The following is a 57671-nucleotide window of genomic DNA, read 5'->3' as shown; positions in this document are numbered from 1 at the left end:
GAGCATTAACACACTCTGTTTATAATATGGATTTAAGCTTAAAAGCAATTTAATACATGAGTCTAATAATAGAGGAAAAACTCGGAAAAATTCCTGTAATTAGGAATTTGATGCATGTCTTGAAGAAGATAAAGGTACCTGGTTTTGGAGGTTTGTCTTTTTATGATTTACTCGAGATGTATATTGAAGGGATAGTAGACGGAGCCTTTTCGTACCACGCTAGTGCAGTAGCATTTAGTTTTTTTATGGCTTTATTTCCTTTCGCTTTGTTTATTTTGAACTTAATTCCCTTTATACCAATTGAGGGGTTTCAAGAGGATTTTCTTCAATTTGTAAAGGAAGGGGTACCACCAAATACTTATGATGCTGTTGCCAATATTATAAATGACATTCTTAATAATAGCCATTCTGGATTAATGTCGTCGGGGTTTTTATTGTCGATTTTCTTGATGGCAAATGGGATCAATGGAATTCTTGGTGGTTTTGAATCTTCTCGACATGTTTTAGAAAAAAGAGGTTTCTTGCACCAATATTTAGTAGCATTAGGGATATCACTATTGCTTTCGATTCTTTTGCTTTTAACGGTGGCCATTATTGTTATTTTTGAGATTTTTATCCAAATGACAATGATCCAAGACGTATTAAGTGATCAGATTCCGTTGATTATTCTGGGGCGTTATATATTTGTGATATTAATGATTTTAATCACTTCCTCGGTATTATTGCGTTATGGAACAAAACAATCCCATAAGCCTCCATTTATAAGTATTGGTTCGGTATTTACGACCATATTGATTGTGATTTCGTCCTATTTTTTTGGGATATGGGTAATACGCTTTTCGAAGTATAATGAGCTTTATGGCTCTATTGGAACATTGCTGATTATGATGTTCTACATCTGGATAAACTGCATGATTTTGTTATTGGGATTTGAATTGAATGCTACGATTCATAAATTGCGCAAAAAGAATAATCATAATAAAAAAAGTTTAGTTAGCGAATAAGGGTATCAAAAAATGAATTTCGTATTCTTGCTAAACTCCCACGACACAGACTGTGACTGTGATTTGGTTCTATAAACATAAATTAATAAGTTTAAAAAAAAATGAAAAAAAGTGCCGTATTTAGTTTAGTTGTCTTTTTTGCAATAATTTGCAATGTTCAAAGCCAAAGTGTAATTGGTAAATGGAAAACAGTTGACGATGAAACGGGTAAACCGAAATCAGTGGTTGAAATCTATGAAAAATCCGGAAAAATATATGGTAAAATAATTGAGATCTTTGAAGCCGATAAGAGAAATAGAGTTTGTGAAGAATGCACAGGAGAGGATAGAAATAAACCAATTCTGGGGATGACAATTATAAAAGGATTGCGTAAAGAGGGGAGTGAATATGGTTCTGGACAAATTTTGGATCCTAAAAACGGAAAATTATACAAATGTGTCATAACGCTTGAAGGAAATGATAAATTAAAACTTAGAGGTTATATCGGCGTTTCTTTGTTTGGACGCACTCAATATTGGTCTAGGGTAAAATAGATTTTAGAATGTAAATCTAAAATCAGCAATCTAAAATCTAAAATTTTTCAATGTATTTCGTAGAAGTCGTTTTACCGCTTTCTCTTGCCAAAACCTTTACTTACAGTGTTTCGGAAGCTGAATTTCTTTTTATGAAAAAAGGGATGAGAGTGGCTGTACCTTTCGGAAAAAGTAAAATCTATACCGCTTTAGTAATTGAAATACACAATAACAAACCGACGTTATACGATGCTAAAGAAATTCATCAAATATTAGATGAATTTCCCATAGTAACAGAATCCCAAATTAATCATTGGCTTTGGATAGCAAACTACTATATGTGTGCCATTGGGGATGTGTACCGAGGTGCCATGCCTAGTGCGTTATTACTGGAAAGTGAAACTATAATAACAAAAAAGAATGATTCATTTGTAGATGAAAGTTTACTTTCGGATGATGAATTTTTGGTTTATGAAGCTTTGCAACAACAAAGTTCCCTGAAAGTACATGATATTATTGCTATTTTAAACAAAAATAATATTTTCCCCGTTATTCAAAAATTGGTTGATAAAAATATTCTGGTACTTCAGGAAGAAGTTCAGGAAAATTACAAACCTAAATTAGTGCGGTACGTTCGTTTGCATACAAAATACGACACCAATGACGGTCTAAAAGAATTACTTGATATTCTAAAAAGTGCCAATAAGCAAAAGGAAATAGTTCTTAATTATTTTCAATTAAGCGCCACAGAAAAGAAGCCAATTACGGTGAAAAAGCTCATTGAAGCGGCTAATTCTTCTGCGGCAATTGTTAAAGCATTAATCGAAAAAGAAATTTTCGAAGAGTATTTTTTACAAGAAGACCGAATCAATTTTGCTGGGAAAAGTAGGGAAGGTGAACTTCAGTTAAGTGTAGCCCAACAAAAAGCGTTTGACTCCATTAAAGAAAATTTCGAGCATAAAGCAGTTTGTCTTTTGCATGGAATTACCTCAAGTGGTAAGACCGAAATTTACATTAAACTGATAGAGGAATATTTAGCAACAGGAAAACAGGTTTTGTATTTGTTGCCAGAAATTGCCTTGACAACTCAATTGGTTTCAAGATTAAGAACTCATTTCGGAAATAAAGTGGCTGTTTTTCATTCTAAGTATAATAATAATGAAAGGGTAGAAGTTTGGAATCAAGTTTTGCGAAATGCAGACAAAGCTCAAATTGTAATAGGAGCAAGATCGGCATTGTTTTTGCCATTTTATGATTTAGGTTTTATTATTATTGATGAAGAGCACGAACAGACTTTTAAGCAATCAGATCCCGCACCTCGCTACCACGCTCGTGATGCGGCTATCGTTTTGGCAAATGGACATCAAGCCAAAGTGTTGCTAGGTTCTGCAACGCCAAGCATAGAGACTTATTTTAATGCAACATCCGATAAATACGGTTTTATTGAAATTTCAGAACGTTTTGGAAATGTAAGTTTGCCGGAAATAGTATTGGTCGATTTAAAGGATAAATACTTTCGTAAAAAAATGAATGGTCATTTTAGTGATGTTCTAACTGAAGAAATCACAGCGGCTTTGTCATTGGGAGAGCAAGTTATTTTGTTTCAAAATAGAAGAGGCTATTCGCCAATAATTGAATGTATAACCTGCGGACATGTGCCACATTGTCAACAGTGCGATGTGAGTCTGACCTATCATAAACATAAAAATCAATTGCGATGTCACTATTGCGGATATTCAATGGCAAATCCTACGCGTTGTCATGAGTGTTCCAGTGTCGATTTGACAACCAAAGGTTTTGGCACGGAGCAGATAGAGCAAGAATTAATAACTATTTTTCCTGGTGCAAAAACAGGAAGAATGGATCAAGATACAACTCGCGGTAAATTTGGTTTCGAAAAAATTATTGACAGTTTTAAGAATCGTGAAATTGATATTTTGGTTGGTACTCAGATGCTGGCCAAAGGATTAGATTTTGATAATGTCAATTTGGTTGGGATTATGAATGCTGATAATATGTTGTACCATCCTGATTTTAGAGCATTTGAAAGAAGTTTTCAGATGATGACCCAAGTGGCGGGACGTTCAGGGCGATCTGAGAAAAAAGGAAAAGTAATTATTCAGACTTACAATCCCAATCACAATACGATACAGCAAGTAACCCATACCGATTATGTTGGGATGTATAAAGAGCAATTGTATGACAGGCAAATTTATAAATACCCACCTTACTTTAGAATCATAAAATTAACGCTCAAACAACGCGACTTCGATAAGCTTAAGGAAGGAGCAATGTGGTTATATCAAGTACTAAGTCAAAATTTGGTTATGCCAGTTTTAGGACCAGAAGAACCTGTGATCAGTAGAATTCGAAATGAATACATCCGAACCATAATTATTAAAATTCCTCAGCAAACTTCAATTGGAAACACAAAAAAAACTATTCAAAAAATATTGAATAGTTTTGAGGCTGTTGCTCAATACAGAGCTATTAAAGTCACGACAAATGTCGATTTTTACTAAAGTAATTTTGGTTCTACCCTCAACTGTGTGGGTTTTATCAAATAGAGACTTTTATCAAAATAAAATATCAAAAAAAAATAAACCATTAAGAAATTAAGATTCATTAAGGTTACAATGGCTTAATGAAGCTTAATTTCTTAATGGTTTAGAGTTTTAAATTTAAAAATCCGTACAATTCGTGGTAGAACGGTAGTGTTTTAAAGTAGTTTTTTAAGAATAGGCAAGTGCTTTTACAAGGTCTTCTTTTTTGTTTCGGCTCAAAGGAATTTTTGTTACTCCAATTTCGGCAAATTTGCTGTTAAAACGATCGATCTTATCAATATTGACGATAAAGGATTTGTGTACTCTAATAAATTTGTCTTTCGATAAATCATTTTCAAAAGATTTCATAGTGGAAAGTACTAGATTGCTATCATCTTCTGTAACTACTTTTACATAATCGCCAAAAGCCTCAATCCATTTAATTTTAGAAGTAAAAACTTTTAATTTTTTCAGGTTACTTTTAATAAAGATATGTTCGCCTTCATCTTCTTTATTCTCTTTCTTAAGAAGGAATTGGTCAATTGCTCTTCGAACCGAAGCGTTAAATCGCTCGATAGAAATTGGTTTTTGAAGATAATCGGTCGCGTTGTAGTCAAATGCCTTCATAGCATATTCTGCTTTAGAGGTAATGAATATAATTTGTGGTTTTGTTTTTAAACCATCAAGAAAATCAAAGCCACTAATTACGGGCATTTCAATATCTAAAAATATTAAATCTACCGTATGTACTGTCATGCAACTTTTAGCTTCTATAGCATTAGAAAAATCACCAATTAAGTTTAAATTGGTGTGGTTGTTAACTAATTTTGCAATTATCATCCTTTGTATAGAGCTATCATCTACAACTACACAGTTTAGTTTCATAATGTTCGAATTATTGATTTGGTAGAGTAAAAATACTTTTTTTTATTTTATTAATCTAATAAAAAGAGTGTTTTTTCGTTGTTCGTCGATTAAAACAGTTTTATGCTTGTTTGTTTAAAAAAAAAGGTTACTTTTGCAGCCAAATTAACAAATAAATAAAAATATTTATGAATCATTATGAAACTGTTTTCATTTTAAATCCCGTTTTATCTGAAGTTCAGGTGAAGGAAACAGTAAGCAAATTTGAAGATTTTCTTACTAGTAGAGGAGCAGAAATGGTATCGAAAGAAGATTGGGGTCTGAAAAAAATGGCTTACGAAATTCAAAACAAAAAAAGTGGTTTTTATCACTTGTTCGAATTCAAAGTTGCTGGAGAAGTTCTAATAGCTTTTGAAACTGAATTTAGACGTGACGAAAGAGTTATGCGTTTTTTAACTGTAAGTCTTGACAAACATGCTATCTCTTGGGCTGAAAGAAGAAGAGCGAAACTTAAATCTACAAAAGCTTAATTATCATGGCAACATTACAACAATCTGCTTCAGGAAAAAAAGACGGGGATATCAGATATCTTACGCCTTTGAACATAGAAACTAACAAGACAAAAAAATATTGTCGTTTCAAAAAATCAGGCATCAAATATATTGATTATAAAGATGCTGATTTCTTATTGAAATTCGTAAACGAACAAGGAAAAATTCTTCCACGTCGTTTAACTGGAACTTCATTAAAATACCAAAGAAAAGTGTCTGTAGCTGTAAAAAGAGCGCGTCACTTAGCTTTAATGCCATACGTGGCCGATTTATTAAAATAATTAAAAATTAACAGTTGTTGGTTTTCTGAAAGATGAAACCTAACTTCTATAAAAAAGGACAACAACATGGAACTTATTTTAAGACAAGACGTTCAAAATTTAGGATTTAAAGATGATATCGTTTCTGTGAAAAACGGTTACGGACGTAACTTTTTAATCCCACAAGGATTTGCTCATTTAGCTACTTCTTCTGCAAAGAAAGTATTAGCTGAAAACCTAAAACAAAGAGCGCATAAAGAAGCTAAAGTTGTAGCTGATGCAAAAGCATTGGCTGAATCTTTGAAAGCTATCGAAATTAAAATCTCTGCAAAAGCAGGTGGTGAGAAATTATTCGGTTCAATTACAAACATTGATATCGCTGAAGCTTTAGCTAAAGGTGGTCAAGTAATTGATAGAAAATTCATCACTTCTGGAATCGTTAAACGTACTGGTAAATATGCTGCTACTGTAAGATTGCACAGAGATGTAATTATTGAATTAGCTTATGAAATCATAGCTGAAAAATAACATTTTGTTAACACTTTGTTAATAAAATAAAAAAATCACTCTTCGGAGTGATTTTTTTTTGTCTAATTTTGAGCGTAAACCAATAAAAAAATCTTCCAAAATGAAAAAATTAATCACTTTATTTTTTTTTGTTTTCGGTCTCTTTGTGATGTCCGGACAAACGACAACCTCTAATATTAAGGGAATTGTAAAAGTTCCTACTGGCGAGACGCTTCCTGGAGCGTCGATTCGGGCAATTCATACTCCTACGGGGTCAAAATATTCAGCTGCATCTAATGTAGAGGGAAGATTTAGTATGTTGAATATGAAAATTGGCGGACCATATAAAGTTGTGGTTTCTTTCGTGGGATTTAAATCGCAAGAAATTAATGATGTGTATCTGGATTTGGGTAAAACTTACAATCTTGAAGTGCTTTTGGTTGATGAAAGTCAAGCATTGAAAGAGGTAAAAGTGACTACTACTAAAAATAAAGTTTTTCAAAGTAATAAAACAGGTGCTGAAACCACAATTGGGAGAAAAGAATTGGCAGCTTTGCCTTCTATTTCAAGATCTGCAGAAGATTTTACAAGATTGGAACCTACTGCAAGTGGAGGTTCTTTTGGAGGTAGAAACGATCAATACAATAACTATTCTTTGAATGGTGCGGTGTTTAATAACCCTTTCGGATTGGATGCTGCAACACCTGGAGGGCAAACAAATGCCCAACCAATTTCATTGGATGCGATTGATCAAATTCAAGTAGCTACAGCACCTTATGATGTTACTTTGTCCGGTTTTACAGGAGCTTCCGTGAATGCCGTAACCAAATCGGGATCAAATGAGTTTCATGGAACTGTTTATGGTTATTTTAGAAATGAAAGTATGACAGGGGATAAAGTGAATGGGGAAAAAATATTCGTTCCTTCATTAGAACAAACTCAAGCGGGTTTCAGTATAGGAGGCCCAATTATCAAGGATAAATTATTCTTCTTTGCCAATTATGAAATTGATAAAAGAAGCGATTTGGGGTCTAGCTTTGTGGCAAACAATGGAGATGGAGTTACCGGAGTGAATGAATCAAGAGTATTGGAAAGTGATTTGATAAGTGTATATAATGCTTTAACTAATTTGAAAGATGCAGCTGGTAATAATTTTGGTTATAATCCAGGAGCTTATCAGGGATTTATTCACAACTCAAATTCAAATAAAGGGATTATAAAATTAGATTGGAATATAAATGACAATAACAAATTGGCAGTTATTTATAACTTCTTGGATGCTTCAAAAGACAAACCCGCACATCCAACGGCTTTGGGGTTTAGAGGGCCAAGTGCTTCTATTCTTCAATTTCAAAATGCAGGATATCAGATAAATAATGAGTTAAGTTCTTTCTTGGTTGAGTTGAATTCAAAAATTAGCGAGAGAATTTCAAATAAATTGCAGGCTGGTTATACTTCGTTTGATGATTATAGAAATCCGTTTTCAACTCCTGCACCTATTATTAATATAAAGGATGGAGCTGGTGCCAATTACATTATTACGGGTCATGAACCTTTTTCGATTAATAATACTTTGGATCAAAAGGTTTTTCAGATTACGGATAATTTAAGTTATGAAGTAGGTAATCATTCGTTTACTTTTGGAGGTTCTTTTGAAAAATTTGCTTTTAAAAATTCCTTTAACTTAACAGGTTATGAAAATTTCGGTAATCCAAATGGATATGGAGGTTTGTTTTTTTCGCCCTATTTTACTGTTGCTGATTTCTTAGCGGATGCGGCCAAACCATATGCAACTAGTATGGTAGCTCAAAATATGCAATATGCAATAGATCAATACAATAATAAAAGCAAAATCGAAGTAGGGGATATTGGTGGTTGGAAATTAGCTGAATTGAATGTGGGGCAAGTTGCTTTTTATGCACAAGACGATTGGAACTTAAATGATAATTTTAAATTGTCTTTGGGGTTAAGAGCAGATAAGCCTTTATATTTTGACACAGCTGATTTGATTCAAAAATATATGGATGTTAATGCTGCAAGTGGGGCGGTTCGTGACGAAACTATCGATTACTATGATCCAGCAACAGGGCAAGCGGTTAAGTTGATTTCTACTGATTTGCCGTCAGATAAAATACTTTGGTCTCCAAGGCTTGGTTTTAATTGGAATATGGATGGGAATAATATTTCTCAACTTCGAGGAGGAACGGGGATCTTTACCGGTAGAATTCCTTTTGTTTGGTTAGGGAATCAAGTAAGTGGTGCCGATGATAGTTTTTTACAAATTATGGATCCAGATTACAAATGGCCACAAGTATGGAGAACTAGTTTAGGATATGACCATAAATTTAAAAGCAATTATATCTTAACTGTTGATATGTCTTATAATAAAGATATTAACGGGGTACAAGTGCAAAACTGGGGGTTGAAAATACCTTCAGGAACTCTAGCGGGTACTGATAATAGAGCGATTTATTTGGCATCAGATAAAGGAGTGAATAATGCTTACGTGATGACCAATTCTAATAAAGGATATGCATTCAACTCTTCGGTTAAAGTACAAAAGAATTTTGACAATGGAGTATACGCCAGTATTGCTTATAATTATATGATATCAAAAGACGTTAACTCTATAGAAGCTGAAATTACTGGTGATGCTTTTGCTTTTAATCCTGCTTTAGGAAATGTAAATGATGCTGTACTTTCAAATTCTAAATATGGAGACAACAATAGATTTGTTGGTGTAGGTTCTAAAAAATGGAAATACGGCAAAGACAAATGGGCTACTACGGTTTCAACCGTTTTTGAATATGCTCAAGGGGGACGTTTTACTTATACATATGGAGGAGATATCAATAATGACGGATCTGGTGCTAATGATTTAATCTATGTTCCGACTTCGGCAGAAATTAGTGCTATGAATTTTTCTGGTGCAGGCCAGGGAGCCGCTTTTGATAGCTTTATCAGTCAAGATGATTATTTAAGTGAAAGAAGAGGTCAGTATGTAGAACGTTATGGTGCTTTATCTCCATGGCGAGGTAAATGGGATATGAAGATATTGCAAGATTTTAATTTTAAAGTATCATCGGCTTCGGAAAAAACAAATACAGTTCAATTCAGTATTGATATTTTAAATTTCAGTAATTTATTGAACTCTGATTGGGGATTGGTTCAAACTCCGGTAAGTATTCAACCAATAGGCGTTTCAGTAGCAGGAAATACTCCAACTTATACTTTCAATGGTACACAAACCGAAACGTTTGCATATGATGCCAGTTTGGCATCAAGATGGCAAATGCAATTCGGAATTAGATATATTTTCTAAATAAAAGCAACTAAGTTAATTAGCCTTCTTGAAAAAGAAGGCTTTTTTTTGGTCCAAAAAAGTCTAAATTTGCATTTAAATGGGTTATACCAAAAAAAGAGAAGAATTTAATAGCAATACATGAAATACACCAGACTAACAAAAGAACAATTAGAAGAGCTGAATCAAGAATTCAGTACTTTTTTAGCTACTCAGACAATCGATAAAGCCGAATGGGATAAAATAAAAGCCGAAAAACCGGAAGTGGCCGAACAAGAATTAGACGTTTTTTCGGATTTGATTTGGGAAGGAGTACTTACCAAAGCGACCTACTTAGAGTTTTTCTCTAAAAATCATATTTTTCTTTTTCATTGCTTTGATACCTATATTCAATCTATTGTTTTGAAATCGTTAGTCCCGGAAACTGACTTTTTGACCAAGGAGGGTTTGCAATGGCTTAGTGATAATATGTTTACGGAAACTATCGAAATGAAAGTGGGTAAAAAGGAATTTACCGAAGAGCGCAATCTGTCAATTTTCCAATTGATCCAACAAGGTTCCTTTTTAAGTGATGGACAATTATACAATCAAATTAATTCGATTATCGAGTCATAATTTGATTTTTATTCTTTTAATTGGCTATTTTAGTGGATTATTTAATCGACTAGAATAGCCAATTTTGTTTTTTATGGATATACCGCAAACCATTCAATCGCTTCGTGATGAACTGAATCTTCATAATCATAATTATTATGTTTTGGATAATCCCTCTATACCTGATTATGAGTTTGATATAAAGTTGGCAGCCCTTCAAGATCTAGAGAATAAGTATCCAGAATTTTTTGATGCTAATTCACCGACACAAAGGGTAGGAGGAACAATTACCAAAAATTTCGAAACAATTGCGCACGATTATCGGATGTATTCACTTGATAATTCCTATTCGAAAGAAGATTTAGTAGATTGGGAAGCCCGCATCCAAAAAGTTTTAGGAAATGTTCCTTTAGAATATACCTGTGAATTGAAATATGATGGTGCATCTATAAGTATTACATATGAAAACGGAAAATTAAAGCGAGCTGTGACTCGCGGAGATGGTTTTCAAGGAGATGATGTGACCAATAATATAAAAACAATCAAATCGATACCTTTGCAATTAAAAGGAAATTTTTCAGATTATTTTGCAATTCGCGGTGAAATTATTTTGCCTTTTGCTGGATTTGAAAAAATGAATCAGGAGTTAATTGAAATCGGAGAAACTCCCTATTCCAATCCAAGAAATACTGCCTCAGGAAGTTTAAAACTGCAGGATAGTGCCGAAGTCGCCAAACGACCTCTGGATTGTTTGCTTTATTTTTTAATTGGACCCAACTTGCCTTTTAATTCCCAATTTGAAGGCTTGGAAACTGCAAGAAGTTGGGGGTTTAAAGCGCCTACCGAAGCTAAATTGGCAAAGAACCTAGAAGAAGTTTTTCAGTTTATTGAATATTGGGATGTGCATCGCCATGAATTGCCGTATGAAACGGATGGTGTGGTGATCAAAGTGAATGATTTTCGTCATCAGGAAGAACTGGGGTATACTGCCAAATCACCTCGATGGGCAATTGCTTATAAATTCAAATCGGAGCAAGTAGCCACACGATTGAATTCTATTTCGTATCAAGTGGGAAGAACTGGTGCTATTACGCCTGTTGCCAATCTTGAACCCGTACAATTAGCAGGAACCATTGTAAAAAGAGCCTCTTTGCATAATGCCGATCAGATTGAAAAATTGGATATTCGAGTAAACGATACCGTATTTGTAGAAAAAGGAGGGGAGATAATTCCGAAAATCATAGCGGTTGATTTAAGTAAACGTCCCGATAATTCAGAACCTACAGTATATATAACCCATTGCCCGGAATGTAGTACAGAATTAATCCGTGGGGAAGGGGAAGCCAATCATTATTGCCCTAATTTTTATGGTTGCCCTCCGCAAATTATAGGGAGAATTCAGCATTATATTTCTCGAAAAGCAATGGATATAGAAGGTCTGGGAGGAGAAACCGTCGCCTTACTTTTTAATAATGATTTGGTACATAATTATGCCGATTTATACGAACTGACTGTAGAACAAATTCTGCCTTTGGAAAGAATGGCACAAAAATCGGCTGAGAATTTGGTAAAAGGGGTCGGGAATTCTAAAAGCATTCCTTTTGAAAGTGTTTTGTTTGCTTTAGGGATTCGATTTGTAGGTGAAACAGTGGCCAAAAAGCTGGTCAAACATTATAAAAATATTGATGCCTTACAACAGGCGACTCTTATGGATTTAATCTTAGTAGATGAAATTGGTGAGCGGATTGCCCAAAGCGTGATTGACTTTTTTGAAAATAATGAAAACAGAATCATTATTGAAAGATTAAAAAGTTATGGCATACAATTTGAAATTGTCGAAAAGATAAATCCAAATGCAACTGAGAAATTCTTAGGAAAGACTTTTGTGGTTTCGGGTGTTTTCTCCACTTTTTCAAGAGATGAATTAAAAAAAATGATTGAGGATAATGGAGGGAAAGTAGGAAGCTCTATATCCGCCAAAACTGACTTTGTTGTCGCAGGGGACAATATGGGACCCGCCAAGTTAGAAAAAGCAAACAAACTCAATGTACCCATAATTTCGGAGGCTAATTTTATAGAAATGTTACATGAAAGCTAGTACTCCATCCCTTGTTTTATTTTTTGTAGCTTCTTTTTTTGCTATTTTTTTTAAAGTGTTAGAATATGATTCTATAGTACTTTATGCTAAATCAATAGTGATTCCTTCTTTGTTTATTTATTATTTGGTTTCAAATAATTATAAAATAAAACCCATAAAAGCATTGGTTTTTTTGTTGTGTTTTATGAGGGAGGTTTTTGTGTTATTGAATAGTAAAGAATCTGCAATGGGGTCATTTGTTTGTATTCTTTTTGTTTATTTAATATTGCTGGTTTTATCTCTTAAGGATTTTAGAGACTTAAAATTTAATCAAAAAGACAGTACTTCAATTCTAATTTTAGTTTTATTATTAGGGACTATTTGTTATTCGGTTTTAAACTTGAAATTTGAAAGGTTAGCTCTGAGTTTTTCATTATATGTTATTTTTGGAATTGTTTTGAGTCTTTTGAGTGTTGTTGTGTTATCAAATTATATTAAAAATGAAAGTTATGTCTTTGTTAATTCAATGATGATGTGTGTGTGTTTTATAATTACAGACATTTTCTTTGTTGTTTATAATTTTTATTTTAACCTCTATATTTTCAGTTTGATTAGTGTTATCACACAGGTTTTGTCTTATTTCTTTATGGTGAAATATTTTATAGCAAAGGATCAGATTAAAGTAGATTTAGACGATAATAGATTTTCCATCAGCTGATTTTTTGTATTAGTTGTAAAGTAGAAATCGATTGTCCTTTCCAAAATAAAGTCTGTCAGTCAGCTTTAAAACCATTTTTTATTTAATACCTCAAATTGTTTTGCAGAGTCTCTCCCTTGGACTTTATTAGATGTGTAAAAAAAAGTGTTAAGAATATAACAAAAAGTTTCAAAACATCATTATACTTTTTTAGATTTACCATTTCAAATGCAACTTAATTAATTAAATTTGTAATCCTAAAAAGTACTATGTTTTTAAATTACATAAAGAGGGTATTGATTAAAAAAACTTTAAAAAGCAGTATACGCAATGTTAAGGTGGATAATACAAAGAATCCAATAAAAACAGTTGGTTTGTTTGTTGATGAAAGTTGTTTTTTGAATACAGATGATTTGATAAAAGAAATCGTTTCTAATGGTATTGCCGAAAGTAATATTAAAGTTATCGCTTACAGAGACGTTTTGAAAAAGAATGAAGTGTATTCGTGTCCTACTTTTGGTTTAAAAGATTTCAATTTTAAAGGTACTATAGAATTACAGTTAATAAATGGGTTTATTTCAGATGAATTTGATTTGTTAATCAATTATTACGATGTTGAAAAGCCTGTTTTGTTGCTTTTGACCAATAATTCGAAGGCTAAATTCAAGGTTGGTTTTTCGTCTATTGACAAAAGATTAAATCATTTGATGATAAACAGTAATGTAGAGAATTACATCGTTTTTACCCATGAATTATTTAGATACTTAAAAATATTAAACAAAATATAATTTAAATTATGCAATCATTAATAGGAACAGGAGTTGCTTTAATCACACCCTTTAAAGAAGATTTTTCAATAGATATTGATGCTTTAAAAAGAATTATAAATTTTTCGATTGATGGAGGGGTTGAATATCTTGTTGTACTTGGTACAACTGCAGAGAATGCCACTTTATCTCAAGAAGAAAAAGAACTGATAATCCAAACCGTAATTGAAGTAAATGCTGGAAGATTGCCTTTAGTTCTAGGAGTTGGAGGGAATAATACACTAAAAGTGGTTGAGGAGTTAAAAACGAGAGATTTGTCTAGTTTTGTTGCTATCCTGTCTGTTTCGCCATATTACAATAAACCTACTCAGGAAGGTATTTATCAGCATTTTAAAGCTGTTTCAGAAGCGTCACCGATTCCTGTGATTTTATATAATGTTCCCGGGAGAACAGCAAGTAATATGTTGCCAACTACTGTTATTAGATTAGCTAATGATTTTGAAAATATTATTGCGATAAAGGAAGCTGCCGGAGATATGGTTCAAGCCATGCAATTATTAAAAAATAAGCCTAAAGATTTCTTAGTAATTTCTGGAGATGATATGATTGCTTTGCCAATTGTACTGGCCGGTGGTTCCGGGGTTATATCTGTAATCGGACAAGGTTTTCCGAAAGAATTTTCTGAAATGATTCGTTTGGGTTTGAATAGGAAAGTAGATGATGCATATAGATCACAGTATATATTGTCAGATTGTATCGATATGATTTTTGAACAAGGAAACCCAGCAGGGATTAAAGAAGTGTTCAGGATTTTAGGAATTGCTGAGAATGTAGTGCGTTTACCACTGGTTACAGTAGATGAATCTTTAGCAAGTCGATTAAGTGTTTTTGTTAAGAATATTGATAAAAACGCATAAAAAGTGCTTGATTTTTTTATACAAAGAAATATTTTGTAATCGCTAAATTAATAACTAAATTTGCTACCAAAACTTTGGTGTCGTTTTATTGTGGATTTAAATTATCCAATAGAATAAATATAAGTAAAAAAATGAAAAAAATAATATCAGTATTGCTTGTTGTTCTCTTTTTTTGCTCGTGTAGTGAATATCAAACTGCATTAAAAAACGAAGATGTTGCCGTAAAGTTTGATGTAGCTTCAAAATTATATGATGCTGGAAAATATTCAAAAGCCATTAGACTTTTTGAACAATTGGCGCCCGCTTATAGAGGAAAGCCACAAGGAGAGAAGTTGTTTTACATGTATTCTCAATCTTGTTATAAGACTAAGCAGTATTATATAGCAGGTTATCAATTTGATAGTTTTATTGCGGGTTATCCAAAAAGTGAAAAGGCTGAAGAGTGTGCTTATTTAGGAGCGCAAAGTTATTCTATGTTATCACCGGTTTATTCAATAGATCAAACTGATACCTTTAAGGCAATTGAAAAGATGCAAGGATTTATTGATAGCTATCCAAACTCTCAATATATTGCTCAAGCAAATGAGACGTACAGGAAATTAAATGATAAAATTGAACGTAAAGTTTACGAAAACGCTTTAGAGTACAATAGAATTTCAAATTATAAATCAGCTATTATTGCTTTTGATAATTTTATTGCAGATTTTCCAGGAACTCCCTACAAGGAGAAAGCATTGTACTATAAATTTGATTCTGCTTACGTGTTTGCAATGAATAGTGTTCCTTCAAAAATGGAAGAAAGATTAAATACCGCAAAGACATACTATTTGAATTTGGTTAAGTTTAGACCTAATACCGAATACAAAACTAAAGTGGATGAAATGTCGGCACAAATTGATTTAGAATTACAAAAATATAATAAATAAAGAAAGTCATGGATTTAAAAAAGACAAATGCTCCAGTAAACACAATAACGTATAATAAAACAGTTATTGAAGAACCTACTGGAAATGTGTATGAGGCGATAACAATTATGGCTAAAAGAGCAAATCAAATTAATTCTGAAATCAAAAAAGAATTGACTGAGAAGCTAGAAGAATTCGCTACTTATAACGATAGTTTAGAAGAAGTTTTTGAAAATAAAGAGCAAATCGAAGTTTCAAAATTTTATGAAAAACTTCCTAAACCTCATGCATTAGCTGTTCAAGAATGGTTAGATGGTAAAATCTACCATAGAGACGCAAATAAATAATCTATATAATGTCAGTTTTAAGTGGAAAAAATATTTTGCTGGGAATTTCTGGCGGAATTGCTGCATATAAAACGGCTTCATTAGTTAGACTCTTCATAAAAGCAGGTGCACATGTCCAAGTGATAATGACACCTGCTTCTAAGGATTTTATAACCCCACTTACCTTATCTACTTTATCTAAAAACCCAGTCTTTTCAGAATTTTACAATAAAGATGAAAAAAACGAGGAATGGAATAGCCATGTTGAATTAGGTCTTTGGGCTGATCTAATGGTTATTGCTCCGGCAACAGCCAATACGTTGTCAAAAATGGCAAATGGATTGTGTGATAATCTGTTAATCGCCTGTTACTTATCTGCTAAGTGTCCTGTTTATTTTGCGCCAGCAATGGATTTAGACATGTACATCCATCCTTCTACCGTTGAAAGCTTTAAGGCTTTAAAAGAATTTGGAAATATAATGATTCCTGCAGAAAACGGAGAACTAGCCAGTGGTTTGTCCGGTGAAGGTAGAATGGCCGAACCCGAAAATATCGTTTCTTTCCTAGAGGCAGATCTCGAGAGCAAATTACCTTTAAAAGGGAAAAAAATACTGATAACGGCTGGGCCAACTTATGAAGCAATAGATCCTGTTCGTTTTATAGGGAATCATTCTTCAGGAAAAATGGGTTTTGATATCGCTCAAAGTGCCGCTAATTATGGAGCTACTGTTATATTGATTTCAGGCCCAACACATTTTACGATAAATCATCCTTTGGTGCAATTAATTCCAGTTGTTTCTGCGCAAGATATGTATGACGCTTGTCATATATATTATGCAGATGTGGATGTTGCCATTGCCGCCGCCGCCGTAGCAGACTATAAGCCTAAGAATGTTGCCCAACAAAAGATTAAAAAAGCAGCCGATGATTTTACAATCGAGCTCGAAAAAACCAAAGATATCCTTGCTTCTCTTGGTGATATAAAAAAGAATCAGTTTTTAATAGGTTTTGCTTTAGAGACTGAAAATGAAATTGAAAATGCTAAAGCAAAAATCCAGAAAAAAAACTTAGATTTGATAGTTCTTAATTCCTTACAGGATCAAGGAGCCGGTTTTGGAAAAGCAACCAATAAAGTTACATTTATTGATAGTTCTTTTCATATAGAACCAATGGATTTGAAATCTAAGGAAGAAGTGGCAGATGATATTTTAAACAAGGTAATAACGCACTTTTATGGTTAAATATGTTTTATTTCTATTGATGTGGTGTGGCTTTATTCAAGCGCAACAACTGAATTGTACGGTAACGCTAAATACCCAAAAAGTGAACAATGCTAACCAACAAGTTTTTAAAACTTTGGAAGCGGCATTAAATGAATTCGTTAATAAAACAGATTGGACAGGACAAACACTTTCGCAAAAAGAAAAAGTTGATTGTTCGATGTTTATAACGATTTCAAGTTATAATTCGGATCAATTTACAGCCAACATACAAGTACAGTTCTCAAGAAATATATATAATTCATCCTATTCGTCTCCGGTATTAAACTTGAATGATAAAGATTTTAATTTCAATTATACTGAGTTCGAAAATTTGACATACATCCCAACGAGTTCCGATTCAAATCTGGTTTCTGTTATTTCTTTTTATTGTTATATAATATTAGGAATGGATGCGGATACCTTTGTTCCTATGTATGGGAATAAATATTATGGAGAGGCATTAAATATTTCTAATGTTGCTCAACAAGGAGGAGGTAAAGGATGGAGTCAATCCGATGGTCCGATAAGTAGATATACTTTAATAAATGACTTATTATCTCCTACATTTAATGAAATAAGGTTGTCAATTGCACAATATTATATGGGCTTGGATATGATGAATCTAGATCAGAAAAAAGCCAAGGAAACAATTAAAGGGGCTTTAATGAATTTAGCCAAATTAAATGACACAAAGCCCAATTCCTATTTATTGCGAATTTTTATGGATTCAAATTCTGACGAAATTGTTTCTATTTTTACTGGCGGACCCAGTATTACAATTACTGATTTGGTAGATAGTTTGAATAAAACCTCACCAATGAACTCTAGCAAATGGCAATTAATTAAGTACTAATTAAGCTTCTAAGTTACTAAGAATCTTAGAAGCTTAACAACTTTCGCTTTAAACCAATTTATCCTTAAAATTATATAAATGATAACTTCTCTGTCGATAAAAAACTATGCGCTAATCGAAAAATTAGCAATTGATTTTTCTAAAGGTTTTTCAATAATTACGGGTGAAACGGGTGCCGGTAAATCGATAATATTAGGTGCATTAGGTTTAGCATTAGGTAAAAGAGCTGACTTGACTTCGCTGAAAAATAAAGAAGAAAAATGTGTAATAGAAGCTCATTTTGATATTTCAAAATATAACTTACTTCCATTTTTTACGGAAAATGATTTAGATTTCGAAAATGACACCATTATCCGAAGAGAAATATTGCCTTCTGGAAAATCTAGGGCATTTATAAATGATAGTCCTGTAAATCTTCAAGAGTTGCAAGAATTGAGTTTGTATTTAATAGATATTCACTCGCAACAACAAACCCAAGAATTGTCTGATGAGGGTGTGCAATTCAAAATTATTGATGCCATTGCTAATAATCAAGATATAATTTTGGAGTATCAATCTTTTTTTAAAAAATACAAATCAGATAAATCTAAGTTGAATGCCATGCTCAAAAGAAAAGAAGAGGCATCAAAAGAACAAGAATACAATGCTTTTCTTTTAAATGAACTGGTATCTGCAAAATTAAAATCGGGAGAACAAGAAACTTTTGAAGCCGATTATGAGCAGCTAAACAATGTGGAGATTATCAAAGAATCACTTGATAAATCTTTGGCAATTGCCAATGAGGAGCAAATTGGTGTTTCTCATAATTTGAATGAGATAAAAAATTCCATTCAAAAAATAGCTATTTTTTCATCAGATTATAATTTGTTGTTTGAAAGAATTACAAGCTTAAAGATTGAATTTGAGGATATTGCCATTGAATTGAACCGCTGTGCTGATAAATTGATTAATGATCCAGAACAATTGAATTTAATTAATCAAAAGTTACAGCTTATATACAATCTCCAAAAGAAACATCAAGTGCTTTCGGTTGATGAATTAATAGTGATTCAAACTAATTTAGAAAATTCAGTTTTAGAGTTAGGAAATCTTGACGAGGAAATTGAAAGTGTATCTAAAGCAGTTGAGGAAAGTGTAAAGAAACTGGATTCAATTTGTGATGAGATCCATGAAAATAGAATAACCGCTATTCCAGTTTTAAGTCAAAAGTTAGTTACCATTCTAGAGTCTTTGGGTATGCCAAATGTGCGTTTTAAAATGGAATTAAATAGGACTCAGGCTTATTTTGAAAATGGAAAGGACGAATTGCAATTTTTAATTTCGGCAAATAAAGGAACCGATTTTGGATTGTTGAAAAAAGTAGCTTCCGGGGGTGAAATGTCAAGAATTATGCTGGCTGTAAAAGCTATTTTGGCACAATATTCAAAATTACCCACTTTGATTTTTGATGAAATTGATACAGGGGTTTCTGGCGAGATTGCCAATAGAATGGGAGAGATTATGAAAGAAATGAGTGTTGAAATGCAAATATTTGCCATAACCCATTTACCTCAAATAGCTGCCAAAGGTTCAGAACATTTCAAGGTTTTTAAAATGACTGTTGGAGAAGATACCCAATCTGAATTGAAATTATTATCCGATGAAGAACGCATCACAGAAATAGCGCAAATGCTGTCTGGAACAGTTATTTCAGATTCGGCCTTAAATCACGCAAAAGCCTTGTTGAACTAAAAAAATGAACTATATTTGCTCCTTTAATTTAAAATTATTTTATTAAAAATTTTAGGATTAATAGATAATAAATTAACGAATAGACTAATATGATTATTGAACCAAGAATGAGAGGATTTATTTGTTTGACAGCCCAACCAAAAGGATGCGAACAAAGTGTTAAAAATCAAATTGAATACGTAAAATCAAAAGGAACTATAGCTGGAGCTAAGAAAGTATTGGTTATCGGAGCCTCAACAGGTTTTGGTTTGGCTTCAAGGATTACAAGTGCTTTTGGTTCGGATGCCGCTACAATTGGTGTGTTTTTTGAAAAAGAACCTTCAGAGGGGAAAACAGCTTCTCCAGGTTGGTACAATTCGGCTGCTTTTGAAAATGAAGCTCATAAAGCTGGTTTGTATGCAAAAAGTATCAATGGTGACGCTTTTTCAAATGAAGTTAAAAGACAAACTTTAGATCTAATTAAAGCTGATTTAGGTCAAGTTGATTTAATCATATACAGCCTTGCTTCGCCAGTGAGATTAAACCCAAATACAGGAGTTTTACATCGTTCTGTTTTGAAACCTATAGGAAGTACTTTTACCAACAAAACAGTTGATTTTCATTCCGGAAAAGTTTCAGATATTTCTATTGAACCTTGTAATGAGGAAGATATTGCCAATACAGTTGCCGTAATGGGAGGTGAAGATTGGACTATGTGGATTGATGCTTTAAAAGCAGAAAATCTATTAGCGCCGGGAGCTACAACAGTTGCTTATTCATACATAGGGCCATCATTAACAGAGGCGGTTTATAGAAAAGGAACCATTGGTCGTGCCAAAGATCATCTTGAAGCTACAGCATTCACTATTACGGATAGTTTAGCGTCTCTTAATGGTAAAGCTTATGTTTCTGTAAATAAAGCTTTGGTAACTCAAGCTAGTTCTGCCATTCCGGTTATTCCGTTGTATATTTCTTTATTGTATAAAATAATGAAAGAAAAAGGAATTCACGAAGGATGTATTGAGCAAATTCAACGTTTGTATCAAGCAAGATTGTATACAGGAGAGGCCATGATTACTGATGAGAAAGGAAGAATCCGTATTGATGATTGGGAAATGCGTGAGGATGTACAGGCTCAAGTAGCAAAACTTTGGTTGGAAGCTACTACCGAGAATTTAGCTGAATTGGGAGATCTAGAAGGATATAGAAGTGATTTCTACAATCTGTTTGGTTTTGGATTCGATGGTGTAGATTATAAAGTAGACACAAACGAAATGGTTGCTGTTCCAAGTATTGGATAATTAGCAAACACTATTTATAATTTAAAAAACGCCTTATTACTTGATGGTTTAAAATCAAGAAAATAAGGTGTTTTTTTATAAAATAATTTTAAATGACATTTTATGTATAATTTATTAAAAGGGAAAAGAGGAATTATTTTCGGTGCTTTAGATGAAAATTCTATAGCTTGGAAAACGGCAGAACGTGTTCATGCTGAGGGAGGTGTTTTTGTTCTTACCAATGCTCCTGCGGCAATGCGATTGGGAAACATTGATGCACTAGCTGAGAAGATTGGGTGTCAAATTATTCCGGCAGATGCTACTTCGGTAACAGATTTGGAGGTATTGGTAGATAAAGCGGTTGAAATTCTGGGAGGCAAAATTGATTTTGTTTTGCATTCTATTGGAATGTCTGTTAATGTTAGAAAAGGAAATCATTATACCAATCAGAATTATGAATTTACAGAAAAAGGTTGGAACGTTTCGGCTGTTTCTTTTCATAAACTTATGCAGGTATTGTATAAAAAAGACGCCATGAATGAATGGGGGAGTATCATTGCATTGTCATATATGGCAGCGCAACGCGTTTTTCCAGATTATAATGATATGGCTGACAATAAGGCATATCTAGAATCAATTGCGCGTAGTTTTGGGTATTTCTTCGGAAGAGATAAAAAAGTAAGAGTGAATACCATTTCGCAATCTCCTACGGCTACCAGAGCAGGGCAAGGAGTCAAAGGATTTGGTGGTTTTATAGCCTTTGCTGATAAAATGTCTCCATTAGGAAATGCCACGGCAGCAGAATGTGCTGATTATGTAGTTGTAATGTTCTCAGATATGACTCGAAAAGTGACTTTGCAAAATTTATTGCATGATGGTGGTTTCTCAAATATGGGAGTGAGTCAAGAGGTTATGGAAATGTTTGAATAAACAAATGAAAAGTTCTGTTATATAAAAACCATCAAAATTTATTAGATGGTTTTTTTGTGGATAAAGAGTACCTTTGCCGAAATTTTAAAGCAAAAAAAAATTAATACCTCAGTTATATTATGTTGTTTTCGTTAATAATCCCTGTTTATAATCGTCCCGATGAAGTTGATGAACTATTAGAAAGTTTATCAAAAACTACTTATGATCAAATTTTTGAAATTGTACTTATAGAAGATGGTTCTACATTGAGATGTCAGGATGTCGCTTCGAAATATGGCGATGAATTAGATATTTCTTATTACTACAAAGAAAATTCAGGTCCAGGAGATTCCAGAAATTATGGAATGAATAAAGCTAGGGGAGATTATTACATTATATTCGATTCGGATTGTATTATTCCAAGTGCCTATTTGTCAGAAGTAGACAAAGCATTAAAAGAAAATTATGTAGATTGTTTTGGTGGTCCGGATAAAGCGCTGGATAGTTTTTCGGATATTCAAAAAGCAATCAATTTTGCCATGACTTCTTTTCTGACGACTGGTGGAATACGAGGTGGTTCAGAAAAAATTGGTAAGTTTCAACCCCGAAGTTTTAATATGGGATTGTCTAGAAAAGCATTTGAAGCCTCCAAAGGTTTCGGGAATATTCATCCAGGGGAAGACCCTGATTTGTCCATTCGTTTATGGAATTTAGGTTTTGAAACCCAACTTTTTCAGGATGCATTCGTATATCATAAAAGACGAATTGATTGGGAGAAATTTTCAGTACAGGTAAGTAAATTTGGTAAAGCCAGACCAATTCTTAATAGTTGGTATCCTCAGTACAATAAATTAACTTTTTTCTTCCCCACGTTTTTTATAATAGGATTTTTTGTATCTTTAGTATTATTGGTCTTTAATCAAGATTTTCTGCTTAAATTTTATTTTGGTTACTTTTTGGCATTGTTTTTGCTTTCTTCTATTCAGAATAAGAGTATTAAAATTGGTTATTTGTCCATCATTGCAGTTTGGAAACAGTTTTATGGGTACGGAACTGGATTTTTGGAGTCTTATATAAAAGTGATCCTGTTAAAACAGAAACCGCAAGAAGCATTTCCAGGATTGTTTTTTAAAAATTAATATGACTAAAATAATTGGTTTAACAGGAGGAATTGGTAGCGGTAAAACAACAGTAGCTCAGCTTTTTTTATCTTCGGGTATTCCAGTTTATATAACAGATCTAGAAGCCAGAAATTTGATGCAATCCGAAGTAGTTCTAGATCAAATTAAAAAGATATTTGGAACGGCTGTATTTGAAAAAGGTATTTTATTAAGGGAAAAGTTATCTGAAATTGTATTTAATGATGCTAATAAGTTAGCTCAGCTCAATGGAATTGTGCATCCTGCTGTGAAAAGTCACTTTAAGCAATGGCTTATAGAACATCAAAAAGATCCGTTTATTATTTACGAAAGTGCAATTTTATTTGAAAGTGGTAGTTATAAAGACTGTGATTTCGTAATAAATGTTGTGGCACCGCTAGAAACAAGAATTCAAAGAGTCATAGAAAGAGATAAAACTACTCGAGAAAAAGTATTGGAAAGAATAAAAAACCAATGGAATGATGAACAAAAATCATCAAAAAGTGATTTTATTATAGAAAATATCAATGTAGACGATGTAAAGTTAGAGATTGTTAAAATTCTTAATTTTTTAGGAATTAATCAAATCAAGTCTTAAATGTTAATCTTTGGTTAATGCATTATTTAATATATTGTTAAAATACTAATTTTGCTTAAATGAATAAACTATTTTTTAGATTACTTGTAATGTTAATGAGTTTGTCCCTAATTGGGATAATACTGGTTCAAGTGTATTGGTTTAATAATTCATTTAAAAATAATGATGAACAATTTAAGTTTCATGTTAAACAAGTAATTGGTAATGTTGCAGATAAACTGCAAAACAGAGAGGCCTATAGTTTTTATGATAAATACAATCATTATAAGGACAGTACTGGTAAAATTCCCAAAAGGGATGATTTGTTAGAATTCTATTACGTTCAAAAGAATCCAAGAACCAATAAGACTATTATTTACTCGAATAGTATCATATCCGAAGACTTTAAAATATCTTCTGGATTGTTTGATAAAAAATTTGATACCGAAAGTTTCAAAAATTTTAATTCAAAAAGAGTTACTGAGGTTTACAATAATAATAAACTGGATAATTCTGGATTACAGCAAAGTTTAATACCGGATGTGAAAATTGAAAAATCTGGAAATCTGGATGTTTTAGACAATGCTCAATTTGAAATTTTCTTTAAAGATATAGCATCAGCAATGCCGCTTCAAGAACGGATTTCAAAAGAGGTATTAAGAGAGCTTATTAAAAAAGAATTGGAAGAGTATGGCGTAAAAACCAAATTCGAGTTTGCGATTTACAGTAATGGTTTAGCAACAAAAGTTAAATCGGACGAGTTTAATTACGATAAAGAAGCCACCTATTCTATTCCAATTTTTACGGATAATGAAGGAAATGAAAAGTACAAGTTGTTAGTTACTTTTCCTCATAAAAAGAAATTTTTATTATCGGAATTGGTGAGTATAACGATATTGTCGATCATTTTTACGTTAATTATAATAATTGCCTACACTAGTGCTTTAAATCAGTTGATACGCCAAAGGCAAATATCTGAGATTAAGACCGATTTTATAAATAACATGACGCATGAGTTTAAAACGCCAATAGCGACCATAAATTTAGCTTTGGATGCCATCCGAAATCCAAAGATAATTGATGATAGGGAAAAGGTGTTTAAGTATCTAGATATGATTCGGGACGAGAATAAACGAATGCATGCCCAAGTAGAAAATGTATTGCGAATTTCTAAACTAGAGAAGAAAGAATTAAATATCATAAAGGAATCTACTAATGTTGAAGAAATCATAAATGACGCAATAGAGCATGTTAATTTGATTTTGGAAGATAGAAATGGTAGTTTAAATCTTCATTTTGGAGCTTTAAGAAAAACAGTGTTGCTAAATGATGTACATTTTACAAACGTAATAGTGAATATTTTAGAAAATGCCATAAAATACTCTCCGGATATTCCTAAAATTGATATTTATACAGAAAATATCAAGGACATGGTTATTATTAAAATAAAAGATAATGGGGTTGGTATGAGTAAAATAGCTCAGAAAAGGATTTTTGAAAAGTTTTACAGAGAGCATACGGGTGACATACATAATGTAAAAGGACACGGGTTAGGACTTGCTTATGTAAAGAGAATTGTAGAGGACCATAATGGTCAAGTATATGTAGAAAGTGAAAAGGGAAAGGGAAGTACCTTCATTATAAAATTACCATTAATAAATTAAAATATGGAAAACACAAATAAAAAAATACTGCTAGTTGAAGATGACCTTAATTTCGGTGCCGTACTAAAAGACTATTTAATGCTAAATGATTTTGATGTCGTATTAGCAAAAAATGGTATGGAAGGTTTTGAAAAATTCAAGAAAGACACCTACGATTTATGTATTCTGGATGTTATGATGCCATATAAAGATGGGTATACCTTGGCTAAAGAAATAAGAGAGAAAAATAATGAAGTGCCTATAATTTTCCTTACTGCAAAAACAATGAAGGAGGATGTATTAAAAGGATACAAAGCAGGTGCTGACGATTATTTGAATAAACCTTTTGATTCTGAGGTATTATTGATGAAAATTAATGCGATCATTCAGAGAAAATCTTCTGATGTAAAAACAGAAGCGGTTCAATTTGAATTTAATATTGGTAAGTTTCATTTGAATTCAAAATTGCGTTTCTTGACATTTAGCGATGGAGAGCCTATTAAGTTATCTCCAAAAGAGAATGAATTACTTAAAATGTTAATTCTACATGAAAATGACTTAATGCCAAGAGAATTGGCTTTAACCAAAATTTGGAGAGATGATAATTACTTTACTTCTAGAAGTATGGACGTTTACATCGCCAAACTTAGAAAATACTTAAAACTAGATGAGGATGTTGAAATTCTTAACATTCATGGTGAAGGTTTTAGATTAGTTGTGAAAAACAAATAGCCCATAAAAAAAGCTTCGATTGATTTCGAAGCTTTTTTTTTATTTCCAATTGAGTTGTAATGCAAAGCATGTTTTGTCCTCTTTGGTAATGCTAAAAATAGCATTCTTGTCGTTTATGCATTCGTGGATTATTACCTTATCCTTAAGAGATAACTCTTTTAAGAAATTCATCTCGAAGCTTTTGATTCCTTTGGATAAAATTTTATTTTCATCAACCAAATCCAAGCACCATTCTAGGTATTTTACGTTATTGGCATGGTTTACGATATCTAAATCAGATAAAAACACGGTTCTTTCGAATACCATTTCTTTTTCGTGAGTTAGATTTATTTTTGAAAAACTCAATTCTGTAGCTTTGTTTTCTGGATACAATTCAAAATGCTGATAGGGAAGTGCCAATGGTTCTGGTCTTCGTATTTTGGTGTTAAAAACTGCCCAAAAGGTTTCAGACCCTACTATTTTTTTTCCGTTGACATACATTTCCAGTGCCCTTACGGAACGAGAATTTTCTAAGGAATTAATCCATGTTTTTACTGTAACTACGTCTCTCCATTTAGGCAAGTCGCTAATTTCTACACGCATTCTGCTCAAAACCCAGGCTTGATTGAATTCTTGCATATCGGTGAAACTGATTCCTCCCACTTCGGAGTGTGCAGCTGCAGTTAATTGTAGCAAATTACACAAATCTGTATATTTTAAATACCCGTTTGGCGCACATTGTGTAAAGTTGATTTCCCAATCTTTGCTTAAAATGGAGGTGAAATTCGGATCTATCGGCATGTAGAGTTGTGATTTAAGAGTTTAGATTTTTGGAAGTGTTTTTAGTTTGAATATAGTTCTATTTATTCTGATTGATTCTCTATATGTTTTATGATTTCTGTGCGATTGGTTAAATAATCAAACCATTTGGTGTTTTCTTTTCGTTTGAACCAAGTGAGTTGGCGTTTAGAAAATCTTCGGGTATTTTTTTTGATTTCCTCAATGGCAAAGGGCAAAGTGAATTCTCCATCGAAATAACTGAATAATTCTCTATAGCCCACTGTTTGTAAGGCATTAAGTTCTTTGTTTGGATATAGTTTTTCGGCTTCCGCCAAAAGACCTTCGTTGATCATAATGTCTACTCGTTGGTTTATTCTATCATAAATAATACTTCTTTCAGCTTCTAGGCCAATAATTATAGGAGTGAAGTTACGGTTGTTTTTCTTTTGGTTTAAAAACGAAGAATAGGGTTTTCCAGAACCAATACAAACTTCTACAAAGCGCATCATCCGTTGTGGGTTTTGCAAAGTCTGTGGATTTTCGGATGTTATGGCCTTGAAATAGTCAGGATCTAATGTCTCTAGTTGCTGTTGCAGATACTCGATTCCCAGTTTTTCATATTGAGAATTTACATTTTCTCGAATGTAAGGATCGATAGCTGGAAATTCGTCGAAGCCTTTTAAAATAGCATCGACATACAATCCTGAACCTCCTACAAGCACTACGTAATCATTGTTTAGGAACAATTCTTCGATTTTTGAAAGCGCTTCTTTTTCGAAATCGCCTACGGTATAATTGTCAAAAATGGATTTGTTTTGTATAAAATGATGTGTTGCAGCAGCCAATTCTTTTGGACTAGGTACTGCTGTGCCGATAGTCATCTCTTTGAAAAACTGTCGGCTGTCACAGGAAACGATTTCACAGTTATAGTGATTGGCCAGATCAATGCTCAAGGCAGTTTTTCCTATGGCTGTTGGTCCAACTATGGTAATTAAATACTTCATATTCTTTTTTTACCCCAGATGGTAACGAAAACCCCGGAGTTATTCTGGTTAGTTTTTCTTGGTATAAAAGAGCGACTGGAAGAAGCTCCTTTTATGCCTTAGAAAAACAACTGGAATAATGAGGGGTTGTAGTGTACAGCTGGATTAGCTCCTAATTATTTGGTTTGCTATTTTGGAATTAAAAATTAATAATTTTTAGAACTCTGTGTTTTCTCAAATAACCTTGAATATAAGATCTTGTGTCTCTATTGTTTGGCATAGGAACTAAGATGTTTTTTAGTATTTCGGGTGTGTGAATTTGATAATTTAAATCATAAAAAGCATATCCTTTGTATATTCCTTTTTCGATTAATATTGCACTGTGTTCTCCTGTTTTTCGCCCTTTGTCAATGATAATCATACTTTTATTTTCGAAAAGGTTTTTGTCAATAAAGACTTGAACTCTGAAATTGTATTCTTCAGGCGTTATTTTGTCTATACAAGCACCATCACATTCATTGAGAGCAAATTGGGAACAAGCCGTTTTTGCATCCGAAAGACCGGTTAGTTTTGGACACAATTGATAAGTTGTTGTAATGCGACTAATCGCAGCTTTTCCTTCTTGTTGGTTTACAAATGCAGTGATTTCTTTTTTGCGACCATCTGCTTTTTGAAGTTTTAAATTCAAGTAACCATTTTGGTCTTTTTCGGCATAAATTGCCCAAGAAAAAGTGTTTTTTCGTGCCATTCGGTTGTAAATGGGACGGTTTTTCTTTATTTCTTCTGATTCTTTTAATGAGGCAATCAATTCGCTTCCCGTTTCTTCATAGGTTACGGTAAATACTTCGGATTGGATTTTCTTGGCACTTCTTGTAATTCCAGTAAAATGCTGATTGACCCTTTTTTTGATGTTTTTGCTTTGTCCAATAAAGATAATTGTACCATCTTCCCGGTGGATGTAATAAATTCCCGTTTTGGAGGGAAGACTCTCTATTATGTCTAATAATTTAGTAGGAATGCCTTTGATGACTTCAAACTTGATGAGCTCTTTTACAATTGTTTTTTCGAGATCTTTGTCCAAAAGCATTTTGAATAGTTTTACTGTTGCCATTGCGTCACCGCTGGCTCTATGTCTGTCGGCCATAGGAATACCTAATGCACGAACTAATTTTCCTAAGCTGTGCGAGGGTTGTTCCGGCATTATACGTTGGGATAATTCTACCGTGCAAAGGGTTTTTATATTGAAGTCATACCCTAAACGACGAAATTCGGTACGCAGGATTCTATAATCAAAAGAGGCATTATGAGCGACAAGAACGCAGTCTGAGGTCATCTCAATAATGCGTTTGGCTACTTCAAAAAACTTTGGAGCGCCACGAAGCATTTCATTATTTATGCCGGTAAGTTTGACGACAAATGGCTGAATGGGAATTTCGGGATTGATTAAACTGATAAATTGATCCACAATTTCGTGTCCATCAAATTTATAGATAGCAATTTCCGTTATCCCTTCTTCGTTGAATTGTCCTCCTGTGGTTTCTATGTCGAGTATTGCGTACAAAATGCAGTGTTCAGTTTTTAGTAATCAGTTTTTAAATCTTAAATCAAAAATCGTTAATCTTCAATCAAAAATCAAATTTATCGTCCTCCAAAGATACTACTTCCAATCCGAACCATTGTGCTACCGCATGCAATGGCCAATTGGTAATCGCCAGACATTCCCATAGAAAGAGATTTTAGATTGCAGATTTCGGTAGAGACGCACTGCAGTGCGTCTTTACTATGTAATTTATCAAAAATCGATTTCAAATGCGTGAATTCTTTCTTGATTTGGTTTTGATTATCCGTAAAAGTAGCCATTCCCATTAAACCTACTATTCGAATGTTTTTCATCTCTTTGAATGTAGGCGAGGTGAGGAGTGCTGACAGTTCTTCTTCGTCAAGACCAAATTTTGATTCTTCTTCGGCTATGTATATTTGAAGCAAACAATCAATAACTCGATTGTTTTTTAGGGCTTGTTTGTTGATTTCTCCCAGTAATTTCAAGCTATCCACGCCATGAATCAAACTCACGAAAGGAGCCATGTATTTGACCTTATTGGTTTGCACATGTCCAATCATGTGCCATTCGATGTCTTTGGGCATTTGTTCCCATTTATCGACCATTTCCTGGATTTTGTTTTCGCCAAAAATCCGTTGACCGACTTCGTATGCTTCCATCAAATCTGCTACGGGTTTGGTTTTTGACACCGCCACCAAAGTCACGTGTTCCGGGAGAGTTGATTTTATAATCTGTAAATTTGTAGTTATTGACATTTTCTAAATCTTTTAATTTAAATCTAATCTAAAGTTCATAAATCACTAATCCACTTCGGAATTTAGGTTCGATATAAGTACTTTTTGGAGGCATAACCAAGTTAGCATCGGCTAAATCTTTTATTTCCTGAATATTAGATGGGAACATAATGAATCCAATTTCAAATTCTCCTTCATCTACTTTTCGCTTTACTTCTAGCATGGATTGTTTTCCGGATATGTATTCAATTCGTTCATCATTTCGAAGATCCTGAATGTTTAGAAGCGGCGATAGTATTTTTTTATATATAATTTGAGTGTCCAAAGATTCTAAAGCGGTTTCAAAAACACAATGCTCTGGTTTCAAAATCAGACTATAAAAATCATGGTCAAGATACATTCCGAATTGGTGTTTCTCAATTGGCTGAAAAGGTTGCTGATTTTTGAGTTCAACAATAAAATGCTCATTCAACTTCTGGAGAAAATCGTCTTTAGACAATCCATTTAAATCTTTTATGAGTCGATTGAATTCATATATTTTGATGTTATTTTCAGAAATCAAATAACTTAACAAATAGTCTTTTACTGTATTTTTTGAATCTCTATTTTCTTGCGATAATAATTTTGCAGCTTCCGATCTGTGATGACCGTCAGCGATGTATAAATTTTTTGTTTTCTCAAAAATCCCTTGAATCCAGTTAATTTCTAATTCGTCGTCAATTTTCCATAAATAATGAATTTCTTTCTTTGTGGTTGAAAATTCAAAATCAGCTAGTTTTTGGGTACAATTATAAATCCAATTTTCAATAGTTTTGTTATCGGGATAAGTCATTAGAACGGGTTCTGTATTGAACTCCGAATAATTCATATATTCCTTTAACAATCGAACTCTAAAATCGAGAATGTCTTCGTGTTTTTTGACGACATCATTGTTGTAATCTTCTATACTTGTACCAACTATTATTCCTGTAAAAGAATGTGTTTTGGTGACAATTTTATGGATATAAATAGCAGGCTTTTTATCTTTGACTAAAATAAATTCTTTTTTGAATTCCTGATATTTTTGGGATACTTGTTTGTATCTTTTTTCATAGGAAACGGTTTCCTGATTGGAATAGGCAGGTTTTAAAATATGCAAAAATGATAATGGATTAAAATCCAATTGTGCAGCCAACTCAGCATTTATGTATTCTTCATACGAACGACATGTAACAAGACATACTTTATCACGCGTGGGTCTAACTGCTTTAAAAGGTACTATTTTTGCCATATTTCAGGTTAGAAATTAGAGTTTAGAAATTAGAAATTAGAAGTCTCAACATTATTACTTGCGCGAAACATTGAGACTGAATACTAAAAAACTGATTACTGAACACTTAAATAAAGAACACTATAATTTAAAAGCTACTTTCTCTGCTTTTTTACTTTCGCTATAATCATAAAAACCTTCTCCAGATTTCACACCCAGTTTTCCTGCTCTTACCATGTTTACCAATAAAGGACATGGAGCATATTTTGGGTTTTTGAAACCGTCGTACATTACATTTAAGATGGCAAGACATACGTCAAGACCAATAAAATCGGCTAGTTGTAAAGGTCCCATTGGGTGACCCATTCCTAGTTTCATTACGGTATCTATTTCATAAACACCAGCTACTTTGTTGTATAAAGTTTCAATTGCTTCATTGATCATAGGCATCAAAATTCTATTGGCCACAAAACCTGGATAATCGTTTACTTCAACTGGTGTTTTTCCTAATTTTTCGGATAAATCCATGATGATTTTGGTTACTTCATCACTGGTGTTGTAACCACGAATGATTTCAACCAGTTTCATAATTGGCACAGGATTCATAAAGTGCATTCCTATTACACGTTCCGGATGAGCTACTACAGCACCAATTTGAGTAATGGAAATTGAAGAAGTATTGGTTGCTAAAATGGTATTGTGTGAACAAGCTTCGTTTAATTGCTTGAAAATATTCAGTTTTAAATCTACATTTTCGGTGGCGGCTTCTACAACTAAATCTACTCCCACAACACCATCTTTGATGTCTGTATAGGTAATAATATTGGTGATGGTTTTGGCTTTGTCTTCTTCGGTTATAGTCCCTTTTGAAACCATTCGGTCCAAATTGGCCGCTATAGTTGCCATTCCTTTATCCAAAGACTTTTCGGAAACATCAATTAATTTAACAGTAAATCCACTTTGTGCAAAAGTATGAGCAATTCCGTTACCCATAGTTCCAGCTCCAATTACAGCAATAATCTTCATTTTGTTATTTTTTAAAGTTAAAAAAGTTTAAAATTTAAAGACGGATTGTTGACTTTAAATCTTAAACTTTAGTTTGATTTATTGAGTTATTTATTTTTTAAAACAATCTATAATTTGATACGCCACTCTTAAAGCATCAGTTGCTTGCTCTAATGTAACCACTGGAGTTGTATCGTTGGTAATGGCATCAGCAAAGGATTCTAGTTCGTCTAGAATGGCATTATTTTGTTCCACATCTGGATTAGAGAAGTAAATTTGTTTTTTCACTCCTTCGGCATTTTGTAAAATCATGTCAAAATCACCAGGTACTTCTGGAGCATCTTTCATTTTTACAACTTCACATTTTTTTTCTAGAAAGTCAACAGAAATATAAGCATCTTTTTGAAAAAATCGTGACTTGCGCATGTTTTTCATCGAAATTCGGCTCGCAGTTAAGTTGGCTACACAACCATTTTCGAATTCAATTCTAGCATTTGCAATATCTGGGGTGTCACTTATTACGGAAACACCACTTGCATTGATATTTTTTACTTTAGAATTGACTACACTCAGAATAGCATCGATATCATGGATCATTAAGTCTAAGACTACAGGAACATCAGTACCACGAGGGTTAAACTCAGCCAATCGATGTGTTTCGATAAACATCGGGTTTTCAATCATGTTTTTGGTAGCAATAAAGGCAGGATTGAATCTTTCGACATGTCCTACTTGACCTTTTACATTATATTCGTTGGCTAATGCAATGATTTCTTCGGCTTCTTCAACCGTATTAGAAATGGGTTTTTCTATAAAAACGTGTTTACCCGATTTAATGGCAACTTTGGCACATTTATAATGGGAAAGTGTTGGAGTAACAATGTCTATTACGTCAACTGCATGAATCAAAGTTGCGATGGTACTAAAATTTTTGTAGCCAAATTCTTTTGAAATTTTTTCGGCGTTTTCTTGATTGGGGTCATAAAAACCAACTAATTCATACTTTTCAGATTGTTGTAATAAACGCAAATGTATTTTACCTAGATGCCCTGCACCCAATACTCCAATTTTCAGCATAATAATGATGTTTCTACAAAAATAGTAATAAAATAAGAATTTCCAATTTTTATCCACATAACTATCAGGACTAAATACTAAGCTTCAAATATAAATTGAATACATCGAAATTTGGAGTTTTTTTTAAATTGGAATTTGAATTTGTTTTCTATTTTTGCCTTTTTATAAAACCCAAAACTTTGAAAGATACCGCCAAGCACCAAGGACTTCGTAATCAACTAGTAAGTGTCTTACACCAGAAAGGAATTACAGATAAAAATGTTCTAGAAGCCATAAAAATAATCCCGCGACATTTATTTTTGAATTCAAGTTTTGCGGATTATGCCTACCAAGACAAGGCATTTCCTATTGCGGCAGGTCAGACTATTTCTCAACCTTATACTGTTGCTTTTCAATCGCAGTTATTAGAAATAAAAAAAGGTCATAAAGTGCTGGAAATCGGTACAGGTTCTGGTTATCAAACAGCTGTTTTGTGTTTGATGGGAGCGCAAGTTTTTAGTGTTGAAAGACAAAAAGAGTTGTTTAAGCAAACATCGGCGTTATTGCCAAAACTAGGAATTCGTCCCAAACATCTTTCTTTTGGAGATGGATACAAAGGTCTACCGGGCTATGCTCCATTTGATAGTATAATCGTTACTGCTGGAGCACCTATAATTCCGCAACCCTTAATGGCGCAGCTTAAAATAGGAGGAAGATTAGTTATTCCGCTGGGCGAGGACGTTCAAATCATGACATTATTAATACGTATAAACGAAACACAATTTGAAAAACACGAGTTTGGAGAGTTTCGTTTCGTTCCTTTATTGGAAGATAAAAATTAATTTATCTCTTTGCTTAATTTTCTATAACCATTCATTCTGTGAATGGTTTTTATGTTTTCGATCATAAAATATTAAAAAAAAATAATAATTGTAAAATACATATATAGAAGTAAGTATGGTGTGTTTTTTAGCTTTTACTTAAAAATAAGCAGCTTAATTCTGATGATATTAGCAAAACTGATCATTATCATATTTTTAACAAAAAGGAGGTTTTACATTTGTCCTGACAAGTATTCGTAAGTAAAATACTTGTATTAGTTGAAAGTTTAATAAAAAAAAAGGTATGAACGAAGTGAAAGAAATGACTAAAAGACCAATTCCTATTGACAAAGAGGTAGCATGGGATAAAACTCAAACCATCATGAGTAAAACGGATTTGTATGGTACTATCGAATATGCAAATGAAGTTTTTGTAGATGTTTGTGGGTATGAGGATTATGAGTTAATGGCTCAACCCCATAATATTGTTAGACATCCAGACATGCCAAAGGTTGTATTTAAGGTACTTTGGGAAAATATTCAAAAGGGAAATCAATTTCATGGAATTGTAAAAAATTTAGCTAAATCAGGAAGGTATTACTGGGTAATAACCAATTTCGAGTATTCCAGAGATGAGAACGGGGATATAGTTAATTATATAGCTAGAAGAAAAGCGGTTCCACAAGATGTAATTGCGAAGCATATTGAACCATTATATAAAAAACTTTTGCAGATTGAGCAAGTTAGTGGTGTTGGTGCCAGCGAAAAATATTTGATTGGTTTTTTAGAAGAGCAGGGGCTTAGTTATGTTGATTTAATTACTAAATTAATGGTAGAAGATCAAAAAAATCAGCAATTACAGCAAGTGTCACAAACTTCAGTTGTTGGTGAAATTGAAGAAGAAGAGAAAAAAGGCTTTTTCAGTAGATTTTTCGGGATATAAAAAGATTTACTTTTTAAGGTATTGTTATTTAAGGACAGACCAAACAAAAAAAAGCAATACTAAAATATTTAGTATTGCTTTTTTAATTGAAACAATCTCTTTTAGAAAGGGTTTTATTATTTAGCTTTAGGAGCCATATATCCGTCAGCTTTCATTTGATTCACGCAAGCTTGCATGATTTCGTCAACTGTAGTGCTGATGTCTGATACATCCAAAGATTTTGTAGTAGCACTCCAAACCAATTTATTACTTTTCAAGTCAAAAATATTGGTTTCAATATAGTAATAAACATTTTCTTGGTAGTACCCAGGAGTGTAGTATGCTGGAGCATAAGCGCCATACCAACCACCAAATCCTGCGCCATAACCCATACCATATCCACCGGCATATCCATATCCCATTCCTGGATATCCCATACCGCCATAATAGTTTGAGGTTCCAGGAACATATTGAGTTTCTTTATCTGCTTTTATGAAACGCAAAGTAATTGCACCATCAAAACCTTCAGTTTGTAGAATACTTAATTTTTGTTCTTGAGTAAGGTTTAAATTTTGTTGGTTCAAATAATTGTATGATGAATTTAAAACAGCAGGATTAATCGAAGCGATTCTATTTTCGGTTGATCTTCTAGTGCTTTCATCTTTTGCTAGAGCTACAACTATTACTTTTTTAAAGTTTTCAGAAGCAAGAGTTGCGTTTGGATCTCTCCAACTAGAAACAATTGATGTATTACTACCACAACTTGTAAGGCAAATGCAGATTAATGCAATAAAAATGTTTTTCATAATTTTTCGTTTTTTTGTTTTAATGTAGGTAAAAGTAATTATAATTTGATTAAAGTCTACAGTATAACTCGAAATTTAATCAGAATAGAGTTAAAAAATATTTAAAAAGCCTTCTTTATTCTGTCCAAATCTCTTTTGGTGTCCTGCTCTTTTAAAGACTCTCTTTTGTCGTATGTTTTTTTACCCTTACAAAGTCCAATTTGTAGTTTAGCCAACCCCTTTTCGTTAGTAAACAATTTAAGGGGAACAATGGTAAGTCCTTTGGCTTGAACACTTCTAAGTAAGCCCTTCAATTCTCTTTTGTTCAAAAGTAATTTACGTTCGCTTCTCGCTTTATGATTGAATTGATTTCCAAAAGTATATTCTTCGATATAGGTATTAATGGCAAAAAGCTCATTACCGCTAAATTCACAAAAACTTTCGGTAATATTGGCCTTTCCTAATCGGATAGATTTGATTTCGGTCCCAGCCAAAACAATACCAGCAGTAAAGGTTTCTAGGATTTCATAATCGAATCGGGCTCTTTTATTGAGTATGTTGACAGTTTTTTGCATAGTAGGGCAAATTTAGGAACTAATTAATGAAAGACCAATTGTTTTTAAGAAAATGCTATAAATTTGCAATATGGAAAAGCAACAATCAAAAGACCCGCTTCACGGAATTACACTTCAAAAAATAGTAGAAACATTGGTGGAACATTATGGATTTGACACTTTGGGAGAACTGATAAAAATAAAATGTTTCAATGAAAACCCAAGTATAAAATCGAGTCTAACCTTTTTAAGAAAAACCGATTGGGCTAGAAAACAAGTCGAAGAATTGTATGTAAGGACAATTAAAAAGTAATCCAATATTAATTAGGAGCTTAATCCTGCTATCCACTTGTATCTTTTCTTAAGGCGATGAAAAATCGCCTTAAGAAAAGGATACCGCTTCTATCAGGGCTAGGGCAGCCGTTTTCATAAGATGTAAAGGTCTTGTATAAGTGACTAGTTATTTTTTACCTATTATTTGAAACCCATTTGCAATGTTTCCATTCATTGTTTTTACAATTAGAGGGTTTTCTATTAAAATTTCAAAGTCTTTGGTCAATGTTTTAATCCACTCTTTTGTATGATGACGAAAAGTGGCTCCTTCGGGAAGTTTGAAAACGCCAAAATTGTTTTGGTCTCCATTTAAGTATTCATATCGCTCCACTTCAACTGATTTTTCTTGTAAATAGTAATCGCTTATATAGAGTATTCCACCTTTTTTAAGTTTAGATAGCAGTAAATTGATTAAACTCTGTTGTCCCTCATTAGATGGTATACAAGTTAAAACTGCAAAAAGAATGATGCAATCGACGGAGTTATCTTCTAGCGTTAATTCTGAGGGTTTTTCAATATGAAAAAGAGCCAAATTATTTTCAGATTTTCCTCTCGAAATTAATTCTTTAGAAGTGTCAAATCCGTAAACATTTTCAAACCCTAAATCAGTTAATTCTTTTACAATTCTTCCATACCCACATCCAAAGTCAACAATTGTGCTTTGTTTGTTTAAAAAGGGATTCAGTAATTCTATATCTATTGGATGTGTAAATGTTTTAATTTCGGCTACTTCGTTCCAATATTCTTTTTGATTATCCAGATTCATTTTAGTTTTTTTTTTAACCTACAAGTTGTTTTGTATTCACGAATCACTCGAAATATTATTTATTCAAAATAGAATAGATCAAGGTATCTAGAAAACGCCCATCATAATATTCGTTTTCCAATAAATGCGCTTCTTTTACAAAACCATTTTTCAATAAAACCTTCTCCGAACCTCCATTTTTAGGATCCAAAATAGCTTCTATCGAATGTAATTTCATTTCTTTAAAGCCATATTCTACTACTCTTTGCAATGCTTCGGATACAATCCCTTTTCCATTATATTCAGGTAATAACATATAACCCACTTCGGCTCTGTAATGCTCGGGTTTTATTCTGTAATGCCCAATAATGCCAATTATTTTCGAGTCATTTTTTAATCGTATTCCCCAGTTAATTCCAATGTTATTTTCTATTTTGTCGTTTAACATGGCAATAAGCTCCAACGCTTCTTCCTTATTTTGAAGTAATGGCCTCGGAATGTATTTCATGACTTCTGTATTCGACCGCAACTCAAAAATGTCTTCAACATCATCTGTGGTTACTTGCTTTAGAGTCAAGCGCTCGGTTTCAAGATTTGGAAAGGGGGTAAAGTTTATTTCTAACATTATTCGTTTTTATTTAAAAATTCGACAACTTTTTTATTTGTAATTTCAGATTGATCAATAGATATAAAATGTCCTGCGTCTTTGATAACTGCAGTTTCTACATTCGGGATAAATTGGTGTGCTTTTACGAATATTTTTTCGGTATTCACAATATCATGGTCACCAATCAAAACCAGTACAGGAATTTTTAGTGACTTTAATTCTTTTTTGGAAAACGGCATCATGTTTAATAATCGGGGTTTACTATTCCCATATTTGTAAGCAAGATAAAGTTGATTTTTAAAAATAGCGTTAATTTCATTCGGATAGTACGAAAAGGCTTCGAAAAATCTATTAGTGCTTTTTTGACTTGGAAACATTTTAAGGTTTATTGCGGAAAGGACTTTTCCTAAGTTTGAGATTCCTCCAAAAGTTTGTGCAGGACTCAATAAAACTATTTTTTTAATTGCATTACCGGGCTGTAAGGCTAAATAGGTTACCATCCAACCGCCTCTTGAAATTCCCAATAAATTAATATTTTCCATCCGAAAGTGCTTAAAAATCTCATTGTAAAATTCCGCGGTCTGTTTATTGTTTAATCTTATAGAGTTTGATAATGACTTTCCTGCTTCCAAAGGGAAGTCAATCGCGTAAACTCTGTATGCTGCACTAAACTCTTTTACATTAGGAAACCACATGGTGGAACTGGCATCTGTACCATGGAATAAAACCAAAGGTTCGCCTGTTTTTGGACCGCTAATAATAATATGTGCAATGCCATAACTTGTTGTTACATCCATTTCTTCAAACGGAACCTTCCATAATTTTAATGTTTCATCGTATGATTTAATATATAATGCTTTTTTATCTATAGAATTAAATACATAATCGGGGACTATTTTATAACTAGAACAACCCGGTAGTATAAAGATAAAGAATAACAGAAGTGGTAAATTGCGCATAATTTGATTGATTTACGAACTTCTGTATATTAGTTTTATCCAAATATAGAGAAATAATTTTTCGCTAGTTATAAAATTTCAATGCTGAATCGTGATTTAAAGGTTTCGTTTGAATCCAGAACTTGTATGCCTTCTTTTTTAAAAAGATTCCCAAAGGTATCAACGGTGTCTGAATATCCAAACCAAGGTTCAATACATATAAAAGGGGCATTTGGAGGTGTCCAAATCCCTAAATCTGGAAAATCTTCATAGCTTACTTTTAAAATTGGCTTCGAATTTTCTAAAATCGTTATTGATTTTGAGGGCAGTTTCTTGAAAACCAAAGCATCATTTTCGAATAATTTATAATTCAATTGCAATTGCTTTTTATCCAATTGTATTTGCTCAGTAGTATTCGAAATCAGACCTTCTTCCAAAAGATGAAATGTCAAAGGTGCTGAGTTCTCAAATTCAAGGCTGTAATTCTCAAAATTATTAGGTAAGTCAAATGCTGGATGCGCTCCAATTGAAAACGGCATTTTTGATTTTCCTTTGTTGATGACTTTGTATTCAATTTTTAGAGAAGTATTCTCTAAAGTGTAAATTAAAAACAACTCAAAATCAAAAGGATACCTTTGTAAAGTCTCATCAGTTGAAGTTAAAGAAAAAGTAGCGCTGTTCTCTTGTTTGTCAATCAGTTCAAAATTCATTTCACGAGAAAATCCATGTCTTGATAATTGATAATCTTTGCCATTATATTGATAAGAGTTATTTTTGAGCGTACCCACAATTGGGAATAAAATAGGAGAGTGCTTCCCCCAAAATTCAGGATTTCCGCCCCAAATGTATTCTGTGTTGGAGTTGTCTTTTAAAGAACATAATTCGGCTCCAAAATGCTTTATAACTGCTGTTAAGTCTGAGTTTTTAATTGTTGTAATCAACATAAAATATATTTTACTGTTTCGCTTTGTTTTGTAAAAATATTTCATTATTTTCACTATGCCTAATTTATACTATTAAAACATAATATTATGGATGCAATTTATGAAAATATAGAGAAAGAAAGTATTCCGTTTTTGAAATTCCCCGATTCTGATGTTCTTGTAGAAAGTAAAGACAAGTATCTTCGAAATAGTGATTTAATTCGAGCTCAGTCTCTAGGCAATCTTGAACATTCAAAAATGAAAATTTTCTTTGAAGACAATGAATCTAAGAAAGTGGTTGAAACTACAGTTTGGGCTGTGACGGATACCATTGTCGTTTTAAAAAAAGGAGTTGAAATTCCAATTAAGAGAATTTATAAAATACTTTAAAAATAAATAAGTACAGATTAATTTACAAGGAAGTTTTTGGGGTTTTATAAAATTAGAACAGTTTTAGAGATTCATTTTTTTTTACTTACTCAGAAAAACATAATTAGCAGAATATTTATGTGAATTTCTTTAATTTTCATATTTTTTTTATTTATTTGCTGTTAAAAAATAAAAAAAAATGAAAAATAACTATTTCAAGGTCATTCTACAATTGGCTTTATTTCTAGGGATTACTACTTCATGGGCGCAAGAAATCCCAAGTACCGCAACTCCTGCCCCAGTTTCAAAATATGATTATCATGATGCATTTGGTCCTTTATTTTATGTAAATAATGGTACATCTACAAGATCTGCCAGTGGTGCACCGGGTCATGAATATTGGCAAAACAGAGCTGATTATAAATTGACAGCCAAGTTAAATGAAAAAAGCAATGAGATAATTGGGACAGGAATTGTAACCTACACCAATAATAGTACTGATAAAATGTCTTTTGTTTGGATGCATTTGGATCAAAATTTATTCAAGTCTGATTCTAGAGGAAATGCAGTTGTACCGTTAAAAGGAAGTCGTAACGGTGCACAAGGAGAGGTTTTTGACGGAGGTCATAAAATCAAATCGGTAAAAATAGTTTCTGCTGTTAAAGGAAAATCTGTTGAAACCGAGGCGAAATTCGTTATTACCGATACCAGAATGCAAGTTTTTCTTCCAGACGATCTAAAAGCAAAAGGTGGAGTAGTGAAAATTAAAATTGACTTCTCTTTCATTTCACCAAAAGAAGGTTCGGATAGAACAGGGGTTTTAGATACCAAAAATGGTAAAATTTTCACCATCGCACAGTGGTACCCGCGTATGTGTGTGTACGATGATTTGAGAGGTTGGAATACCAATCCGTATTTGGGAGCTTCAGAGTTTTACCTGGAATACGGGGATTTTGATGTCAATATTACCGTTCCATCCAATCATATTGTAGTATGTTCTGGGGAGTTGTTAAATCCAAAATCGGTTTACTCAGCAGAGGAACAAAGTCGTTTGGCAAAAGCCATTCAGAGCGAAAAAACAGTGATGATTCGTACTGCCGAGGAAGTGGCAGCAAATGCTTCAAAATCAGGAACTACTTCTGAAAAAACATGGCATTTTAAAATAAAAAATTCGAGAGACCTTTCATGGGCATCATCTTCTGCATTTATATTAGATGGTGCTAGAATTAATTTGCCTAGTGGTAAAAAGTCATTGGCATTATCGGCTTATCCAGTTGAAAGTGCTGGAGAAAAAGCTTGGGGGCGTGCTACAGAATATACAAAAACATCCATTGAGAATTATTCCAAAAGATGGTTTGAATATCCTTACCCCGTTGCTACCAATGTAGCTGGGAATGAAGGTGGAATGGAATATCCAGGAATTGTTTTTTGTGGATGGGAATCCAAAGGGGAAGATTTATGGGGAGTAACGGATCATGAGTTTGGTCATGGATGGTTTCCAATGATTGTAGGGTCTAACGAGCGTTTATTTGGTTGGATGGATGAAGGATTTAATACCTTTATTAATTCTCTAAGTTCGGTTGATTTTAATAATGGGGAATTTAAAAAGAAACCGACCGACTTTCATCAAAATGCGGAGTATTATACCAATCCGAAAACAGAAACTGTTATGAGTTCTCCAGACAACATGCAGGAGAATAATATTGGTCTATTGTGTTATTTTAAGCCAGGTTCAGGATTAGAAATGTTAAGAGAGCAAGTATTAGGACCAGAGCGTTTTGATATAGCTTTTAGAACTTATGTAGAACGTTGGGCTTTTAAACACCCTGCTCCGGATGACTTTTTTAGAACAATGGAGAATGTGGCTGGCGAAGATTTAAGTTGGTTCTGGAGGGGTTGGTTTGTCAATAACTGGCGTTTAGATCAAGGGATCAATTCTATTAAATATGTAAAAAATGATCCTGCACAAGGTGTGATAATTAAAATTGAAAACTTTGAGAAAATGGCAATGCCAGTCGTTTTGGATGTGAAAACAAAAAGCGGAAAAGTAACAAGAATTAAATTGCCGGTTGAAGTTTGGCAAAGAAATATAGATTGGTCTTTCAAGATGAATACCACTGAAGAAATAGCGAGTATTGTTCTTGATCCAGACCATGTTTTTCCAGATTCTAATGAGAGTAACAATACTTGGACTTCTGAGAAAGGTGTAATCGAGAAAGAGGTGCTTTTAGACGGATACTTAGGTAAGTATTCTACCAAATCGGCTCCATTAAAAATTGAAATTACCGAGAAAAACAGTGTGCTTTTTGCTGAAATCACCGATTATCCAAAATTTTCACTTACATCAATTGGAAAAGATATATTTGAATCGAAAGAGGCGGGAGTTACATTTCAGTTTAACGAAACTAAAAATGGATTTGATATGATTATTAGTTCAGATCAAAAATTATCTTTTACGAGAGACTAAAAAAGGAGTTATATCTAATGAAAAAAGACTTGTTGAATTATTTCTACAAGTCTTTTTTTTGTTTTTCAGAGGGTTAAAAATATTCAGTTGTTTCATTCTCATTTGTTTTACACAAAGTTTTGAATTGTCTCCAGCTTTAGCTGGAGGAATGAAATTGGAATACTAGTCAATGGCTTTAGCAAAAATGGTTTGTTATTTCGGCCAAAGCCAATTTGATATTCATTAATTGATCTCCAGCTTTAGCTGGAGGCAATTTAAAATCAGAAATGGGCTGAATATTTATGATTTTTTAGATTTTTAAAAAAAAATCTAAATGCTTAAATATTATTCTGGGATTTGTTGGCTCAAGCAATGCAACGTTCCAAATCCCCAAATTAAATCAATAGCACTGATCCCGATAATTTCTCGATCAGGGAAACATTCGGCTAAAATATTTAGCGCTTTCCTATCGTTGGCGTCATTAAAAGTAGGAACCAAAACACAGTTGTTTAAAATCAGGAAATTAGCGTAACTCGCTGGTAAACGCAATCCATCAAAATCAATTCGTTTTGGCATCGGTAATGCAACTATGATTGGTGCTTTTCCGTTTTCGAGTTTGGCATTTTGCAGTCGTTTCAAATTATCCTGCAACGGTTTGTAATTGCTGTCAGTTGGATCTAATTCGACTATGGTAACAATCGTATTTTCATTAACAAATCGGCATAAATCGTCGATGTGCCCGTGTGTATCATCGCCTTCAATACCGTCGCCCAACCAGATTACATTGGTTACCCCAAGATATTCTTTAAAAACAGCTTCGTAGTCTTCTTTGGTGAAATTAGGATTCCGAACCTGAATATCAGGATGCATCAAACATTCTTCAGACGTTAATAAAGTCCCTTTTCCGTTTACATCAATGGCACCGCCTTCTACAATTACCGGTTTTCCTTTGTACATTACTTGGGTAACAGGAATATTTAGAGATTCGCCAACTTTTTCAGGAACGTGTTTGTCCAGATTGATATTTTTGTATTTGGCCCAACCGTTAAAATTAAAATTTAATGCTTCTCTGCTAGTACCATTTTTGACAATAATTGGTCCCGAATCGCGCATCCAACTGCGATTGGTTTTATGAATGATGAAAGAAACGTTGCTCATTATTACGTGTGCTGCTTCTAACATTTCGGCTACTTTATTTTTTTGATTTTCATCGGCAACGACCAAAAAAACAGTTTCAAAAGAAGCTACTTTCTTGATGAATTCAACAAATGCCCATTGAACGGCTTCATATTTTCCCGGCCAATCTTTCCCATTATGCGGAAAACACAATAAAATTCCTTGTTGTTTTTCCCACTCTGCAGGAAATCGTCTTGTAAGTGTAGTCATAGTAAATGCTAATTGTAATGCGTGCAAAGATAATCAAACGCTAGAATTAATAAATAGTTCTGATGATTACATTTTAGGCGTTAATGGATGCAACAAATTTAGAAGGTATTATTTGTTAAAGATTTTATAATATTCGGGTAATAAGGAATATTTATTTGAAAAGTATTTTTGAAAACTAAAAATAAACTAAAAATGATAAAGAAAAGTCTAACTGTATTTGCAGCAATATTATTAATTGTAAGTTGTCAAAACGATAAAGATTCCAATGAAACTCCAGAAGTAGTAGTAAACGAAAATCCTTCTACTTTCAAAGAAATTGGGACATTGACTATTGGCGGAACTGGTGCTGCTGAAATAAGTGCTTATGATGAAACTTCCCAAAAATTATTTACAGTAAATAATAGTAGTGCCAATAAAATAGATATAATTGATCTTTCAGATCCGTCGAAACCTGTTTTGATTACTAGTATTGATTTGGTTCCTTATAATGGTGCCGCCAATAGCGTAGCTACTTTTAATGGAAAATTGGCAGTAGCTTTAGAATCAAAATCGAACAAACAAGAACCAGGTAAAGTTGTCGTTTTCGAAACTTCAAATTATGCTTTGGTTAAAGAAATTACTGTAGGTGCATTACCTGATATGATTACCTATTCACAAGATGGTAAATTCATAATGACGGCTAATGAAGGTGAGCCAAATGACACTTATGCTTTAGATCCAGATGGTTCTGTTTCTATTATTGATGTAGTTTCTGGTTATACAGTAACTACTTTGAATTTTGCTAGCTTTAGCAACCAATTAGATGATTTAAAAACCAAAGGATTCAAAATAGCAAGTTTAACCAATAATTTTGCTGCCGATATTGAACCAGAATACATCACTGTTTCTGCTGATTCCAAAACTGCTTGGGTTACTTTACAAGAAAATAATGGAGTGGCTAAAATTGATTTAACAACTAAAAAAATCATGCAAATTTTTCCTTTAGGATTTAAAGATTACAATTTAGCAGAAAATGCCATTGACATTAGTGATAAAGATGCTACTATTGCTTTTAATCCATGGAAACTAAAAGGGATGTTTCAGCCTGACGCTATCAGCAATTTTGAAGTAAATAAAATACCTTATTTTGTTACAGCAAATGAGGGAGATGCAAGAGAATATAGTGCTTTTGTTGATGTTAAGAGGATTAATAATGCTGCGGTAGTATTAGACCCAATTATTTTTCCTAATGCTGCAGCTCTAAAAACAGATGCGAGTATGGGAAGATTAAACATCAATACCAAAATGGGAGATACAGATGGAGATGGAGATTTTGATGAATTAGTGGGATTTGGCGCACGTTCCTTTTCAATTTGGAATGGACTTACAGGACAATTGGTTTTTGACAGTAAAAACGAATTGGACAAAAAAGCTTTCGAATTTGGTTTGTATGATGATGCAAGAAGCGATGATAAAGGAGCAGAGCCAGAAGCTGTTTGCGTTACTAAAATGGGAGATAAACAAATTCTTTTTGTAGGATTGGAAAGAGCCGATGCCTTTATGGTTTATGATGTGAGTAATCCGATGGCTCCAAAACATTTACAAACGATAAAAACGGGTGATGCTCCCGAAGGTCTTTTGTTTATTCCTGCTTCTAAAAGTCCAACCAAAAGAAGTTTGGTTGTAGTAAGTAGTGAAGGTGATGGAACTGTAAAAATATTTCAACCAGATTTGGATTAGTTATAATTGTTGAATAAAGAGGTGCTAAGACGCTAAGGTCTAAAAGATGAATGTCTGAATATTTAGTCAATTAGTGCCTTTTGTTTTATTCGATTATAATGAAAAAAAAACTACCAAAAGTAAAGAAATACTATTGGTAGTTTTTTGTTTATAGTTGTTTGTTATAACAATTAGTCGATAGCACGTTTGGTAATGTCACCAAAAGCATCTATTCTTCTGTCTCTGAAGAAAGGCCAGTTCTGACGTACATTTTCCTGTAAATCCAAGTCTACTTCGGCAATCAGGATTTCTTCTTTATCGTGAGAGGCTTGCGCCAAAATTTCACCTTGAGGTCCCGCAATAAACGAAGATCCCCAAAACTGAATTCCAGCAGTTCCTTCAATATATTGTTCTAAACCAATTCTGTTAGCAGCAGCCACATAAACTCCATTGGCAACGGCATGACCTTTCATCACGTTCATCCAGGCACCGTGTTGGTTTTCGCCGTATTCTTCTTTTTCAAGAGGATGCCATCCAATAGCCGTTGGGTAAAACAACACATCGGCACCTTGCAAGGCCGTTAATCGAGCTGCTTCCGGATACCACTGATCCCAACAAATTAAAGTTCCTATTTTTCCTTTTTGGGTTGGGAAGGCTTTAAAACCTAAATCACCAGGGGTGAAATAGAATTTTTCGTAAAAATGAGGGTCATCAGGAATGTGCATTTTTCGGTACAATCCGGCTTCAGATCCATCGGTATCAATTATATAAGCACTATTGTGGTAAATTCCAGCCATTCTTTTTTCAAAGAAAGGAACAATGATAACAACACCCAATTCTTTTGCTAAAGCGCTAAATGCAATAAATGAAGTGCTGTACAAAGGTTCAGCCAAGGCAAAATTATCTACATCTTCACTTTGACAAAAATAATGACTACTATATAGTTCGGGTAATGAAATGACTTCGGCTCCTTGATTGGCTGCGTCTCGAACCCAATCTAAGCATTTTTTTAGATTGTTTTCGGCAACATCATTAAGATTCAATTGAATGACCGCTATTTTGTATTTTTTCTTTGACATGGTAAAAAAATTAGACTGCAAAAATAGTTATTTTTCTAAAGAGTAGCGGTAAACTGTTTTGTAAATTTTTAAATGAAAAATTTTTGTAATCTTCCGTAATCGCTAGTGTCCTGATCGTACCGATACGCGAATTTTTCTATTTTCAGATTGTAAATACTCGGCTTGTGTGCACGAGCCAGAGGCATCGCACTAGCGGAGAGTTCCGATAATTATTGGAACTCACATGGACTTTATTGTGGAATTGTATTGTTTGCCCAGCGTGTGTGGCGAAGTCGGGTTCCGAAATCTTTCGGAATCGCTGATCGAGCTAAAACAAAAAAGCAACCCCGTTATAGATTTTTTTTTGTTTTTAGATTGTAAATACTTGGCTTGTGTTCACGAGCCAAAGGCATCGCGCTAGCGAAATAGACGCTCAAACCAACGGGGGGTAAAAGCTTGGATTGCACTAAAAAAAGAATATCAGAATTTGTACTCTATTGGTACGGATTGAACTTCCTCAATCTATTTATAGTAAAGAATAATTTTGTGATGGCATTATTTCTGCGAATTATCAGGCAGATTAAAAAAAAGTGCTTTTTATATATTTTTAAGAACCGAATTTTTCCATATAGGCAGATTTACTCCTTTGAAAATGAGCCATAAACTAAATGATAATTCAGCAATAAGGCAAGGCATTAGTAATACAATACTTGAAAGTTGTGGCACTAAAATAAATGCAAAACTATTTGCAAGGTAACAAACACCAGCAATTGACATTAGAACTCCAATTGTTTTAGGGAAATAATTGGATTTAAAAAGTAGATATCCTTCGATGAGACATACAAAACCAAAAAAGATTAACCCAACTCCAAAACCAATATCATGTAGTTTAATAGATAAATATGATAAAGTATGCAGTTGTTCAGGGCTAAATGATTTCAAGAATGCAGCATCGCCTAAGAAAAACAAAGTGGCCAAAAGATTTAACTTATTGGCTACTAATACGGCAGTTTGTATTAAATTAAAAGACAAATTGAGTAATGCCAATTTTTTGTTTACTGGTCTGAGCAAGTAATACAGAATTATCATTACTGGCAAATCACAAATATGCATAATCAAATCAACGCTAATACCCGTTCTCCATAGCAATTCAGAATTCATAATGTTGTTAGCAGTGGCGGTAGCATCTCCAGAAACGATTAATTTATTGCGAACTAAAATTTGCCCAAAAATGCCAGCTATAATAATTATTAGATAAAGTAATCCAGCTATTCTTGCATAAAGTTGAGGTGAGTCATCGAATTTTTTTAAAGAAAGTTTCATATTTGGTGGTTTAGTTTAAGGTATGACGTTTACTATTTGAAATTGTTACTAGTATTCCTTGCTAAAAAAATCGACACTATCGTTATACTTATATCTGCGTATTAGATCTTACAATGTATACTTTGAATTCATATGTTTGAAAACCAAATATCTCGCCCCGATGGAAGGAAAAATTGAATGATTTGCTGGGTTTGCTTTTGATAGTGAGTTTGCTTCGTTCCTCGCAAGGACTTTGATTGTGGATTTGTAGTACTTTCTTTGCCTGTGTGCACGAGCCAGAGGCATCGCGCTAGCGAAAAAGATGCTCAATCCAGCGGGGAAGTCTGGTTCCGAAAGCTTTCAGAATCGCAGAGCGGGAACTAAAACAGAAAAGCAAACCCTTTATGGAGTTGCTTTTCCGTTTTTTGATTGTAAATACTCGGTTTGTGTGTACGGGCCAGAGGCATCACTCTAGCGGAAAAGAATTTCAAACAAGCGGTGGTCTAATAGATGTTTTTTGAATTAGAATTTTGGATATGACATGTTTAATAAATAGTGTTGTGTTATTATTGTATTTATTGTAATTATTTTGAATTCAATAATTGTAGTTTTGCATTTCAATTTTTTAGAAAGAACAATGAAAATACTATATACCTACATCAAAGAACATAAGCCTTTATTGTTTTTGGCCTTGTTTTTGGCAGCGATTAACCAATGTTTTTCTTTATGCGATTCTATTATTATTGGTAAATTGCTAAATCAATGCGGAGTTGGAGTAGCTACTTTCAATCATAATGTATCTGATTTTACGAAAACAGTTTTAGGTTGGTTGGCTTTGTCTTTGGGAGCCGCAATGATATCCAGAATAGCCAAAAATTTTCAGGATTATTTTACCAATATTATCATTCAACGAACAGGGGCAAAAATGTATACTAACGGTATTCAAAAAGCGCTTGAGTTGCCTTTTCAGGATTTTGAGGATCAACGAAGTGGTGAAACATTAGGAAAGCTTCAGAAGGTAAAAATAGATTGTGAAAAGTTCATCACTTTGGCTATTTCATTGGTTTTTCAATCGCTAATCGGAATCACATTTGTGGTTATTTATGCTATTTCCATCCATTGGTTGTTGGGGCCTATTTTTTTGGCAACGGTTCCTGTTATTGCTTTTATCAGTTCTTTTTTGGGTACAAGAATCAAGAAGGTTTCAAAGGAAATACTCGGCGAAACCACTGCTTTGGCTGGAGCAACAACCGAATCGTTGCGTAATATTGAATTGGTGAAAAGTTTGGGTTTAACAGAGCAAGAAGTAAATCGCTTAAATAGTACTACTATAAAAATATTAGGGTTAGAGCTGAAGAAAGTTCGATTTATTCGTTCTTTGAGTTTTGTTCAAGGGACAACGGTTCATTTTATGCGAACTGGTTTAGTGTTTGCATTATACATGTTTATTTTTCAGGGAATCATCAAGCCGGGCGATTTGATTACGTTGCTTTTTTTCTCTTTCTTTTTGTTTAATCCACTTCAGGAACTTGGAAATGTTATAGCAACTTATAACGAGACAAAAGCCTCGATGGATAATTTTGGAGATTTGATGAACGCCAAAAGCGAAGAGAAACCAATGCATCCCAAAACAATTGGGTTTATCAATAATTTGAGATTTTCAAATATTTCTTTCAAGCATCAAACTGCCACGAGTTATGCCGTGAAAGACATTTCTTTTGAGGCCAAAGCAGGAGAAACCATTGCTTTTGTTGGGCCATCTGGAAGTGGTAAAACAACTTTGGTAAAAATGTTGGTCGGGCTATATACTCCTGAAGAAGGTGCCATTTTTTACAATAAAATAAATGCCAAAGACATTGATCTGACCGAGTTGCGACAACAGTTGGGGTTTGTGACCCAAGACTCACAATTGTTTTCTGGAACCATAAAAGACAATTTATTGTTTGTGAAACCCAATGCAACCGATGCCGAAATAAATGATGTATTGCAAAAATCAGCCTGTCAAAATTTATTGGCACGAGCCGAAAATGGATTGAACACCACTATTGGAGAAGGTGGTATTAAAGTATCGGGTGGGGAAAAACAACGATTATCTATTGCAAGAGCGTTATTAAGAAATCCTAGATTATTGTTGTTTGACGAAGCGACATCTGCATTAGATTCTATCACGGAAGAAGAAATTACGCAAACCATTCAGAGTATATCTTCCAAACAAGACCAAATTACGGTATTGATTGCTCACAGATTGTCAACCATTATGCATGCTGACAGAATATATGTTTTAGAGCAAGGCAGTATTATCGAACAAGGAAAACACTATGATTTATTGGATGAAAAAGGGCTGTATTATGCTATGTGGAGACAACAGATAGGGGAGAGAAAGTTAGTTTAAAACATACTTCGTTGAAGAAAACAATCTAAGCCAAACTAAATAATTAGCGTTATTTGGTTTGGCTTTTATTTTTTCCATTTGCTCTAAAAATTTCTCTGGAATTGGTCTGCATTGCAATTCCTTACTTTTTCCCGATAATCTTTTTAAATAGGTTAACAATTCTTAAAACAACTAGTCCAATTATAAGACCAATGCTGAATTCTTTTATAATGGAGGGTAATTGGGGGAATAAATGATGTAAAAAATCAATATTATGTACAAATATGCCACCAGCTACCAAAATCAAAGCTATTGTACCAATAACGGCTAAACTTTTGATGACTTTTGGTAGTGCTTGTACCAATATGTTACCTACGGTTTTTGATAGGCTACGTTCTTTAGTGCTTATTCCAATAAGTTTAAAACCCAGTTCATCCATTCTTACAATTAGGGCTACAATGCCGTAAACACCAATTGTTGCTATTATTGCAACTATTGAAACAACAATAATCTGCGACAAAATAGGTTTTCCTATTACGGTACCCAGCGCAATAATTACGATCTCTACCGATAAAATAAAATCGGTTACTATAGCTGATTTTATTTTTTCCTTTTCACGAGACAGAATTTCTTCTTCGCTAAACGTTTCTAATGTAATTTCGGGTTTTGAATGGCCATGGGGAAAAAAGTATTCGTATATTTTTTCGGCGCCTTCATACGCCAAAAAAAGACCACCAAGCACTAAGATTATTATAATCGCCAAAGGGAAAAAAGCACTCAGCAGAAAGGCGATTGGCAAAATAATGAGTTTATTGATAAAGGAACCTTTTGCAATGGCCCACAATACGGGGAGTTCTCTGGAGGAAATAAATCCGGAAGCTTTTTCGGCATTTACGGCCAAATCATCGCCTAAAATACCCGCCGTTTTTTTTGTTGCAATTTTGCTCATTGCCGCAACATCATCCATAATTGCTGCGATATCATCTAATAGTACGAAAAAACCTGATGCCATTATATTTTGTTTAGGGAACCTAAATTTGGTTTATGAAGATTAATTTACTCTTGATTAGAAGGGCTTAAACGATTCGTAATAACAAATTCCCGTCAATTCCCAATACTTGGTTTAATGCCTTTAAAAAGGAAATACTTGGCTTTCTTTTGTTGTGCATTATTTCAGAAAGCTTTGTGTCAGTTGTGTCTAACATTTTAGCAATGTCTTTTTGCTTTAAGTTTTTTTCAAACATTTTAAAAGCTATTAATTCTTGCACTGTCTGAGGTGTCTCTATTTTGAAATTTGCATCTTCATACTGTTTCACTATTTGAGTGGATTCTTCGAGTTCTTCGGTTTCTTTTGCTGTCAAGAAATCAAAACCTCCTTTTTGGGTAGCTGAATTTAACAAGTCATTCATTTTTTTTTCAGCTGTTTCAAAATCATTTTTTGATAGTATCTTTTTCATTTTATATCGTTTTACAGTCTATTTTATCATATTGTTTATGTGTGCCGACAAATCTTAGATATAGTGTCCTTTTGCTAAAATGAATCATGGCTACAATTCTATATTTATTACCAGAAACATTAAAAACGAATCTGTCGTTTCCTATGCTATCTACACTATTATAGGTTTGTTTTATACTGTGAAAATCAGTCCAGTCACTTAATAACACTGTATTGTACCACTTTAGCAATGGCTCTTTGGCTATTGGTTCGGTTTCGTAAAATAGTATTAGTTTAGTTTTTGTGATGACAACCATATAGCAAAGATAATTCAATATTATTAAAAACGAAATAATATTATCAAAAACGAAAAATAAATTTTGAATTTATCATGAGCACGCACGATAAAGGTCTTCTTTAGCCCCGATGGAAGCAAGTATCCTTTTGTGCCGGTGTTCGGCGCAAAAGATATAGCGGACAGCGGGAGTAAAGCTGTTATGAAAATCCATTGTTATGCTCCTAAAAAAAACACCAGCCTTTTGACCAGTGTTTGTATTGTAATTATTTGTTGAAAATGACATTCTCTTGTTCCAAAACCCGAATAAAAGTGGTTCGTTTGGTTAGCTCTTTCAATTTGGAAGCGCCCACATAGGTACAAGTGCTTCTAATGCCGCCAAGAATATTTTTTAAAGTATTGATAACATCGCCTTTGAAAGGAACTTGACCCGTTTTTCCTTCGCTGGCACGGTATTCGGCGACACCGCCAACGTGTTTGTTCATCGCAGTTTCCGAACTCATACCGTAGAATTTTTTATATTTTTCACCGTCAATTTCAACCAATTCTCCACCGCTTTCGGTATGGCCGGCAAGCATTCCGCCGAGCATGACAAAATCGGCACCGGCACCGGCTAATAGTAATTCTTCGACCATTTCTCCGGTGACTACATTTCCTGCAATAATTACTTTATCGGGATATTGGTCGCGTGCTTTTTTCAGGAAACTTACAAAATGCTCCGAGTAGCCATTGGCAACATTGATGCAAATGAATTTTAATTGTGGACTTTGTTCAAATATTTCACCTATTTTCTTGAAATCATTTTTTCCGGTTCCTGAACTTACCGCGATATAATCATGGATATTCTCGGGTGCATTTTTCATAAATTCACTCCATTACTTAAGAGAATAATGTTTATGAATGGCTGTAAAAAGATTTTCTTTGGCCAATGCCAATGCCATTTCAAAAGTACCCACCGTATCCATATTGGCTCCCATGATAGGAACTCCAGACCAAGTGGTGGTACTGTGCAAAAACTTATATTCCCTCTCCAATGAAACCTGTGATCTGCTCTTTAAAGTAGAGCGTTTGGGTCTGATCATTACATCTTTGAACCCTAATTTCTATTCTCATGATTTTCAAATATGATTACCTAACAAATGTATAGTTTTAATAAAAAAACAGAGATAAATATGAGTTAAAATATTGAATCGTTCTTCAATAATTATTTGGATTCAAAGTGATTTTGTAGTGCGTGGGACTGATTTTTTTATAGTATAGTATTTAAGAAGAACTATTTCTTTTCAAAAATAATGCACCAATTAATGAAACTACAATTCCTATTGGAAAAATTTCCATGTAAGTTAGCAAAATTATCATTAGCGGATTTTTATACCATGCTGCCATTTGATTCATTTCGGTGGTTTTTGCGGCAAGCTCTTCAGGTTTGGCATTTTTTAGCACCATTTCGCTGTATTTTTCCATAAAATCAGGAAAAAAGTTATAATAAATTACAAGCCAAACCAAAACGTATAGGGTTGAAATAACGAATGTAATTGCGAAGCCAGTCAGGAATGCTTTTCCAAAAGTGATTACACCATTATTATTCGTACGTTCTTGTTTTATACCCAATATTACGAAAATAAAAGCCAAAAACATACTGCTAAAACCTATAATGGCATTGGGCTCACGATCTGGATAAGCTTTCATGTAAAATAGCATCGAAATCATAACAATAGAAACTATTATTCCGCCTAAAATTCCATTTTTGAGGATGTTATTTTTCATAATTATAGTTTTTTGGGTTCGTTACTCAAAGATAAGGAAAAATTCACATCATCGATTCCGCATTAGTTTGCTCAGCGAGTGTGGCGAAGTCTGGAGACTTTACAGAGGTTATTTTACGTTCGCTGAGTCTTTGTGAGGAACGAAGCAATCACATTTGCTATATCCGTTCCAATGATTGTTGGGTTTGCTTTTGATAGTGAGATTGCTTCGTTCCTCGCAAGGACTTTGATTGTGGAATTGTATTGTTTGCTGAGTGTGAGTAGCGGAGTCGGGTTCCGAAAGCTTTCGGAATCGCTGAACAAGGATTCAAATATTTAGTGGAACAATTATCGGATGTCGAAAGGATTTTGATTGTGGACTTGTATTGGTTCCTTAGCTTGTTTGTCAAAATTAGTAGATTTAAAAGAGCGGATATCAGTAGCCCATTTTAGATAGTCCCCTAAAAACTTTATAAAATCATAAACCAGATCATAGAGTGATGCAAAAAAAGCAATAACCAAATCATATAGAGATGCAAAAAAATCGATTAAGATTTTCATTGGAGATATTTTTTTATTTTTCAATGTTAATTTCATATGTAGATAATATTTGTTTTTTAATGGAATATGGTATCGCTAGATCTTCATTGGTGATTGTGACAAATTTTGTCATGGCGATTTCATAATGTTATGTTTTTATTCCTTTTGTTAATGATAAGCTCTAAGTTCTTTTTTGTTTTTAAATGCTGTGAAAGACAATATGTTACTGTTTTTTCGATTGGTTTTGGCTTTCAAAAGCTGAGATAAAAATAGTTAAATTATCTCAAATTAACGATAAAACACATTTATTTTTAGTTTAAACAAGATAAAACTTATTTTTATAAAATGCCAAAACCTGAATAATCTCTACTGAAAAAAGAAACTTCTCTCATTTAGTATTTCCGTTCCAACAGTGATATTGGCCAACGCTCAGTTAGTTTCTCTCGGGTGCTTGGTACCTCGTAACGAATTTGATTGTGGAATCGTATTGTTTGCTCAGCGTGTGTGACGCAATCTGGTTCCGAAATCTTTCGGAATCGTAGAGTGCAGGTCTCCCGACTTCGTAAAACGAGTGATTTTCTTGATGGTAATTTTACGTTCGCTGAGTCTTTGCGAGGTACGAAGCAATCACATTTGCTATATCTGTTCCAATGAATGTTGGGTTTGCTTTTGATAGTGAGATTGCTTCGTACCTCGCAAGGACTTGGATTGTGGGATTTTGATTGATTGTCTAGCATGTGTAGAGTAGCCACGAGACTTCATTGAGCAAGCTAAAACAAAAAAGCAACCCCGTTATGGAGTTGCTTTTTCGTTTTTAGATTGTAAATACTCGTCTTGTGTGCACGAGCCAGAGGCATCGCGCTAGCGGAAAAGGTGCTCAAACCAGCGGGGGGAGTTTCGATTGTGTACATTCACGGGGGGACGCTGGCTAGCGAGGGGACTTTATGAACGTCATTATCAATCAATGGTAATTCTAAAACTATTTAAATCTTAGTTTTTAATTGTTTTTATTGTTGCCATTTTATTTTCAGAATATATTTTAACAAAATATAAACCTGAATTCAAAGAATAAAAATCAATTTTGATGCTACTCGTATCGTATTTATTGCTAAATAGTAATTGTCCTAATGAATTATAAACTTCAACTTTATTTATTTCTTCATTATTTGATATTATATAGTAATCTTTAATAGGATTGGGGTATGCTACTAAATTGGGAAAATCATTTTCTTTTAAACCCAATGTAGAAGAATAAACAGTAACTATTACATCGTCTGTTTTTATACAGCTGTTTGCCCCTGTTACCGTTACCGTATAAGTTGTCGTGGCAGCCGGTGTGGCTACAGGATTGGCAATATTTGTTGCGCTTAATCCAGTCGCTGGATTCCATGAATAAGAAACTCCTCCTGTTGACGATAAGGTCGTGCTTGGCGTGGTAAAGTTGATTGTTACATCGGTTCCCGCATTGGCTACTGGTAATCCTTTGTCAACCGTAACTATTACATCGTCAGTTTTTGTACAGCCGTTTGCCCCTGTTACCGTTACCGTATAGGTGGTCGTGGCAGCTGGTGTGGCTACAGGATTGGCAATATTTGTTGCGCTTAATCCAGTCGCTGGATTCCAAGAATAAGAAACTCCTCCTGTTGCCGATAAGCTCGTGCTTGGCATGGTGCAATTGATTGTCACATCGGTTCCCGCATTGGCTACTGGTAATCCTTTGTCTACCGTAACTATTACATCGTCTGTTTTTATACAGCCGTTTGCCCCTGTTACCGTTACCGTATAAGTGATCGTGGCAGTAGGTGTGGCTACAGGATTGGCAATATTCGTTACGCTTAATCCAGTCGCTGGAGTCCATGAGTAAGAAACTCCTCCCGTTACCGATAAGGTTGTGCTTGGCGTGGTGCAATTGATTGTCACATCGGTTCCTGCATTGGCTACTGGCAATCCTTTGTCTACCGTAACTATTACATCGTCTGTTTTTATACCGCCGTTTGCCTCTGTTACCGTTACCGTATAGGTGGTCGTGGCAGCAGGTGTGGCTACAGGATTGGCAATATTTGTTGCACTTAATCCAGTCGCTGGACTCCAAGAATAAGAAACTCCTCCTGTTGCCGATAAGGTCGTGCTTGGCGTGGTACAGTTGATTGTTACATCAGATCCTGCATTGGCTACTGGCAATCCTTCGTATACCTTAACAGGCAATCTATAACTGCTTTCAATACCGTTTATTGTTTGTGATGCATAATATGTGATTCCGTCCACAAGTGGTGTCGATGAAGGCAAAAAAGTTTCATCATTCCCTTTTTTTGCCAATTTATTATTTAGACCACAAGGACTCTGAGTATTATACCACTTTAAATTATCTCCGGAAACTTTAAGATTACCTAAAGTTTGCCCTTTTGTAAATGGCTGATATATTTCACCTAAAGGATTTGGATTAGAAACTAAATTTGATGTTTTGTAACGAGCGAAACTATGTTTAGTAACATCTCCAATTTTATCAAAATAGCCGTAAAACAGGATGTCTTCACAGTTTTGAATTTCAAAGTTAAATGCAGTTTTGTAAACGGTTGTGTTGAGTAATTTTCCTTCTGAACTAAGGGTTAATTTTGAAGTTGAATTTGTTGAATAAGTGGAGAAAAATAAATTAATTTCTCCATTTTCATAAAAATCGAAACGATCGTATTTATTAGAATAGGTTTTTTCTATTGAGTATGGGGTAAAAGTTGGATCAGGAGATCCGTCAGCATTTACTCTTGTCAACATTTGACCGATAATAGCTAATAATTTGCCATTACTTAATTCTTTTGCTTTGTAATAAGGTTGAAAACCCGAAACCTTAAAAGAGGAGTCTTTCGAACCATCTTCGTTAAATTTTATCACAGGATCATAACCATAGACGTAATTTTCTCTATAAAAAGAAATTAAGAATTTATTGTTAGCCAGAAGAGAAATACTTATAGGTTTCTGGTTGAAAGCTCCATTAAAATTAGTGTCAATAGAACCATCTGTATTAAGTAGAAGTACTGTATTTACATATGTACCATAATAAGCTCCCGCTTTAACAAAAATTCCACTTTGTCCCATAAGCAAAATTTTTCCGTTTTCTAAAAGCTTT

At 33.6% G+C, this 57671-nt stretch carries 55 protein-coding genes and 1 pseudogene (2 of these 56 running past the window's edge); 32 read left to right on the top strand and 24 right to left on the bottom strand.

Annotation, left to right across the window (positions count from 1 at the left end; all coding sequences use genetic code 11):
• The 4 genes from nadC to priA all read left to right on the top strand — a co-directional run.
• Positions 1–53: the end of a carboxylating nicotinate-nucleotide diphosphorylase gene (gene nadC, locus DB891_RS05160; protein ID WP_116761258.1), read on the top strand. 805 nt of this gene lie to the left of the window's left edge; 53 of the gene's 858 nt are visible here — the last part of the coding sequence; its start codon lies beyond the left edge, outside the window; the stop codon is at positions 51–53.
• Positions 54–56: 3 nt separating this feature from the next.
• Complete coding sequence (locus tag DB891_RS05155; RefSeq protein ID WP_116761256.1) at positions 57–1004, top strand: YihY/virulence factor BrkB family protein; 948 nt, start codon at positions 57–59, stop codon at positions 1002–1004.
• Between the two features lie 101 nt (positions 1005–1105).
• Entirely contained in the window at positions 1106–1537 is a 432-nt protein-coding gene (locus DB891_RS05150) for a DUF2147 domain-containing protein (protein WP_116761255.1), read from the top strand.
• Positions 1538–1587: 50 nt separating this feature from the next.
• The gene (gene priA, locus DB891_RS05145; RefSeq protein WP_116761253.1) at positions 1588–4038 is read left to right on the top strand and encodes a replication restart helicase PriA; all 2451 of its coding nucleotides are present in this window, start codon (positions 1588–1590) and stop codon (positions 4036–4038) included.
• A 210-nt stretch (positions 4039–4248) separates the two neighbouring features.
• Here priA and DB891_RS05140 read toward each other — a convergent pair whose 3' ends face one another.
• Positions 4249–4944, bottom strand: coding sequence for a LytR/AlgR family response regulator transcription factor (locus tag DB891_RS05140; protein WP_116761251.1), 696 nt, complete (start codon positions 4942–4944; stop codon positions 4249–4251).
• Between the two features lie 167 nt (positions 4945–5111).
• Between DB891_RS05140 and rpsF the strand changes: the two genes are divergently transcribed.
• The 20 genes from rpsF to DB891_RS05040 all read left to right on the top strand — a co-directional run bounded on the left by rpsF (position 5112) and on the right by DB891_RS05040 (position 25930).
• Positions 5112–5453: a 30S ribosomal protein S6 gene (gene rpsF / locus DB891_RS05135; protein WP_116761249.1), complete on the top strand. Its 342-nt coding sequence runs from the start codon at positions 5112–5114 to the stop codon at positions 5451–5453.
• Positions 5454–5458: 5 nt separating this feature from the next.
• On the top strand, positions 5459–5755 hold the full coding sequence (gene rpsR / locus DB891_RS05130) for a 30S ribosomal protein S18 (protein WP_007138295.1): 297 nt from the start codon (positions 5459–5461) through the stop codon (positions 5753–5755).
• A gap of 66 nt (positions 5756–5821) precedes the next feature.
• Positions 5822–6262, top strand: coding sequence for a 50S ribosomal protein L9 (gene rplI / locus DB891_RS05125; protein WP_116761247.1), 441 nt, complete (start codon positions 5822–5824; stop codon positions 6260–6262).
• 100 nt (positions 6263–6362) lie between these two features.
• Positions 6363–9563: a TonB-dependent receptor gene (locus DB891_RS05120; RefSeq protein ID WP_116761245.1), complete on the top strand. Its 3201-nt coding sequence runs from the start codon at positions 6363–6365 to the stop codon at positions 9561–9563.
• Between the two features lie 120 nt (positions 9564–9683).
• Positions 9684–10157, top strand: a complete 474-nt coding sequence (locus tag DB891_RS05115) for a DUF6495 family protein (protein WP_116761243.1) — start codon at positions 9684–9686, stop codon at positions 10155–10157.
• Between the two features lie 73 nt (positions 10158–10230).
• A complete protein-coding gene (ligA, locus tag DB891_RS05110) occupies positions 10231–12234 on the top strand; it encodes an NAD-dependent DNA ligase LigA (protein ID WP_116761241.1) in 2004 nt (667 codons plus the stop codon).
• Complete coding sequence (locus DB891_RS17500) at positions 12224–12931, top strand: hypothetical protein (protein ID WP_116761239.1); 708 nt, start codon at positions 12224–12226, stop codon at positions 12929–12931. The genes ligA and DB891_RS17500 overlap by 11 nt, the downstream gene beginning before the upstream one ends.
• 275 nt (positions 12932–13206) lie before the next feature.
• The gene (locus tag DB891_RS05100) at positions 13207–13698 is read left to right on the top strand and encodes a DUF6913 domain-containing protein (protein WP_317045989.1); all 492 of its coding nucleotides are present in this window, start codon (positions 13207–13209) and stop codon (positions 13696–13698) included.
• An 8-nt stretch (positions 13699–13706) separates the two neighbouring features.
• Entirely contained in the window at positions 13707–14594 is an 888-nt protein-coding gene (dapA, locus tag DB891_RS05095; RefSeq protein ID WP_116761235.1) for a 4-hydroxy-tetrahydrodipicolinate synthase, read from the top strand.
• Between the two features lie 131 nt (positions 14595–14725).
• Entirely contained in the window at positions 14726–15520 is a 795-nt protein-coding gene (locus DB891_RS05090; RefSeq protein ID WP_116761233.1) for an outer membrane protein assembly factor BamD, read from the top strand.
• 8 nt (positions 15521–15528) lie between these two features.
• A complete protein-coding gene (locus DB891_RS05085) occupies positions 15529–15846 on the top strand; it encodes a DNA-directed RNA polymerase subunit omega (RefSeq protein ID WP_116761231.1) in 318 nt (105 codons plus the stop codon).
• An 8-nt stretch (positions 15847–15854) separates the two neighbouring features.
• Positions 15855–17066 (top strand): bifunctional phosphopantothenoylcysteine decarboxylase/phosphopantothenate--cysteine ligase CoaBC, encoded by a 1212-nt coding sequence (gene coaBC / locus DB891_RS05080; protein WP_116761229.1) that lies wholly within the window; start codon positions 15855–15857, stop codon positions 17064–17066.
• Positions 17059–17940 carry a type IX secretion system protein PorD gene (porD, locus tag DB891_RS05075; RefSeq protein ID WP_116761227.1) on the top strand — a complete coding sequence of 294 codons (882 nt, stop codon included), beginning with the start codon at positions 17059–17061 and terminating at the stop codon, positions 17938–17940. The genes coaBC and porD overlap by 8 nt, the downstream gene beginning before the upstream one ends.
• Before the next feature lie 78 nt (positions 17941–18018).
• Complete coding sequence (recN, locus tag DB891_RS05070) at positions 18019–19671, top strand: DNA repair protein RecN (RefSeq protein WP_116761225.1); 1653 nt, start codon at positions 18019–18021, stop codon at positions 19669–19671.
• A gap of 89 nt (positions 19672–19760) precedes the next feature.
• Positions 19761–20951, top strand: a complete 1191-nt coding sequence (gene fabV / locus DB891_RS05065; RefSeq protein WP_116761223.1) for an enoyl-ACP reductase FabV — start codon at positions 19761–19763, stop codon at positions 20949–20951.
• Positions 20952–21053: 102 nt separating this feature from the next.
• Positions 21054–21860 carry an enoyl-ACP reductase FabI gene (locus DB891_RS05060; RefSeq protein ID WP_116761221.1) on the top strand — a complete coding sequence of 269 codons (807 nt, stop codon included), beginning with the start codon at positions 21054–21056 and terminating at the stop codon, positions 21858–21860.
• Between the two features lie 119 nt (positions 21861–21979).
• Entirely contained in the window at positions 21980–22978 is a 999-nt protein-coding gene (locus DB891_RS05055) for a glycosyltransferase (RefSeq protein WP_116761219.1), read from the top strand.
• Between the two features lies 1 nt (position 22979).
• Complete coding sequence (gene coaE / locus DB891_RS05050; RefSeq protein WP_116761217.1) at positions 22980–23576, top strand: dephospho-CoA kinase; 597 nt, start codon at positions 22980–22982, stop codon at positions 23574–23576.
• A gap of 59 nt (positions 23577–23635) precedes the next feature.
• On the top strand, positions 23636–25219 hold the full coding sequence (locus tag DB891_RS05045; RefSeq protein WP_116761215.1) for a sensor histidine kinase: 1584 nt from the start codon (positions 23636–23638) through the stop codon (positions 25217–25219).
• Between the two features lie 3 nt (positions 25220–25222).
• On the top strand, positions 25223–25930 hold the full coding sequence (locus DB891_RS05040; RefSeq protein WP_116761213.1) for a response regulator transcription factor: 708 nt from the start codon (positions 25223–25225) through the stop codon (positions 25928–25930).
• A 39-nt stretch (positions 25931–25969) separates the two neighbouring features.
• Here DB891_RS05040 and DB891_RS05035 read toward each other — a convergent pair whose 3' ends face one another.
• From DB891_RS05035 to DB891_RS05005, 7 genes are all read right to left on the bottom strand, one after another.
• Complete coding sequence (locus DB891_RS05035) at positions 25970–26710, bottom strand: acyl-[acyl-carrier-protein] thioesterase (RefSeq protein ID WP_116761211.1); 741 nt, start codon at positions 26708–26710, stop codon at positions 25970–25972.
• A gap of 62 nt (positions 26711–26772) precedes the next feature.
• Complete coding sequence (miaA, locus tag DB891_RS05030) at positions 26773–27693, bottom strand: tRNA (adenosine(37)-N6)-dimethylallyltransferase MiaA (protein WP_116761209.1); 921 nt, start codon at positions 27691–27693, stop codon at positions 26773–26775.
• 178 nt (positions 27694–27871) lie between these two features.
• Positions 27872–29233, bottom strand: a complete 1362-nt coding sequence (locus tag DB891_RS05025; protein WP_116761207.1) for an exonuclease domain-containing protein — start codon at positions 29231–29233, stop codon at positions 27872–27874.
• A gap of 77 nt (positions 29234–29310) precedes the next feature.
• Positions 29311–29988: a YggS family pyridoxal phosphate-dependent enzyme gene (locus DB891_RS05020; RefSeq protein ID WP_116761205.1), complete on the bottom strand. Its 678-nt coding sequence runs from the start codon at positions 29986–29988 to the stop codon at positions 29311–29313.
• A 28-nt stretch (positions 29989–30016) separates the two neighbouring features.
• Entirely contained in the window at positions 30017–31237 is a 1221-nt protein-coding gene (locus DB891_RS05015; protein ID WP_116761203.1) for a DUF1015 domain-containing protein, read from the bottom strand.
• Between the two features lie 120 nt (positions 31238–31357).
• Positions 31358–32242 carry a 3-hydroxyacyl-CoA dehydrogenase family protein gene (locus tag DB891_RS05010; protein ID WP_116761201.1) on the bottom strand — a complete coding sequence of 295 codons (885 nt, stop codon included), beginning with the start codon at positions 32240–32242 and terminating at the stop codon, positions 31358–31360.
• 90 nt (positions 32243–32332) lie between these two features.
• The gene (locus tag DB891_RS05005; protein WP_116761199.1) at positions 32333–33298 is read right to left on the bottom strand and encodes a Gfo/Idh/MocA family protein; all 966 of its coding nucleotides are present in this window, start codon (positions 33296–33298) and stop codon (positions 32333–32335) included.
• A gap of 179 nt (positions 33299–33477) precedes the next feature.
• Here DB891_RS05005 and DB891_RS05000 point away from each other — a divergent pair, with 179 nt between their 5' ends.
• Together DB891_RS05000 and DB891_RS04995 are read left to right on the top strand one after the other, a co-directional pair.
• Positions 33478–34119 (top strand): protein-L-isoaspartate(D-aspartate) O-methyltransferase, encoded by a 642-nt coding sequence (locus tag DB891_RS05000; RefSeq protein ID WP_116761310.1) that lies wholly within the window; start codon positions 33478–33480, stop codon positions 34117–34119.
• A gap of 283 nt (positions 34120–34402) precedes the next feature.
• The gene (locus DB891_RS04995) at positions 34403–35041 is read left to right on the top strand and encodes a PAS domain-containing protein (RefSeq protein ID WP_116761198.1); all 639 of its coding nucleotides are present in this window, start codon (positions 34403–34405) and stop codon (positions 35039–35041) included.
• A gap of 116 nt (positions 35042–35157) precedes the next feature.
• Here DB891_RS04995 and DB891_RS04990 read toward each other — a convergent pair whose 3' ends face one another.
• Positions 35158–35826, bottom strand: a complete 669-nt coding sequence (locus DB891_RS04990) for a DUF4136 domain-containing protein (RefSeq protein ID WP_116761197.1) — start codon at positions 35824–35826, stop codon at positions 35158–35160.
• 101 nt (positions 35827–35927) lie between these two features.
• The gene (smpB, locus tag DB891_RS04985; protein ID WP_116761195.1) at positions 35928–36380 is read right to left on the bottom strand and encodes an SsrA-binding protein SmpB; all 453 of its coding nucleotides are present in this window, start codon (positions 36378–36380) and stop codon (positions 35928–35930) included.
• 70 nt (positions 36381–36450) lie between these two features.
• Between smpB and DB891_RS04980 the strand changes: the two genes are divergently transcribed.
• Complete coding sequence (locus tag DB891_RS04980) at positions 36451–36672, top strand: VF530 family protein (RefSeq protein ID WP_116761193.1); 222 nt, start codon at positions 36451–36453, stop codon at positions 36670–36672.
• Positions 36673–36819: 147 nt separating this feature from the next.
• On the opposite strand, the gene DB891_RS04975 is transcribed toward DB891_RS04980, so the two are convergent.
• From DB891_RS04975 to DB891_RS04960, 4 genes are all read right to left on the bottom strand, one after another.
• A complete protein-coding gene (locus DB891_RS04975) occupies positions 36820–37458 on the bottom strand; it encodes a class I SAM-dependent methyltransferase (RefSeq protein WP_116761191.1) in 639 nt (212 codons plus the stop codon).
• A 55-nt stretch (positions 37459–37513) separates the two neighbouring features.
• A complete protein-coding gene (locus DB891_RS04970; RefSeq protein ID WP_116761189.1) occupies positions 37514–38062 on the bottom strand; it encodes a GNAT family N-acetyltransferase in 549 nt (182 codons plus the stop codon).
• Positions 38062–39003, bottom strand: a complete 942-nt coding sequence (locus tag DB891_RS04965) for an alpha/beta fold hydrolase (protein WP_116761187.1) — start codon at positions 39001–39003, stop codon at positions 38062–38064. The genes DB891_RS04970 and DB891_RS04965 overlap by 1 nt, the downstream gene beginning before the upstream one ends.
• A 68-nt stretch (positions 39004–39071) precedes the next feature.
• Positions 39072–39926, bottom strand: a complete 855-nt coding sequence (locus tag DB891_RS04960) for an aldose 1-epimerase family protein (RefSeq protein ID WP_317045988.1) — start codon at positions 39924–39926, stop codon at positions 39072–39074.
• A gap of 87 nt (positions 39927–40013) precedes the next feature.
• Between DB891_RS04960 and DB891_RS04955 the strand changes: the two genes are divergently transcribed.
• Entirely contained in the window at positions 40014–40295 is a 282-nt protein-coding gene (locus tag DB891_RS04955) for a hypothetical protein (RefSeq protein WP_116761185.1), read from the top strand.
• Positions 40296–40473: 178 nt separating this feature from the next.
• Positions 40474–42741 (top strand): M1 family metallopeptidase, encoded by a 2268-nt coding sequence (locus tag DB891_RS04950; RefSeq protein WP_116761183.1) that lies wholly within the window; start codon positions 40474–40476, stop codon positions 42739–42741.
• Between the two features lie 324 nt (positions 42742–43065).
• On the opposite strand, the gene DB891_RS04945 is transcribed toward DB891_RS04950, so the two are convergent.
• Positions 43066–44106 carry an agmatine deiminase family protein gene (locus DB891_RS04945; protein ID WP_116761181.1) on the bottom strand — a complete coding sequence of 347 codons (1041 nt, stop codon included), beginning with the start codon at positions 44104–44106 and terminating at the stop codon, positions 43066–43068.
• 192 nt (positions 44107–44298) lie between these two features.
• On the opposite strand from DB891_RS04945, the gene DB891_RS04940 reads away from it, so the two are divergent.
• Positions 44299–45825 (top strand): choice-of-anchor I family protein, encoded by a 1527-nt coding sequence (locus tag DB891_RS04940; protein WP_116761179.1) that lies wholly within the window; start codon positions 44299–44301, stop codon positions 45823–45825.
• A 170-nt stretch (positions 45826–45995) separates the two neighbouring features.
• Here DB891_RS04940 and DB891_RS04935 read toward each other — a convergent pair whose 3' ends face one another.
• Both DB891_RS04935 and DB891_RS04930 read right to left on the bottom strand, forming a co-directional pair.
• Complete coding sequence (locus DB891_RS04935; protein WP_116761177.1) at positions 45996–46883, bottom strand: carbon-nitrogen hydrolase; 888 nt, start codon at positions 46881–46883, stop codon at positions 45996–45998.
• 576 nt (positions 46884–47459) lie between these two features.
• Positions 47460–48185 (bottom strand): DUF4386 domain-containing protein, encoded by a 726-nt coding sequence (locus DB891_RS04930; RefSeq protein WP_116761175.1) that lies wholly within the window; start codon positions 48183–48185, stop codon positions 47460–47462.
• 301 nt (positions 48186–48486) lie between these two features.
• Here DB891_RS04930 and DB891_RS17580 point away from each other — a divergent pair, with 301 nt between their 5' ends.
• Positions 48487–48639: a hypothetical protein gene (locus DB891_RS17580; protein ID WP_189337098.1), complete on the top strand. Its 153-nt coding sequence runs from the start codon at positions 48487–48489 to the stop codon at positions 48637–48639.
• Positions 48640–48801: 162 nt separating this feature from the next.
• Positions 48802–50556 carry an ABC transporter ATP-binding protein gene (locus tag DB891_RS04925; protein ID WP_116761173.1) on the top strand — a complete coding sequence of 585 codons (1755 nt, stop codon included), beginning with the start codon at positions 48802–48804 and terminating at the stop codon, positions 50554–50556.
• Between the two features lie 121 nt (positions 50557–50677).
• Here DB891_RS04925 and DB891_RS04920 read toward each other — a convergent pair whose 3' ends face one another.
• The 7 genes and pseudogenes from DB891_RS04920 to DB891_RS04890 form a co-directional block, all read right to left on the bottom strand.
• Positions 50678–51547 carry a DUF808 domain-containing protein gene (locus DB891_RS04920; protein WP_116761171.1) on the bottom strand — a complete coding sequence of 290 codons (870 nt, stop codon included), beginning with the start codon at positions 51545–51547 and terminating at the stop codon, positions 50678–50680.
• Positions 51548–51611: 64 nt separating this feature from the next.
• On the bottom strand, positions 51612–51992 hold the full coding sequence (locus DB891_RS04915; protein WP_116761169.1) for a helix-turn-helix domain-containing protein: 381 nt from the start codon (positions 51990–51992) through the stop codon (positions 51612–51614).
• A gap of 1 nt (position 51993) precedes the next feature.
• On the bottom strand, positions 51994–52287 hold the full coding sequence (locus tag DB891_RS04910; RefSeq protein WP_116761167.1) for a type II toxin-antitoxin system HigB family toxin: 294 nt from the start codon (positions 52285–52287) through the stop codon (positions 51994–51996).
• 244 nt (positions 52288–52531) lie between these two features.
• Positions 52532–53368 (bottom strand): annotated as a pseudogene (locus tag DB891_RS04905) (IMP dehydrogenase); the annotation flags it as partial.
• 160 nt (positions 53369–53528) lie between these two features.
• Positions 53529–54032, bottom strand: coding sequence for a DUF4199 domain-containing protein (locus DB891_RS04900; protein WP_116761166.1), 504 nt, complete (start codon positions 54030–54032; stop codon positions 53529–53531).
• A gap of 326 nt (positions 54033–54358) precedes the next feature.
• Positions 54359–54571 (bottom strand): hypothetical protein, encoded by a 213-nt coding sequence (locus DB891_RS04895; protein ID WP_124019495.1) that lies wholly within the window; start codon positions 54569–54571, stop codon positions 54359–54361.
• Between the two features lie 969 nt (positions 54572–55540).
• A protein-coding gene (locus DB891_RS04890; protein ID WP_116761162.1) for a T9SS type A sorting domain-containing protein crosses the window boundary here: on the bottom strand, positions 55541–57671 show its 3' portion. Its footprint extends 1511 nt past the window's final position; the window shows 2131 of its 3642 coding nt (coding positions 1512–3642); its start codon lies off the right edge, out of view — the gene reads right to left on this strand; it ends in the stop codon at positions 55541–55543.

This window comes from Flavobacterium laiguense, assembly GCF_003097655.1.
Taxonomy (GTDB): Bacteria; Bacteroidota; Bacteroidia; order Flavobacteriales; family Flavobacteriaceae; genus Flavobacterium; species Flavobacterium laiguense.
Note: the sequence above shows the minus strand (reverse complement) of the source record. Positions and strands in the feature narration are given on the sequence as shown.

Coding starts and splice junctions, on each gene's coding strand:
- DB891_RS05045 (WP_116761215.1), top strand. CDS start 23,636: ATGAATAAACTATTTTTTAGATTACTTGTAATGTTAATGAGTTTGTCC.
- DB891_RS04900 (WP_116761166.1), bottom strand. CDS start 54,032: ATGAAAAATAACATCCTCAAAAATGGAATTTTAGGCGGAATAATAGTT.
- coaE (WP_116761217.1), top strand. CDS start 22,980: ATGACTAAAATAATTGGTTTAACAGGAGGAATTGGTAGCGGTAAAACA.
- DB891_RS04990 (WP_116761197.1), bottom strand. CDS start 35,826: ATGAAAAACATTTTTATTGCATTAATCTGCATTTGCCTTACAAGTTGT.
- DB891_RS04965 (WP_116761187.1), bottom strand. CDS start 39,003: ATGCGCAATTTACCACTTCTGTTATTCTTTATCTTTATACTACCGGGT.
- rplI (WP_116761247.1), top strand. CDS start 5,822: ATGGAACTTATTTTAAGACAAGACGTTCAAAATTTAGGATTTAAAGAT.
- DB891_RS05090 (WP_116761233.1), top strand. CDS start 14,726: ATGAAAAAAATAATATCAGTATTGCTTGTTGTTCTCTTTTTTTGCTCG.
- DB891_RS04915 (WP_116761169.1), bottom strand. CDS start 51,992: ATGAAAAAGATACTATCAAAAAATGATTTTGAAACAGCTGAAAAAAAA.
- DB891_RS04950 (WP_116761183.1), top strand. CDS start 40,474: ATGAAAAATAACTATTTCAAGGTCATTCTACAATTGGCTTTATTTCTA.
- priA (WP_116761253.1), top strand. CDS start 1,588: ATGTATTTCGTAGAAGTCGTTTTACCGCTTTCTCTTGCCAAAACCTTT.
- DB891_RS17580 (WP_189337098.1), top strand. CDS start 48,487: ATGCTCAATCCAGCGGGGAAGTCTGGTTCCGAAAGCTTTCAGAATCGC.
- DB891_RS04980 (WP_116761193.1), top strand. CDS start 36,451: ATGGAAAAGCAACAATCAAAAGACCCGCTTCACGGAATTACACTTCAA.
- DB891_RS04930 (WP_116761175.1), bottom strand. CDS start 48,185: ATGAAACTTTCTTTAAAAAAATTCGATGACTCACCTCAACTTTATGCA.
- DB891_RS04940 (WP_116761179.1), top strand. CDS start 44,299: ATGATAAAGAAAAGTCTAACTGTATTTGCAGCAATATTATTAATTGTA.
- DB891_RS05140 (WP_116761251.1), bottom strand. CDS start 4,944: ATGAAACTAAACTGTGTAGTTGTAGATGATAGCTCTATACAAAGGATG.
- DB891_RS04935 (WP_116761177.1), bottom strand. CDS start 46,883: ATGTCAAAGAAAAAATACAAAATAGCGGTCATTCAATTGAATCTTAAT.
- DB891_RS05120 (WP_116761245.1), top strand. CDS start 6,363: ATGAAAAAATTAATCACTTTATTTTTTTTTGTTTTCGGTCTCTTTGTG.
- DB891_RS05085 (WP_116761231.1), top strand. CDS start 15,529: ATGGATTTAAAAAAGACAAATGCTCCAGTAAACACAATAACGTATAAT.
- DB891_RS05040 (WP_116761213.1), top strand. CDS start 25,223: ATGGAAAACACAAATAAAAAAATACTGCTAGTTGAAGATGACCTTAAT.
- DB891_RS05060 (WP_116761221.1), top strand. CDS start 21,054: ATGTATAATTTATTAAAAGGGAAAAGAGGAATTATTTTCGGTGCTTTA.
- coaBC (WP_116761229.1), top strand. CDS start 15,855: ATGTCAGTTTTAAGTGGAAAAAATATTTTGCTGGGAATTTCTGGCGGA.
- miaA (WP_116761209.1), bottom strand. CDS start 27,693: ATGAAGTATTTAATTACCATAGTTGGACCAACAGCCATAGGAAAAACT.
- DB891_RS04960 (WP_317045988.1), bottom strand. CDS start 39,926: ATGTTGATTACAACAATTAAAAACTCAGACTTAACAGCAGTTATAAAG.
- DB891_RS05155 (WP_116761256.1), top strand. CDS start 57: ATGAGTCTAATAATAGAGGAAAAACTCGGAAAAATTCCTGTAATTAGG.
- fabV (WP_116761223.1), top strand. CDS start 19,761: ATGATTATTGAACCAAGAATGAGAGGATTTATTTGTTTGACAGCCCAA.
- ligA (WP_116761241.1), top strand. CDS start 10,231: ATGGATATACCGCAAACCATTCAATCGCTTCGTGATGAACTGAATCTT.
- DB891_RS04970 (WP_116761189.1), bottom strand. CDS start 38,062: ATGTTAGAAATAAACTTTACCCCCTTTCCAAATCTTGAAACCGAGCGC.
- DB891_RS05005 (WP_116761199.1), bottom strand. CDS start 33,298: ATGCTGAAAATTGGAGTATTGGGTGCAGGGCATCTAGGTAAAATACAT.
- DB891_RS17500 (WP_116761239.1), top strand. CDS start 12,224: ATGAAAGCTAGTACTCCATCCCTTGTTTTATTTTTTGTAGCTTCTTTT.
- DB891_RS04955 (WP_116761185.1), top strand. CDS start 40,014: ATGGATGCAATTTATGAAAATATAGAGAAAGAAAGTATTCCGTTTTTG.
- smpB (WP_116761195.1), bottom strand. CDS start 36,380: ATGCAAAAAACTGTCAACATACTCAATAAAAGAGCCCGATTCGATTAT.
- dapA (WP_116761235.1), top strand. CDS start 13,707: ATGCAATCATTAATAGGAACAGGAGTTGCTTTAATCACACCCTTTAAA.
- recN (WP_116761225.1), top strand. CDS start 18,019: ATGATAACTTCTCTGTCGATAAAAAACTATGCGCTAATCGAAAAATTA.
- porD (WP_116761227.1), top strand. CDS start 17,059: ATGGTTAAATATGTTTTATTTCTATTGATGTGGTGTGGCTTTATTCAA.
- DB891_RS05010 (WP_116761201.1), bottom strand. CDS start 32,242: ATGAAGATTATTGCTGTAATTGGAGCTGGAACTATGGGTAACGGAATT.
- DB891_RS05035 (WP_116761211.1), bottom strand. CDS start 26,710: ATGCCGATAGATCCGAATTTCACCTCCATTTTAAGCAAAGATTGGGAA.
- DB891_RS04975 (WP_116761191.1), bottom strand. CDS start 37,458: ATGAATCTGGATAATCAAAAAGAATATTGGAACGAAGTAGCCGAAATT.
- rpsF (WP_116761249.1), top strand. CDS start 5,112: ATGAATCATTATGAAACTGTTTTCATTTTAAATCCCGTTTTATCTGAA.
- DB891_RS04920 (WP_116761171.1), bottom strand. CDS start 51,547: ATGGCATCAGGTTTTTTCGTACTATTAGATGATATCGCAGCAATTATG.
- DB891_RS04995 (WP_116761198.1), top strand. CDS start 34,403: ATGAACGAAGTGAAAGAAATGACTAAAAGACCAATTCCTATTGACAAA.
- DB891_RS04925 (WP_116761173.1), top strand. CDS start 48,802: ATGAAAATACTATATACCTACATCAAAGAACATAAGCCTTTATTGTTT.
- DB891_RS05150 (WP_116761255.1), top strand. CDS start 1,106: ATGAAAAAAAGTGCCGTATTTAGTTTAGTTGTCTTTTTTGCAATAATT.
- DB891_RS04945 (WP_116761181.1), bottom strand. CDS start 44,106: ATGACTACACTTACAAGACGATTTCCTGCAGAGTGGGAAAAACAACAA.
- DB891_RS05020 (WP_116761205.1), bottom strand. CDS start 29,988: ATGTCAATAACTACAAATTTACAGATTATAAAATCAACTCTCCCGGAA.
- DB891_RS05015 (WP_116761203.1), bottom strand. CDS start 31,237: ATGGCAAAAATAGTACCTTTTAAAGCAGTTAGACCCACGCGTGATAAA.
- DB891_RS05115 (WP_116761243.1), top strand. CDS start 9,684: ATGAAATACACCAGACTAACAAAAGAACAATTAGAAGAGCTGAATCAA.
- DB891_RS04910 (WP_116761167.1), bottom strand. CDS start 52,287: ATGGTTGTCATCACAAAAACTAAACTAATACTATTTTACGAAACCGAA.
- rpsR (WP_007138295.1), top strand. CDS start 5,459: ATGGCAACATTACAACAATCTGCTTCAGGAAAAAAAGACGGGGATATC.
- DB891_RS04895 (WP_124019495.1), bottom strand. CDS start 54,571: ATGAAAATCTTAATCGATTTTTTTGCATCTCTATATGATTTGGTTATT.
- DB891_RS05055 (WP_116761219.1), top strand. CDS start 21,980: ATGTTGTTTTCGTTAATAATCCCTGTTTATAATCGTCCCGATGAAGTT.